A 57,113-nucleotide genomic window follows, 5' to 3' on the forward strand; every position below is an offset into this window, starting at 1 on the left:
GAGTTTGCCCTACAGTGGGCCGCGACCCACCAACCGAAAGTCGCATAGCGGCTGGACCACCAAACGGGTCCCCCTCACTGGGCATCTGGATCCAGCAGACCGAGGGCGCGAAGTTTTGGCACGGCGTGCTCACCGAGTTGCGTAATCGGGGCTGCCGGGATGTGTTGTTCGCCTGCTGCGATGGGCTGGTGGGCCTGCCTGAAGCGATCAACGCGGTCTGGCCGGACGCGATCGTGCAGACCTGCGTGGTGCATCTGCTGCGCTCGGCGATGCGCTACGTCTCCTACACCGACCGCTCCAAGATGGCCGCCTCGATGCGCCCCATCTACACCGCCCCCACCGAGGACGCCGCCGGATTGGCGTTCGAGGCGTTTAAGGCCGAATGGGGCGCCAAATGCCCGGGTGCGGTCGCGGTCTGGGAACGCGCCTGGTCCGACTTCACCCCGTTCCTGGCGTTTCCCGCCGAGATCCGACGGATCATCTACACCACAAACGCTATCGAATCGCTGAACTACCAGCTACGCAAGGTCACCAAAGCCCGCGGCTCATTCCCCTCTGACGCCGCCGCAATGAAACTGCTCTACCTCGCCATCCGCAACATCAACCAGAAAAGAGGACCAACCGCCGGGACGGGAACCCGAGGATGGACCCAAGCACTCAACGCACTAGCCATCCAATTCCCCGACCGACTACCCCTATAACCCGAACATCAATGGCCGCAACCACTTACACACTTAACTTGACAGGCCCCGCAGCGAGTCCTCGGATTCAGCTTCGAAATACAGGGTGGTCACGTCGTACAAGATGAGGGACAGCCCACCGCAGTCGGTGGCGTAGGCGAAGCATTTCTCGGCGATGATGTCGCGGTGTCCGCTGGCGTGGATCTTGCGGACATGGCGGTCAATGGTCTTGTAGGACACCAGTTGGGCGCCGAGATCAGCCAACACTCGTGACGCGTCGAGCTTGCTGGTCGGCTCGACGATCCGTGCAATCACCAGATCCCGGAACACCGCATCGCCGACCGTATCGAACCCGAGCCAGTCATAGACGTGGCCGAGGATGTCGTAGAGCAGACGCGAGCTGGCCCCGACCGTGCGCCCCGGCGGCACCACCGGGGCCGCGACCGTCGACTTGGGCTGTTCGGCGATCAACGTCTGCTCACGGAAATCGGCCACATCGGCCATCGATTGGGCACGGGCGGCCACTTCGAAATCCAGCGCTGCCTGACCGCCGACCACCATTGCCGTGGCCTGCTCCAGCAGAATGCCCAGATCAGCGTCGGTGTGTGCCGACCCCAGATGCGCCAGGATCACCACCCGGCCCTGGTCTTTGCGCGCTACCTGCACCGCCACTGCGCCCGAGGCGGTGCGCACCTTCCGCACGTACGCCACCGCACGAACCTACCGGTTTAGTACCCCAAAACACCCACCCACGCGATAGAAACCGCAGGTCAACCAATTATCAAACGGGAAAGTAGGCCGGGGTGTCCAAACTCAGGTGTGAGTTTCTCCTTAGGCCCTCGGTACTCGACCCCGTATCTTGTTGCCACAGTGGCTGGTAACGCTCAACCGGGCTCGCGGGCGACCGGCCGCGGGGCGATCAGACCGGCGGGATCTCCACCCGGCGAGCGGTGCCGTCGACGGCGTCGGCGGCCTCGATCTCGCCGCGGGTGACACCCAGGATGAACAGCACCGTGTCCAGGTAGGGGTAGCTCAGCGAGGCGTCGGCGACCTCGCGCAGCGCCGGCTTGGCGTTGAACGCCACCCCCAGCCCGGCGGCGGCCAGCATGTCGATGTCGTTGGCGCCGTCGCCCACCGCGACGGTCTGGCTCATCGGCACCCCGGCGTCGCGGGCGAAATCGCGCAGCGCCTTGGCTTTTCCGGGCCGGTCGATGATCGGTCCGACCAGCCGGCCGGTGAGCAGGCCGTCGACGACCTCCAGTTGGTTGGCGGCCACGTAGTCCAGCGCCAACTCGTGGGCCAGCGGGTCGATGACCTGCCGGAACCCGCCGGAGACCACCCCGCAGTAATAGCCGAGCCGGCGCAGCGTTCGCAGCGTGGTCCGCGCGCCGGGGGTGAGCACCAGCCGGTCGGCGACGTCGTCGAGCACGTCGGCGGACAGCCCGGCCAGGGTGGCCACCCGCTGGCGCAGCGAGGCGGCGAAGTCCAGCTCCCCGCGCATCGCGGCCTCGGTGATCGCGGCCACCTCGGCCTGGCGACCGACCCGGTCGGCGAGCATCTCGATGACCTCACCCTGGATCAGGGTGGAGTCGACGTCGAACACGATGAGCCGCTTGGCCTGCCCGGACAGGCTGATGTCGGAGAACGCGACGTCGAGGTGCTCGTCGGCGGCGGCGCGGGCCACCACGGTCTGCAGTTGCTCCCCGACGCCGTTGGGGACCGAGACCCGCAGCTCCAGGCCGGTGACCGGGTAGTCGGAGATGCCGCGGATGGTGTCGATGTTGACCCCGAGGGCGGCCACGTCGTGGGCCAGCGCACCGAACGCCTCGGCGGTGACCGGCCGGCCCAGCACGACGATCTTGTGGGTGGACGGCTCCTTGATGATCGGCAGGTGGTCGCTGCGCTCGATCGTGACGTCCAGACCCACCGCGTGGATGGCTTCCTCGACCTCGGTGCGGAACCCGTTGTGGGCCACCGCGTCCGGCTCGGCCGACACCAGCACGCCCAGCGTCAGCCGACCGCGGATCACCACCTGCTCGACGTTGAGCAGCGCGACCTTGTGCCGGGCGAGCACCTCGAACAGCGCCGAGGTGACGCCGGGCCGGTCGACACCGGTGACGGTGATCAGCACCGTCACCTTCGCGGCAGCGCTCACCGGCAGCACCGCGTCATCGGAACCCGTGCGCGCTCAGCTGGACGGCAGGGCGGCCGGCTCTTCGGCGTGCTTGCGGCCGATGTGGGCCTCGGCGCGCATCCGCTCCACCATGTGCGGGTAGTGCAGCTCGAACGCGGGGCGCTCCGAACGGATCCGGGGCAGCTCGGTGAAGTTGTGCCGCGGCGGCGGGCAGCTGGTGGTCCACTCCAGGGAGTTGCCGTAGCCCCACGGGTCGTCGACGGTGACGACCTCGCCGTAGCGCCAGCTCTTGAACGCGTTCCAGACGAACACGATCAGCGACACGCCCAGGATGAACGAACCGATGGTGGACACGATGTTCAGCGGCTGGTAGCCGTCGGTGTCCAGGTAGTCCGCGTAGCGGCGCGGCATGCCCTCGTTGCCCAGCCAGTGCTGCACCAGGAACGTGGTGTGGAAACCGATGAAGGTCAGCCAGAAGTGCACCTTGCCCAGCCGCTCGTCGAGCAGCCGGCCGGTCATCTTGGGGAACCAGAAGTAGATGCCGGCGAACGTGGCGAACACGATCGTGCCGAACAGCACGTAGTGGAAGTGCGCCACCAGGAAGTAGGTGTCGGTGACGTGGAAGTCCAGCGGCGGCGCGGCCAGCATGACCCCGGTCAACCCGCCGGCGAGGAAGGTCACCAGGAACCCGACCGAGAACAGCATCGGGGTCTCGAAGGTCAACTGCCCCTTCCACATGGTGCCGATCCAGTTGAAGAACTTGATGCCGGTGGGCACCGCGATGGTGAAGGTCATGAACGAGAAGAACGGCAGCAGCACCGCACCGGTGGCGAACATGTGGTGCGCCCACACCGCGGTGGACAGCGCCGCGATCGCCATCGTGGCGAAGATCAGCGTGGTGTAACCGAAGATCGGCTTGCGGCTGAACACCGGGATGACCTCACTGACGATCCCGAAGAACGGCAGCGCGATCACATACACCTCGGGATGGCCGAAGAACCAGAAGAGGTGCTGGTAGAGGATGATGCCGCCGTTGGCCGGGTCGTAGATGTGCCCGCCGAGGTGGCGGTCGTAGGCCAGGCCGAGCAGCGCGGCGGTCAGCAGCGGGAAGATGATCAGGACCATCAGCGAGGTGACCAGGATGTTCCAGGTGAACACCGGCATCCGGAACATGGTCATGCCCGGGGCGCGCATGCAGACCACGGTGGTGATCATGTTGACCGCGCCCAGGATGGAGGCCAGACCGGTCACGGCCAGACCCACGATCCAGAAGTCACCGCCGGGGCCCGGGGAGTGGATCGCGTCGCTGAGCGGCGTGTAGGCGGTCCAGCCGAAGTCGGCGGCGCCGCCGGGGGTGATGAAGCCGGCCAGCGCGATCAGCGACCCGAACAGGAACAGCCAGTAGGACAGTGCGTTCAGCCGCGGGAACGCCACGTCGGGTGCACCGATCTGCAGCGGAAGCACCAGGTTGGCGAACCCGAACACGATCGGCGTCGCGTAGAACAGCAGCATCGCCGTGCCGTGCATGGTGAACAGCTGGTTGAACTGCTCGTTGGACAGGAACTGCAGTCCCGGCGCCGCCAGCTCGGCGCGGATGAACAGCGCCATCAGCCCGGCCACGCCGAAGAAGAACATGCAGGTGACCACGTACATGATGCCGATCAGCTTGTGATCGGTGGTGGTCACCATCTTGTACAGCAGGTCACCCTTGGGGCCCGTGCGCGGTGGGTACGGGCGGTTTGCCTCGAGTTCTCCGCGCGGGGGGGCTTCGGCTGTCACGGGTCCTCCAAATATCAGTCCGGCGTCCCTGGGGCACAGTCAGCGGTCGTGAGGGATCACTAGTACAGATCGTAGCGTCCGCAGCGAGCCGTGTTGGCCCCGGACCCACCTCTGTCGCACCGATGTCCTACGAACTGTCGTAATCGTGCCGCGCCCAATCTTGCGCCACCCGGGTGTTACCGTCAACCGCGTGTTCAGGGGTGGTGCGCGACCGCGCCGCGGGTTCCGCGCCGTCGTGGCGCTGGCTGGCCTCGGGTTGGCCGCGACCGGTGGGTGCGCCACCGACACCACCGGCGGGTCCGCCCCGTCGACGTCGGTGATCACCAGCACCACGATGATCGCCGGTGCCGGGGTGCTCGGGAATCAGCGTCGCCCCGACGAGTCGTGTGCCGCCGAACCGGCCCCCGCCGAGGGCGGGCCACACCGGGTCGACAACGCCGAGGGCGTCGCCCCGCCGACCGTGGAGGTCCCGGCCGACCCGCAGCGCATCGTGGTTCTGGCCGTCGACCAACTCGACGCGTTGTGCGCCCTGGGCCTGCAGTCGCGGATCGTGGCCGCCGCCGCACAGCCCTCCTACCTGGGCACCGTCATCCACGACCTGCCCACGGTGGGCTCGCCCGACGCACCCGACCTCGCCGCGATCCGCGGCGCCGAGCCGGATCTGATCCTCGGTTCGGTGGCCGCGAGCGCCGATCTGTACCCGCAGCTGGCCGAGATCGCGCCGACGGTGTTCACCACCGCGGCCGGCGCCCGCTGGCAAGGTGAGTTGCGCACCGTGGCGGCGGCGACCGGGCGGGCCGGGGCCGCCGACGGGCTGCTCGACGGTTTCGCCGAGGCGGCCCGCCAGCTCGCCGCCAAGGCCGACACCGCGCACTACCAGGCCTCGATCGTGCAGTTCACCGACGACGGCGTGCGCATCTTCGGCGCGGTGAACTTCCCGGGCAGTGTGCTCAAGGAGGCGGGGCTGGATCGCCCGCCGGCCCAGCGGTTCACCGACCGCCCGTTCATCGAGGTCGACACCGCCGACCTCGACGGCGCCGACTTCTCCGCCGCCGACGCCGACATCGTCTACGTGTCGTTCGCGACCGCCACCGCCCGGGAGCGGGCGCCGCGGATCTTCGACAGCGACGCGTGGCGCGCCCTGTCGGCCAACGCCGACAACCGGGTCTTCGTGGTCAACAACGAGGTGTGGCAGGCGGGCCAGAACCTGGTAGCCGCCCGCGGCATCCTCGACGATCTGCAGTGGGTCAACGCCCCGATCAACTGAGCAGCCGCTGCAACTGCGCGGCCGCCGCTTCCCGCGCGGCCGCCGCCTCCGCACCCAGCCGGCGGATCTCGGCGTCCAGCACCGCCACCTGGTCCTGCAGCTCTCCCAGCGCGCCGACCTGGCGGGCCCGCAGCCGGCCCTCGTCCCCGTCGGTGCGCAGCACCTGCAGTTGCTCGGTGATGCGGCTCGCCGCGGCGTGCAGATCGGTCCGCTCGGCGTCGAGCCGGTCGCGCTGGGCGTCCAGGGCGTCGGCGCGCTGCTGCTCGGCGAGCACCCCGGACAGCTCCCCGATGGTCGCCGCGTCCAGCGCGCGCCCGGCCAGCCAGGCGTCGAGGTGGGCCGGGGAGAGTTCGCCGTAGCCGATGTCGCGGTAGACCGGCCAGGTCTCCAGCACGGTGGCGCCCACGGTGCGGTGACCGGCGACGGTGACCGCGAACCGGTGGAAGTCCGGGTCGCCGTCGTCGAGCAGGGCCGCCGTGTCGTCGCCGGTGATGTGGTGGCCGGCCCGGCGCGGCAGCTCGACGATCACCTCCACCTCATCGGGGTGGTCGTTGCGCAGCCGCAGCGCGTGGCGCTGCTCGACGCGTTGTTCCTCGATCGCGGCGGTGTCGGCCAGGCGCACCCCGACGGTGACCGTGGCGGTGGCGACGGTGCCGGTGCAGTGCACGGCCAGGTCTTTGGCGAAACTCAGCCGGGTCCGCGCGCCGCGGGCGGTGAAGCCCAGCATCGCCTCGCCGGCGTAGCCGCCGTGCTCGTAGATCACCGCCGGGCCTTCCTCGAGCACCAGATCGGTGTCGTTGACGAAGGCGATCGCGATCTGCGGGGCGGGCGCGGAACCGACCTGCCACACCAACTCCCGGCGCACCTGCCCGACCGGGGCGACCGCCAGCGGCACCATCGTGGCGCTGCCCCGCGCCAGCGTGACCGGGGTGGTGAGCCGGTATTCGAAGTATTCGCCGCTGTCGGCGGCGTCGACCTCCTCGGCCGCCTCGCCGTAGGAGTCGGCGAAGTCGGGGACCCCGGACAGGACGGTCGCGGCCGCACGGGGCGCGCCGCGCATCATCTGTTCTTCGACGACGCGCTGGCGCTCCTCGGCCACGGTGCGCCGCACCTGCCGCGGGTGGTACAGGTCGATGTCGAAGGAGTGCGGCTGGCCGGTGGTCAGCGTGACGGTGATGTCGGTCAGGTCCTCATCGACCGGGTTGTGCAGGATCCCCATCGCCGCCAGGGTGGCCCGCTCCCCGTCGCGGATCAGCCGGTAGGACACCCGCCACATCGGTGCGGCGACCAGGTAGGACAGCTCGACCTCGGCGGCGCGGCCGCGCAGGTCCACCCCGATCGCGCAGTGCGGTCCCGCGGTCGCCGCCTTCGCGCGGTCGAGCAGCCGGACCAGTTCCTCGCGCGCGCCGGTGTCGAGCACGGTGAGCCGCCCGACGGCGGCCAGCTCGACGATCTGCACCCGGCCCGCCCCGGTTCGCAGCAGCAGGGCGCGCTCCCCCGCCCCGGGCTCATCGACCCCGATCACCTCACCGCGATACGTCGCCTCGGCCTGCTGCACCTCGACGCTGCGGCCGCGCAGCCCGTCGAGCAGGTCGCGCAACGCGGTGGTGGAGTAGGGCGCCAGCGGGTATCCGTCCGGGTCGTGCGGCGGGTCCACCGGGGTGTCGAAGGTGATCGCGCCGACCGCCGCGTCGGCGCCGGAGACCACCAGCGACTTGAGGACGTCGGGCATGTCGTCGCGGCGCACGGTCAGGGTGACCGCGCCGTCGGCGGGTCCGCGGTGGACCACGAAGGCCACGCCGTGTTTGTACAGGACCAGATGCGTCACCGGCGGGCATGCGGACATGGCCCGACGATAGCCGCGTCCCCCGACCTCGGCGTGGCGGAGATCACCTTCACGCGCTGCCGGTGGGCGGGCGCGGCTTTCACCACGGCGTTGTGGCCCCTACCGTGGGATGAGGGCACCCGGCCACCCGATCGGGCGGGCGCACCGACAATTTAACTTCGCTAAGCTATACAACTAGGGTGCCGGCCGGGCCAAGCGCCGCGGCTGCGCCGTTGGTAGCCGGATTGCACGAACGAATCGCACAACGAGAGATCTACGAGGGATAGCCAGATGAGCACGACCGTTTCCGCTTACGCCGCCACGTCGGCGACCGCACCGCTGACCAAGACCACGATCACCCGCCGCGACCCTGGGCCGCACGACGTGGCCATCGACATCAAGTTCGCCGGGATCTGCCACTCCGACATCCACACCGTCAAGGCCGAGTGGGGCCAGCCGAACTACCCGGTGGTGCCCGGCCACGAGATCGCCGGGGTGGTCAGCGCGGTCGGCGCCGAGGTCACCAAGTACCGGGTCGGCGACCGGGTCGGGGTCGGCTGCTTCGTCGACTCCTGCCGCGAATGCCCGAGCTGTCGGGCCGGGCTGGAGCAGTACTGCACCGGCGGCGGCATGGTCGGCACCTACAACTCGGTGAACCGCCGCTTCGACGAGCCGACCCAGGGCGGCTACAGCCAGGCCATCGTCGTCGACGAGAACTACGTGCTGCGCATCCCGGACGCCATCCCGCTGGATGCCGCCGCTCCCCTGTTGTGTGCCGGGATCACGCTGTTCTCCCCGCTGCGGCACTGGAAGGTCGGCGCCGGCTCGCAGATCGCGGTGGTCGGTCTGGGCGGGCTGGGCCACATGGGCGTCAAGCTCGGTGCGGCGATGGGCGCCGAGGTCACCGTGCTGTCCCAGTCGCTGAAGAAGATGGAGGACGGACTGCGCCTCGGCGCGAGCCACTACTACGCGACCAGCGACAAGCAGACCTTCAAGACGCTGCGTAACAGCTTCGACGTCATCCTCAACACCGTCTCGGCGAACCTGGACCTGGGCGCCTACCTGAACATGCTCAAGGTCGACGGCACCCTGGTGGAGCTGGGCATGCCCGAACACGACATGGCGGTGCCGCCGTTCCCGCTGGCCGGGATGCGCCGCAGCCTGTCCGGTTCGATGATCGGCGGGATCGCCGAGACCCAGGAGATGCTGGACTTCTGCGCCGAGCACGACGTGCGGCCGGAGATCGAGCTGATCGACGCCGACTACGTCAACACCGCCTATGAGCGGGTGCTGGGCTCCGACGTGCGCTACCGGTTCGTCATCGACACGGCGACGATCTGACCGGCAGCCGGGCGGGCATCCGCACCGCGGTGTAGCCGAGCGCGAGCACCGCGGTCACCACCAGCAGCACCAGCCCGATCGTGTAGTCGTTGTGCACCGGGTCGTAGGTGGCGCCCATCACCAGCGGCGGGAAGAAGCCACCCAATCCGCCTGCGGCCGCGACGATCCCACTGACCGTGCCGACCGAGCCGGGTTGGGCCCGCCGGGTCACCCAGGCGAACACGCCGCCGGTGCCCACCCCGAGCGCGACGGCCAGCGCGATGAACGTCGCCGCCGACCACACGTCGGCCGGCGGCTGGAACACCGCCACCGCCGACAGCGCCACGACACCGGTCAGCGAGGCCAGCACCACGTATTTGGGTGCGATCCGGTCGGCGAGCATGCCGCCGACCGGCCGGGCGAGTACGGCGGCCAGCGCGAACGCGGCGGTGCGGGTGCCCGCTTCCACCGGCGAGAAGCCGTAGATCGTCTTGATGTAGGTGGGCAGGTAGTTGCTGAACGCGACGAACCCGCCGAACACCACCGCGTAGAGCAGCGACATCTCCCAGGTGATCGGCAACCGCAGGGCCGCACGGATCTTCGGCACCAACCGATCGGTGTTGGGAACGAACACCGGGCCGGGGTGCATCGCCACCGCACAGACCGCGGCGGTCACCAGCAGTGCGGCGGCGACCAACAGGTGGGTGGGCATCAGCCCGAACCAGCGCACGAACCGCGGGGTGTAGTACGCCGAGAGTGCGGTGCCGACCATGCCCATGCCGAAAACGCCGGTGGCGAACCCGCGGCGGGACGGCTCATACCAGTTGTTGGCGAACGGGATTCCGATCGCGAACACCGATCCCGCGATCCCGAGGAAGAACGCCGCCGCCAGCAGCAGCGGGTAGGACTCGCACGTCTCGGCGGCGCCGACCGCGATCACCGGGGGGACCGAAGCAACCGAGACGACGACGAACATGATGCGTCCGCCGAACCGGTCGGTCAGCGGTCCGGTCACCATCCGCCCGAGCGCGCCGACCAGCACCGGGGTGGCGACCACCAGGGCCTCCTGGTTGCCGGTCAGCGACATCAACGTCGCCTCGCGGGTCCCCAACGGGCCGATCAGGTTCCACGCCCAGAAGTTGACCAGCGACGCCCAGGTGGCCAGTGCGAGTTGCACTCCGGGGCGCGCCCGCAGGGTTGCTGCGGGGGTCGCCACCGGTCCGGTCACGAGCCGTCGCGCAGGAGAAGCGGCCTCAGAACTCCCAGTCCTCGTCCTCGGTCACCACGGCCTTGCCGATCACGTACGAGGAGCCCGACCCGGAGAAGAAGTCGTGGTTCTCGTCGGCGTTGGGGCTCAGCGCCGAGAGGATCGCCGGGTTGACGTCGGTCTCGTCGCGCGGGAACAGCGCCTCGTAGCCGAGGTTCATCAGCGCCTTGTTGGCGTTGTAGCGCAGGAACTTCTTGACATCCTCGGTCAGTCCGATGTCGTCGTAGAGGTCCTGGGTGTACTCCACCTCGTTGTCGTAGAGCTCGAAGAGCAGCTCGTAGGTGTAGTCCTTGAGCTCCTGGCGCCGGGCTTCGTCCGCCATCGCCAGCCCGCGCTGGTACTTGTAGCCGATGTAGTAGCCGTGCACGGCCTCGTCGCGGATGATCAGCCGGATGACGTCGGCGGTGTTGGTGAGCTTGCCGCGGCTGGACCAGTACATCGGCATGTAGAAGCCGGAGTAGAACAGGAAGCTCTCCAGCAGCGTGGAGGCCACCTTCCGTTTGAGCGGCTCGTCGCCGGTGTAGTAGCGCAGCACGATCTCCGCTTTGCGCTGCAGGTTGGTGTTCTCCTCCGACCAGCGGAACGCCTCGTCGATCTCGGTGGTCGAGCACAGCGTGGAGAAGATCTGACTGTAGCTCTTGGCGTGCACCGACTCCATGAAGGCGATGTTGGTGTAGACGGCCTCCTCGTGCGGGGTCAGCGCGTCGGGGATCAGGCTGACCGCGCCGACGGTGCCCTGGATGGTGTCCAGCAGGGTCAACCCGGTGAACACCCGCATGGTGACTTCTTTTTCCTTGTCGGTGAGCGTCGCCCAGGCCTGGATGTCGTTGGACACCGGCACCTTCTCCGGCAGCCAGAAGTTCCCGGTCAGCCGGTCCCAGACCTCGAGGTCCTTCTCGTCGTGCACCCGGTTCCAGTTGATCGCCGAAACCCGATCGATCAGCTTCACTCGTCCAGTCACCGCTACCCCACTTCGAACGCCGATACCCGTGGCTGACGACACTACCCCTGGGGGCCGACAAGTTCGGGCAACACTAGAAGTTGTGTTGTCGTGTCGTCGTCAGCGACCCGGTCCGGCCGCCGGGGCGACCCCGAGGAACCGGTACTCGGCGGGGCGCAACCGGCGGGTGGCGTTGCGGTACTGCCAGGTGAACCCGCCCCACAGCACCGGGTTCTTGCCGTGTTCGTCGAGGTACCAGCTCGAGCACCCGCCGGTGTTCCACACCGAGCGGGCCAGCCGGCGCTGCAGGTCGGCGTTGAACCGGTCCTGGGCGGAGCGGATCGGGGTCAGCGCCTGCGCGCCGGCCTTCTCGGCGGCGGCGATCGCCTGGTCGACGTAGTGGACCTGGGATTCGATCATGTACACCATCGAGTTGTGGCCCAGCCCGGTGTTGGGGCCCAGCAGGAAGAACAGGTTGGGCATCCCGGCCACGGTGACCCCGCGGTGGGCGGCCATGCCCTCGGTGTTCCACCGGTCGACCAGGCTCTCGCCGTCGCTGCCCTTGATGTCGACGTAGGTGTAGGAGTCGCTGACGTGGAAGCCGGTGGCGAAGACGACGACGTCGACGTGGCGTTCGGTGCCGTCGGCGGTGACGATGCCGTCGGCGGTGAACCGGTCGATGCCCTCGGTGATCAGCTCGGTCTTCGGGTCGCCGACCGCAGGATAGTAGGTCGAGGAGTTCAGGATGCGTTTGCAGCCCAGCCGGTAGTGCGGGGTCAGCTTGCGCCGTAACACCCGATCCTTGACGCCGCGGCGGATGTTCCAGCGGCCCAACACTTCCCCGATGCGCAGCAGCCCGGGCCAGCGGGTCATGCCGACGGCCACCGCCTCTTGCAGCCCGTAGATCGCAGTGCGCAGCGCCAGCCGGGCGCCGGGAACGACGGTCAGGACCCGGCGCAGCCGTTCGGGGATCGCTTCGTTGGTGCGCGGGATCACCCAGGCCGGGGTGCGCTGGTAGAGCTGCAGACCGCCGACCCGGTCGACGATCTCCGGCACGATCTGGATCGCGCTGGCGCCGGTGCCGATCACCGCGACCCGCTTGCCGGTCAACTCGACGCTGTCGTCCCACTGCGCGGAGTGGAACGCCGCACCGCCGGCGGACCGGAAATCCTCAAGGCCGGCGAAGTCCGGCACCGACGGGATGTGCAGTGCGCCGGCCGCCGAGATCAGGAAGCGGGCGACGAATTCCCTTCCGTCGGTGGTGAAGACATGCCAGCGGTATTCGTCGTCGTCCCAGTGGGCGCGGTCGACGAGCGCGCCGAACACCATGTAGCGGCGCAGGCCGTACTTGTCGGCGACGCCGTTGAGATAGTCGAAGATCTCGCCCTGGTAGGAGAACAGATACTCCCAGTCCGGCTTGGGTTCGAAGGAGTAGGAGTACAGGTGCGAGGGGATGTCGCAGGCGCACCCCGGGTAGGTGTTGTCCCGCCAGGTGCCGCCGAGGTCGTCGGCCTTCTCCAGCATCAGGAAGTCGATGCCGCGGCGCTGGAGGGCGATGCCCATGGCCAGCCCGGAGAAGCCGGTGCCGATGATCAGCGCGCCGGTCCGCACCACCGGCCGGTCGGTCGCGGCGGGCCCGGTGGGTTGCTCGGTGACGGTCATGACGCACCCCTTCCTGGGACCTGCGGTACCGGATACTTCCCAGTGTGGCCGCGCCCGCCGCCGGCTGTCAACGGTGGCCGGCCCGCCCGGGGCGTCAGCTGGCGGCGCGGCTCGGGACGGCGGCGTGGATGGGCAGGCCCGGGTCGATGGTGACCCCCAGCACCGCGGCGGTGCTGGTCACCGTGCCGGACAGGATCGTGCTGAGGTGCTCGATGAAGACGTCCTGGGCCATCCGGCGTTCGCTGCCGGTGTCGCGGCCGAGCCACCAGTCGGTGGCCGAGGCGACCGACCCGAACGTCGCGAACGCGGCCAGCTCGATCGCGTCGCGGTCCAGCTGCATCTCGCGCAGTTCGTTGCTGAACATCTCCGCGATCGCCAGGATGATCTCGCGGCCCTCCTGCAGCGCCTGCAACGTCGATGCGGACTGCTCGGTGAACTGGCCCTGGATCAGGAACCGCAGCACGTTGGGGTGCTGTTCGACCAGCCCGACGTACTGCTCCACGCCTTTGCGGATGACCTCGTCGGCGGAGTCGGTGGTGACGTCGATCGCCGAGGAGATCGCCGCCCACAGCATGTCGCGCATCCGCTCGCTGACCGCCTGGAACAGGTCGGACTTGTCGGTGAAGTGCCGGTAGATCTTCGGCTTCGCGGTGCCGGCCTCCTCGGCGATCTCCCGCACGCTCAGCTCCGGCCCGCGCTTGTCGATGGCGCGGAAGGCGGCGTCGACGATCTCGGCCCGCACCTTCTTGCGGTGCTCGCGCCAGCGTTCCCGCCGGGCGTCGACTTTGCCGTCGGGCCGCTCGGCGGGGCTGGGCCGGGCTGGTCTGCGCACGTCCCACACTGTACTCGCCCGTACTGCCGCCACCGCCCGGCATAGCCGTGTTGACCTGCCGAGACACCGCGACCGACACCCGGATGGCAGCGGAGTCGGATTTTCTCCGGCGGGTCGGCGTCGGTAGCGTAGGCACCGCAATCAACCTCGGAAGGGCGAGAAAAGCGGTGACACAGCGATTCGATCTGGCCATCGTCGGCGGCGGTCCGGCCGGGTCGGCGGCCGCCTGGCAGGCCCGCCAGGCCGGCGCCAGTGTCGTGCTGCTGGACAAGGCGCAGTTCCCCCGCGACAAGCCGTGCGGTGACGGGCTGACCGCCCGGGCCGTCAGCTACCTGCAGAAGATGGGGCTGGCCGAACAGGTCGCGACCTTCCACCGGGTCAACCGGGTGTGCGTGTACAGCCCCAGCCACTGGGAGCTGTCCTTCCCGCGCCGTCCGGGCATGCCCGATCACGGCCACACCGTCAGCCGCACCACGCTGGACACCATGCTGTTGCGCCACGCCGCGGCGGCCGGCGCGGAGGTCCGCGAATCCGCCGAGGTCGCCGGGCCGGTCCTCGACGACCGCGGCCGGGTCACCGGGGTGAGCCTCAAGGGCGGCGAGCAGGTCCTGGCCGACGCGGTGATCGCCGCCGACGGCGCCTACTCCCCGATCAAGCGGGCGCTGAAGCTGGATTCGGCCTATAACGGCTATTCGGCGATCGCCATCCGCGCCGAGATGGACGCCAACCGGCCGGACTCCGACAGCTTGGACATCTATCTGCGGCTGCGCTTCGAGGGCGACCAGCTGCCCGGCTACGGGTGGGTGTTCCCGATGGGCGGCGGCCGGTTCAACATCGGGTTGGGCTACGTCAACAGCTACCGCAACTGGCAGTCGATCAACGCCACCGCGTTCCTCGGGGAGTTCTTGCGCACGCTGCCGCGTGACTGGGAGCTGCCCGACATCGGCGAGCTGAAGAAGTCCAAGAGCGTGCGCGCCTGGCGGCTGCCGATGGGGTTCACCGCCTGGCCGCCGTGGCGGCCCGGGGTGCTGTTCGCCGGCGATGCGCTGGGCGCGGGCAAACCGGCCAGCGGGGCGGGCATCTCCAAGGCGCTGGAGTCCGGGATGGCGGCCGGGGAATGCGCGGTCGCGGCGCTGACCAACGCCGGCCCCGACGACTTCACCAACTACGCCCAGCGGATGCAGGAGGCCTGGGGCCGGGAGTACCGGCGCGGTCGCTACTTCCACAAGCTGCTGGGCTATCCGCGCGTCGCCGACGCCGGGGTGCGGCTGATCGACAACGCCGCGTTCCGCGACCGGATGCTCAAGGCGCTGTACAAAAAGGCCCAGGGGCCCGCGCACCGCTACTGAGGCCGGTCAGCCGAACGGGCAACCGCCGCTGCGCCCTTCGGGGACCGCGAACGTCTCCAGACCGTACCGGTCGTAGAAGCGGGCCAGCCAGGTGTTCTGCCGGTTCAGCCGGTGCACCGAGCGCTCGTAGCGGGCACGGCCGCGCGCGGTGTCGCGGTAGCGGGCGCGCAACGCGTCGAGGCGCACCCGGTTGTAGTGGATGGGTTCGAGCTTCAGCCGGTCGGGCAGCACCCGCCAGGCCAGTTGCAGCAGCGCGCTGTAGAGCGCGAATTCGGCGTCGTGGTGGGGTTTGAGTTCGAAGCCGATCATGGCCAGCACGTCGGGGTGCATGGTCTTGGCCGAGCAGACCTGCACGACGCGGCCGGCCACCGGCCGCACCACCAGCCACGGCGGGGTGAGGACCGGCCGCATCCACTTCGGCAGCAGCAGGCTGGGCAGCGGCAGCCGGGTGAGCGTGGCGAACTGGTGGCGCAGGAACCCGTTGGCCTCCAACTCGGTGGCGACGGTCTTGTCGTAATAGGCGTCGAACTCCTCGGCGGTGGCAGGCAGTTTTCCCCGCCTGCTGGGCAGCTCCAGCTCACCGAAGAGATGGCGCAGGTACTGGTAGGCGGCCTCCTTCTCGGCGGGCCGCAGGGTGTGCCCGGTGACCACCGGGAAGGCGACCAGGATCGCGTGCACCGCGCTGGCGATGATCCACAGCCACAGGTCCGGGTCCAGTGCGCTGTAGCGGACCCCGTCGTATTCGCCGACCCCGGTGCCGCGGACGGTGCGGTGCTGGTCGATCAGCCAGCGGGCGTGTTTTCTGCGCTGTGCCGCATCGGCGAGGATCGCCTGCCCGCTGAACCCACTGCGCAACGCCCGGTCGGTGAAGTTCTCCCGGAACCGGCCGGTGTGGTCGACCGACGCCGCGATCGGCACCCGGGCCACCTCGTCGAACAGCACCCCGCCGAACACGCCGGTCAGCACGCTGCCGATGTGCTTGCGGAAGTCGGCCATCACCGCCGGGCGCAAGCCCGGGCCCGCCAGCAGGTCCAGGCCGTCGGTGCCGTCGGTGCCGTCCTGGGCGTCGATGGGCCGGTCGATGTCGGTGAGCAGTTCGGTCATCCCAACCTCCCGATGTTAGTAAGTTAGACATAAACTAACATCCTTACACCGAAGCGGGAAGCATCGTGTGGGACCATGTGGTCATGTCTGGCGATCAGACCGGCGAGCGCATTCTCGAGGCGGCGCTGCAGACGATCCTCGACTTCGGGGTACGGCGCGCGTCGGTGGAGGAGATCGCCCGGCGCGCCGGCGTGTCGCACATGACCGTCTACCGGCGCTGGCCGACCAAGAAGGATCTGCTGGTGGCCACCCTCGGCACGGTGACCGACTCGATTCTCGCCGCCGTCGACGACGAGGTCGCCGCGCTGGACGACTACGAGGATCGATTCGTCGCCGGGTTCACCGGGATCTACTGGCGGGTCCGCACCCATCCGATGCTCAGCCGCACGCTGGAGACCGATCCCGAAGCCGTCCTGCCCGCGTTGACCACCGGCGCGGGACCGGCACTGGAGTTGGCCGTCAACTACCTCGCCGGGCACATCGCCGACACCGCCCGCCACGGCGGGGTCGAGATCGATGATCCGCAGGGCCTGGCGGAGATCTTCGTCCGTCTCACCCACTCACTGGTTCTCACCCAGCGGGTGCGCGAACCGTTGACCAGCCGCGCCGACGCGGAACGCTATGCGCGCCAGCACCTTCTGCCGCTGGCGCTGGCCATGGTGCGGCCGGTGGACGTGTCGGCGCGGTGAGTCTCCGGCAGGGAGGACACGCACCCGAGACCGGAAGCAGCACGCCCGCACTGCCGGATCGAGATAGGAGTGCGGCCGACGCCAGTTCGCGAGGAGCACTCCGTCGCGCATATCGGCCGGTACGCGTAAGGCGCCGACGTCGTCCGACTCAAGCAACGCAGTGAGACGTTCGATCGCGGGGGCTCGGGCGCGTTCGAAGTCCAGGCTTTGGGGAATGTAGTCGCAGAGCCAAAACTGCTTTCCATCTTTCAGGGCAGACCTCGGACGAGTTGCTCACACCGGACCGACACCCACCGCTCAGTTGCTCCACCGCCGTCGACCGGCCCGCTCGGCGAAGGCGTCGAGCGCGGCGAGCACTTCCGGCGCGCGCCACGCGCGGTTGCGGGTGCGGTCGGTGAACTCCACCACGATCCCCGCGTCGACCAGCGGGTCGATGTAGCGACGCGCGTTGCCGGTGGTGATGCCCAGCTCGCGGCGCAGCAGCGCGGCGTTGAACACCGGCCGCTTGATCAGCAGGTCGGCGACTCGGTGCACCGCGGAGTCGCGGCGGGCGGTGATGCGCGAGGCCCACCCGGCGCGGATGTCGCGCAGCTCGGCCACCAGTTGCCGGCCGTTGGCGACCGCGAGCACCACCGCCTGAGACAGCTGGCCCACGATAGGTACGGTGTCGCCGTCACGGTAAGCGGTCAGCGCCGCGAAGTAGGCGTCGGTGTCGGCGAGCAAGCCCGCCGAGACCGGCACGGTGACGTGGCGGGTCAGACCCTTGTTGCGCAGCATCGCCTGCACCAACGCGCGGCCGGTGCGCCCGTTGCCGTCGGTGAACGGGTGGATGGACTCGAACTGCGCGTGGGCGATGGCGATCTGCGCCAGCGCGGGAACGTCAACGCGACCGGCGAAGGCGATCAGGTCGTCGATCGCGGCGGGCACACGGCGGTGGTGCGGGGCGATGTAGTCCGCCCCGCGCGGGCCGAACGGCCCGCCACCGATCCACACCTGCTCGTCGCGCCAGTTACCCGCGGCGGCCGGTGTGCTCGCGTGCATGAGCACGCGGTGCATGTCGAGGATCGCGTCGGCGTCGATGCGGTCGGCCAGCCGGACCGCGGCCTGCATGGCGGCGGTGTTGGCCACGATGATCGCGGCGTTGCGGCGCGTGGGTCCACCGAGGGATTCTGCCTCGGCGATGGCGCGGGCCGAGGCGGTGAGGTTCTCGATGTTGGAGCTGGCTGCCGACTCCGATCGCAGCAGCACCGCGGCGAACGGGGCGATTTCGTCGCCCAGCTCGGAGTCGAATCGCGCGATCTCATGGCTGGCGTCCTCGGCGGCGGCCAGCACGGCGGAGGGAAGCGCCACCTGTAGCTCGGCGATGTCGGCGGTGATGGCGGCCTGGTAGTCGCCGGACTGACGAATCGCGGCGTGTTGGTCAGCCAGTCCGTATCCGGCCTGAGTGGCGGGCTGCCAGGTCAGCGTCTCGACACCCACAGCCGTGCTATCTGATGCCATCACCCACAGTAGCATCACTTAACTAATTAAATGATGCTACCACCGGACACTAGCATCATTTCTCCTGGTCGCTGTCTGGCGTGCACCGCGGCGGGACGCGGCTCACAGCGCCGGCAACGCCGCCGGATGATCATGGGAGGCGCGGCCCCTTCCAGCATTCCGTCCGCATTGAAGGTCAGGGTGGCAACCCAACAAACCCGGTGGTGCGTTGCGGCCGCCACCTCCGGTGAGCGCCACCGGCCGCGCTCGACGTCGGCCTGTCGGCCAGCCACACGCTCGCGGCCTTCTAGCGAAGCGAGCAGGCCAGGAAGCGTTTCCCCTGGCCTGCTCGACGAACTGAAACCGCCTAGAGCATGCAGCTCACGCAGCCCTCGACCTCGGTGCCCTCCAGCGCCATCTGCCGCAGCCGGATGTAGTACAGCGTCTTGATCCCCTTGCGCCAGGCGTAGATCTGCGCCTTGTTGACGTCGCGGGTGGTGGCGGTGTCCTTGAAGAACAGCGTCAGGCTCAACCCCTGGTCCACGTGCTGGGTGGCCGCGGCGTAGGTGTCGATGATCTTCTCGTAGCCGATCTCGTAGGCGTCCTGGTAGTACTCCAGGTTGTCGTTGGTCATGTAGGGCGCCGGGTAGTAGACCCGGCCGATCTTGCCCTCTTTGCGGATCTCCACCTTCGACACGATCGGGTGGATCGACGACGTCGAGTGGTTGATGTAGGAGATCGACCCGGTCGGCGGCACCGCTTGCAGGTTCTGGTTGTAGATCCCGTTGGCCTGCACCGATTCCTTGAGCCGGCGCCAGTCGTTCTGGTCGGGGATGCGGATGCCGGCGTCGGCGAACAGGGTGCGCACCTTGTCGGTCCTGGGTTCCCAGATCCCGTCGGTGTACTTGTCGAAGAACTCACCGCTGGCGTAGGTGGATTGTTCGAAACCCTTGAAGTGGGTGCCGCGTTCGATCGCGATCCGGTTCGAGGCCCGCAGGGCGTGGTAGAGCACCGTGTAGAAGTAGATGTTGGTGAAGTCGACGCCCTCTTCGGACCCGTAGAAGATCCGTTCGCGCGCCAGGTAGCCGTGCAGGTTCATCTGCCCGAGCCCGATTGCGTGGGAGTCGTTGTTGCCCTGCTCGATCGAGGGCACCGAGGAGATGTTGGTCTGGTCGCTGACCGCGGTCAGCGCCCGGATCGCCACCTCGATGGTCTGGGCGAAGTCCGGCGAGTCCATCGCCTTGGCGATGTTCAGCGACCCCAGGTTGCACGAAATGTCCTTGCCCACCTTGGCGTAGGACAGGTCCTCGTTGTACAGCGACGGCGTGGAGACCTGCAGGATCTCCGAGCACAGGTTCGAGTGGGTGATCTTGCCCGCGATCGGGTTGGCCCGGTTCACCGTGTCCTCGAACATGATGTAGGGGTATCCGGACTCGAACTGCAGCTCGGCCACGGTCTGGAAGAACTCCCGCGCCTTGATCTTGTGCTTGCGGATCCGCGGGTCGTCGACCATCTCGTAGTACTTCTCGGTGACGTTGATGTCGGCGAAGGCCACCCCGTAGACGCGCTCGACGTCGTACGGCGAGAACAGGTACATGTCCTCGTTCTTCTTGGCCAGCTCGAAGGTGATGTCGGGGATCACCACACCCAGCGAGAGAGTCTTGATCCGGATCTTTTCGTCGGCGTTCTCCCGCTTGGTGTCGAGGAAGCGGTAGATGTCGGGGTGGTGGGCGTTGAGGTAGACCGCACCGGCACCCTGGCGCGCGCCGAGCTGGTTGGCGTAGGAGAACGAGTCCTCCAGCAGCTTCATGATCGGGATGACGCCCGACGACTGGTTCTCGATGTTCTTGATCGGCGCGCCGTATTCGCGGATGTTGGTGAGCAGCAACGCCACTCCCCCGCCGCGCTTGGACAGCTGCAGTGCGGAGTTGATCGAGCGGCCGATCGACTCCATGTTGTCCTCGATGCGCAGCAGGAAGCAGCTCACCGGCTCGCCGCGCTGCTTCTTGCCGGCGTTGAGGAAGGTGGGCGTGGCCGGCTGGAACCGGCCGTCGATGATCTCGTCGACCAGCCGTTCGGCGAGCTTGGTGTCCCCGCCGGCAAGGCTCAGCGCCACCATCACGACGCGGTCTTCGAAGCGCTCCAGATACCGCTTGCCGTCGAAGGTCTTCAGCGTGTAGGAGGTGTAGTACTTGAACGCGCCAAGGAACGTCGGGAAGCGGAACTTCTTGGCGTAGGCGCGATCCAGCAGCGTCTTGACGAAGTTGCGCGAATACTGGTCGAGGACCTCGCGCTCGTAGTAGTTCTCCCGGATCAGGTAGTCGAGCTTCTCGTCCTGGTTGTGGAAGAACACCGTGTTCTGGTTGACGTGGGTCAGGAAGAACTGCCGGGCCGCCGCGACGTCCTTGTCGAACTGGATCCGACCGTCGGCGTCGTAGAGGTTGAGCATCGCGTTGAGCGCGTGGTAGTCGGTCTCGCTACCCGCGCCCGGAGCCGTGGTGGTCACAGGCTCTGCAGTTGCGACAGTTGCTGGCATGTCTCGTCCTTCCAGAAGTCAGCCAATCCCGCACGGACGGTGTCCACGTCGTCGGGGGTTCCCATGAGTTCGAAGCGGTAGAGGTAGGGCACGCCGCATTTGCGCGAGATGACCTCGCCGGCGTAGCAGTATTCGGCACCGAAGTTGTTGTTGCCTGCGGCGATGACCCCGCGCAACAACGCCCGGTTGTGTTCGTTGTTCAGAAACTTCTTGACCTGTTTGGGCACGTAGCCGCTGTCGGTGACGCTCGGTGTGTGCCGGCCGCCGCCGTAGGTGGGCACCACCAGCACGTAGGGTTCGTCGACCTCGATCGGCTCGTGCAGCGGGATCCGGATGGCAGGCAGGCCCAGTTTCTGGATGAAACGGTGGGTGTTCTCCGAGACGGAGGAGAAGTACACCAGACGGTCGCCCATCGGTTGACCTCCCTCCGCGACTGGTGCCGGTTCTCCGGCGTGTGATTCAGGACCTGCGATTACCCCGGTTCGCCGCCGACGGATCGCGGCGGCCGCGCTCAGGCGCTCAGTGCCGTCGCGGCCAGGGCCTTGATGCGGTCCGGCCGGAACCCCGACCAGTGGTCGTCACCGGCCACCACCACCGGCGCCTGCAGGTACCCCAGCGCCATTACGTAGTCGCGGGCTTCGGAGTCCAGCGAGATGTCCACCGACCGGTAGGCGATGCCTTCCTTCTCCAACGCCTTGTGGGTGGCGTTGCACTGCACGCATGCCGGCTTGGTGTACACGGTGATGTTCATCGTCGAACGACTCCTCGGTGGCAGGGGCTGGAAGGGTGAGCAACTATCAAACACTGCGTCGGCACCGCTGGTCAGCGGGCCGTCGGGCGGCGAATCCCCGGCTCTGCGGGGCCGCGCCGACCCGGGGTTCGGGAACTTCTCCCCGGTTCCGGATGGCCCGGTCTTCGTCGGGCCCGGCGGCACTGTGAACACTACACCTAGTGGCTGACAAGGGGAAGGGATACAAGATGTTCTGAACGACATTCATGGAATTCCCTGGTCGCAAGCTTGCGCCCAGCCCCGATCTCGGCGTGTCGCAGCTCACAATGCGTCCCCGTTCGTGTCGCTCACCACACTTACCCTCGGGGTCGGACACCGGCCGGTGGCGGCCGGCGTCGGTACCGCTCGCAGCAAACTCGTTTCTCGGTAGGCTGGCGGGACCCGCACCCGCCACGGGTGCGGCGGGAACCGGCGAGGAGGACCACCGTGACCGACTACGGTCGACCGCTGCGATTCGGGTTGTTCGTCTCCCCGGAGGCCGCCCTGCTGGACAACACCTTCGCCCTCGCCGAGATCGCCGACGAATCGTTCGAGCTCATCGGGGTGCAGGACCACCCTTACCAGTCGAAGTTCCTCGACACCTGGGCGCTGATGCCGATGCTGCTGGCCCGTACCCGCCGGGTGCGGGTGTTCCCCGATGTCGCCAGCCTGCCGCTGCGCCCACCCGCGGTACTGGCAAAGACCGCGGCCAGCCTCGACGTCATCTCCGGCGGCCGGTTCGAGTTGGCACTGGGCGCGGGCGCGTTCTGGCCGGCGATCGCGGCGATGGGCGGTGCCGACCGCACCCCCCGGGAAGCCGCCGAGGCGCTGGAGGAGGCCGTGCAGGTGACCCGGCTGATGTGGTCCGGTCAGCGCTCGGTGCGCTTCGACGGCCGCCACTACCGACTCGCCGGGGTGCACCCCGGACCGACCCCGGCCCACGACATGGGGATCTGGCTGGGTGTCGGCGGGCCGCGACTGCTGGAGTTCCTGGGCCGCAGCGCCGACGGCTGGGTGCCGTCCAACAGTTATTTCCCGCCGGAGAAGCTGCCCGCGATGCAGCAGCGCATCGACGACGGCGCGCGGGCGGCCGGCCGCGACCCGGCGGCGATCACGCGGATCTACAACGTGTTCGGCACGATCGGCGACACCGCGGCCGCCGACCCGTTCACCGGCACGGTCGAGCAGTGGACGGCCACGCTGACCGAACTGGCGGTGCAGACCGGCATGGACACGTTCCTGTTCGGCACCCCGGGCGACGACATCGGCCAGGTCCGCCGGTTCGCCGCCGAAGTGGTGCCCGCGGTGCGGGCGGCGGTGGCCGAGCGGCGCGGCTGATCGCCGGCCGACCCGGTCAGCCGCGGTCGGCGGACCCCAGCAGCGCCCGGGTGAAGAACCGGTTGACCACCCGCATCGCGACGCTGTACGGCCACCAGGCCACCCGCTTGAACGCGTACAGCGCGCGGATGTCCACCGACGTGTAGATCAAAAACCGGTTCCGGCGCACCCCGGCGAGGATCTTGCGGGCCGCCCGCTCCGGGGTGACCGCGTGGCCGGAGAACCGGTCCACCCACTTCTGCACCTGCGGGTCGTCGCGGTCCACCCCGGCGATCTCGACCGTGTTGACCAGCGGGGTGCGCACCGCGCCGGGCACCACCACCGACACGCCGATGCCGTGCCGGGCCAAGTCGAACCGCAGAACCTCCGACACGCCGCGCAGCCCGTATTTGGACGCGCTATAAGCGGCGTGCCAGGGCAGTGCGACGATCCCGGCCGCCGAGGAGACGTTGACCAGCTGACCGCCGCGCCCGGCCGCCAGCATCGGCGGGATGAACTCCTCGATGACGTGGATCGGGCCCATCAGGTTGATCGAGACCAGCCGGGTCCACTGGTCGTGGCTGAGCCGGTCCACCGTGCCCCAGGCCGAGATTCCGGCGATGTTCATCACCACGTCCATGGCGCCGTGGCCGGCGTGGATGTCGGCGGCGAAGGCGGCCACGTCGTCGTGGTCGGCGATGTCGATGACCCGGTGCGCGGGCACCTGAGCGCCCAACGCTCGGGCGTCGGCGACGGTCTCGGCCAGCCCGTCGGCGTTGCGGTCGGTCAAGAACAGCTCCGCGCCCTCGGCGGCCAGCGCCAGCGCGGTCGCCCGCCCGATGCCGCTGGCGGCCCCGGTGATGAAACATCTCTTACCCGCGAAGTCCTTCACAGCCATCCGCCGACGATATCGTCGCCGCCGGCCGCCGCAGTGACTAATCGGCGAGTTGGCCGCCCCACAGCGCGTTGAGCCACAGCGCCTCGAGCACCCGCAGGCCGCGGGTGACGTCGGCGTCGGGCCCCAGAAACGTGGTGTCGCCGGTGAGCATCGTCGCGGTGGTCGCACACAGCGTGCGCACCAGCACCGGGATGTCGTCGCTGATCGGGTGGGCGGTGCCCGCGGCGATCTCGGCGCGCACGATCACGATGACCTGTTCGACGACGGTGTCGATCTGCTGATCGAGGATCTCGCGGATCTGCGCGTCGCTGTAGCGGGCCTCGTTGCAGGCCACCATCACCGGGTCGTTGTGGGCGAACACCAGCGCGGCGCTGCCGACCATGCGCCGGGCGAACGCGGCCGGGGTCTCGTTCGCCCCGCGCGCAGCGAAGAACGCGGTGAGCTCTTCCAACTCGGCGGTGGCCTCGGCCATGATCTGGGCGAGCACCGCGTACTTGGACTCGAAGTAAAAGTAGAAGCCCGATCTCGCCACCCCGGCGCGGTCGCTGATCGCGCTGACCGACAACTCGGCAAGCGGCCGCTCCTCGAGCAGTTCACGCACCGCGGTGAGGATCGCCCGTCGCTGCTTGTCGCCACGACGCTGGGGCGCTGCCGTGCCTGCCCGCTGTTCGGTGCTCACCTGCCTACCATGCACCAGGCCACACCGCGGGCAAAACTTGACAGGCGTCAAATTTCGGGGTGGGATAGCGAATACGTGACGGCCACCACAGCCGTCGCGACACGCTGCCCGTTTCCTCCGACCCGTTCACCGCCAAGGAGCGTCGATGGCCACCATCAGCACCCCCCACTACCTGCTCGATCAGGCCAAGCGCCGGTTCACCCCGACGCTGAACACCATCCCCGGCATGGCGATGGTGGAGAAGGCGCTGCTGACCGTGAACTGGAAGCAGCACACCCTGGCCGAACCGCCCGCCGGCAGCGACCTCAAACCGATCCGCGGTGACTCCGGCCTGCCACTGCTGGGCCACATCATCGAGATGTTCCGCGGCGGCCCGGAATACCCGAAGTTCCTCTACGAGACGCGCGGGCCGGTCACCTTCGCCGACTCACCGATCCTGCCGTCGATCGTGGCGATGGGACCCGACGCCACCCAGACCGTCTTCGCCAACCGGAAGAAGGACTACTCCCAGAAGGGTTGGCTCCCGGTGATCGGCCCGTTCTTCGACCGGGGCCTGATGCTGCTGGACTTCGAGGAACACCTCGCCCACAAGCGGATCATGCAACAGGCCTTCACCCGGCCCAAGCTGGCCAGCTACGTCGCCGACATGGACCGGTGGGCCAGCAAGACCGTGCAGGACTGGCCCACCGACGACCCCCGGTTCCTGGTGTACCCGGCGATGAAGGAACTGACCCTCGACATCGCCTCGGTGGTGTTCATGGGCCAGGACCCCTCCACCGACCAGGTGCTGCTGACCAAGGTCAACAAGGCGTTCGAGCAGACCACCCGCGCCGGCGGGGCGATCATCCGCACCGGGGTGCCGCCGTTCAAGTGGTGGCGGGGCTTGCAGGGCCGCAAGGTGCTCGAGGAGTACTTCGTCGAGCGGGTCAAGCAGCGCCGCAACTCCGACGGCACCGACATGCTGACCGCGTTGTGTCACGCCCAGGACGAGGACGGCAACACCTTCACCGACCAGGACATCGTCAACCACATGATCTTCTTGATGATGGCCGCCCACGACACCACCACCTCCACGGTGACCACGATGGCCTACCACCTGGCCGCCCACCCGGAGTGGCAGGACCGCGCCCGCGAGGAGTCTGACCGCATCGGCGACGGCCCGCTGGACATCGAGACGCTGGAATCGCTGGGCTCCCTCGACCTGGTGATGGACGAGTCGCTGCGGCTGGTGACCCCGCTGCCGTTCAACATGCGCCAGACCGTCCGCGACACCGACCTGATGGGCTACTACGTGCCGGCCGGCACCAACGTGGTCATCTGGCCGGGCGCCAACCACTGGCTCGACGAGCTCTACACCGACCCGATGAAGTTCGACCCGGAGCGGTTCCTGCCGCCGCGCGAGGAGCACAAGAAGCACCGCTACGCCTGGGCGCCGTTCGGCGGTGGTGCGCACAAGTGCATCGGGATGGTTTACGGCCGCCTGGAGGTCAAGACGATCCTGCACCGGATGCTGCGCCGGTACCGGCTCGAGCTGGCCCGCCCGGACTACCAGCCGCGCTGGGACTACGGCGGCATGCCGCTGCCGATGGACGGTATGCCGATGGTGCTGCGCAAGCGCTGAGCCGGCTTTCGGGCGGGTTTCGGCGCCGGCTCAGTCGGCCAGCAGCCGGTTGGCGCAACCGATCACCGCGCGCAGCGCGGATTCGGTGGCGTCGCGGGCCCAGCCCATCGCCCACTCGGTGCGGGCGCCGTCGCTGCCGCAGACGAACGTCACGGTGTGCCCGTCGCCGGAGCGCATCTGGTGGAACCGCACCGTCTCCACGGTGACGCCGTGCTCGTGCAGCATCGCGGTGACCGCGGCGATCGGACCGCTGGCCACCGCCGTGTCGGTGCGGACGTCGTCGCCGTGGGCGATGGTGGCGCGGTATCGGCAGGAGCCCAGCGAGCGGGTGCGGCCCCGGGACCACTGGCCCAACCGCAACGGTCCCGAGCAGCCGGACGGGTAACCGTAGGTGGTGACGAACTGGCCCCAGTCCATGGTCTCGGCCTGCTCGCGCAACCCGCGCGGCAGTGCCACCCCGAACCGGTCGACGAACCAGGTGTTGGCGTCGATCGACGGGCTGGAGTGAATGAAACGGCTGGTCATGTGTCGGCTTCCTCGGATTTCGGAGGGTGACCGACGGGCAGGGATCCGACCCGCAGCGGGAGGCCGGTCCGGATCAGACCCCGCTGCGGGTGCTGGCTACCACAAGCCGATCACGCAACCACGACACAGCACCGAGCCTAGCCATCGGCCGGGTGCCCGGCAACCGGGTTCACCGGCCGGGTGTCATCCCGCCGCGACCGCCTCCAGCGCGTTCTGCAGCAGCCCGCCGACCTCCTCGGCGACGGCGCGCACCTCCGGCTCGTCGGTGAGGTCGGCCATCAGCGCCGGGTTCATCGCGTCGACGATGACGGTGTCGGCGGCGGCCGGGTCGCGGCGCACCACCACGTTGCACGGCAGCAGCACCCCGATCTGGCGGTAGGCGTTCACCGCCCGGTGCGCCAGGCCGGGGTTGCAGGCCCCCAGGATCAGGTAGTCCTCCATCTCCTTGCCCAGCTTGGCCTTCAGGGTCGCCTTCATGTCGATCTCGGTGAGCACGCCGAAGCCCTGTTCGGTCAGAGCGTCGCGGGTGCGGGCGACCGCCTCGTCGAACGATGTCCGCACGGTGGTCGACAACGCCACAGCCATGGTGGCCCTCCTTCGTCTCGGGTGTCCCTCACGCCAGGGTGAGGAAGAGTTTCTCCAGTTCTTCTTCGGTCAGCGGCTCGTCGTCGCCGCTGCTGGTACCGGCGATGCAGTCGCGCAGCCCGGAGGCGACGATCTTGAACCCGGCCCGGTCCAGGGCGCGGGACACCGCGGCCAGTTGGGTGACCACGTCGCGGCAACTGCGGCCCTGTTCGATCATCGTGATCACCCCGGTCAGCTGCCCCTGGGCGCGGCGCAGCCGGTTGAGCACCGCGGTCATGTTCTCTTCGTTGTCGCTCATGGCATCTCACCCGGCGCTCAGCCGGCCGCCTCCTTCTCGGCGTCGGCGAACTCGCAGAACGCGTCGTAGGCGCGGGCGCCGTAGATGGTGGCCGGCCCGCCCATCATCAGGATGGCGACCCCGATCGTCTCGGCGGCCTCCTCCTTGGTGGCGCCCGCCTTCACCGCGGCGCGCGCGTGCGACGCGATGCAGCCGTCGCAGCCGTGCACCACCCCGATGGCCACCGCCATCAGCTCCTTGAACTTGGTCGGCACCGCCCCGTCTTTGAAGGCGGCCTTGCTCAGCGCGCCGAAACCCTCGTACACGTCGGGGATCTGGGCGCGAAGCGCACGATGCTGGGGATTCAGGTCGTCGAGGACGTCGTGGTAGGTCATACCCGAATGATACCCCTCGGGGTATCTGAGCGCCAGGTCCCGGCGACTCCCGGTCAGGACAGGATGCGCCGCGCGACGTTGGTGGTGACCAGGTCGAGCAGCTCCTCGCCGCGGCCGGCCAGGATGGTGCGGATGGCGTAGAGGGAGAACCCCTTGGCCTGCTCCAGGCTGATCGCCGGCGGGATGGTCAGCACCTGCCGGGCGGTGACGACGTCGACCAGCGCGGGACCGTCGTGGGCGAACGCCGCGCTGAGCGCGGGCTCCAGATCGCCGGGCTGCTCCACCCGCCTGCCCAAGACGCCCATCGCGGCCGCGACCGCAGCCAGGTCCGGGTTCTCCAGTTCGGTGCCGAAATTGACCAGACCGGCGGCCTTCATCTCCAACTCGACGAAGTTCAGCGAGGAGTTGTTGAACACGATGATCTTCACCGGCAGCCGGTTCTGCACGACGGTGAGCAACTCCCCGAACAGCATCGCCAGCCCACCGTCGCCGGCGAAGGCGACCACCTGCCGAGACCGGTCGACACTTTGGGCGCCGATCGCGTGCGGCAGCGCACCGGCCATGCTGCCGTGGTTGAACGACCCGATCAGCCGGCGCCGCCCGTTCATCGTCAGATACCGCGACGCCCACACCACCGGGGAGCCGACGTCGACGGTGAACACCGCGTCCTCGGCGGCCAGTCGGTCGGCGGTGACCGCGACGTACTCCGGGCGGATCGGGGTCCGGCCCCGGTCGTCGACACCGAGCGCGTCGAGGCTCTTGCGGGTCTTGCGGTAGTGGCCCAGTGCGCGTTCCAGGTGGCCGCGGTCGGGGTTGCCGCGCAGCAGCGGCTGCAGCGCGGTCAGGGTGTCGGCGACGGTGCCGACCAGGCCCAGGTCGATCGGGGTGCGCCGGCCCAGGTGACGGCCGCGGATGTCGACCTGGATGATCGTCGCGTTCTCCGGATAGAACTGCTGGTAGGGGAAGTCGGTGCCGAGCATCAGCAGCACCCCGGCCTCCTCGATCGCCTTGTAGCCGGAGGCGAACCCGAGCAGCCCGGTCATGCCGACGTCGTAGGGGTTGTCGTACTCGATGTACTCCTTGCCGCGCAGCGCGTGCACGATCGGGGCGGCCAGCGTCCCGGCCGCCCGGATCACCTCCTCGTGGGCGCCCGCGGTGCCCGCCCCGGCCAGGATCGTCACCCGGTCGGCCTCGTTGAGCAGCCGGGCGGCTCGGGCCAACGCGGCGTCGTCGGGGCGGGCGACGATCGTGCTGGCGGTGACCGCCCGGGTGGTCCAGCCGGTCTCGCCGGCGCGGGCGGAGAACACTTCGCCGGGCACCACCACCACCGCCACCCCGCGTTCCTCGACCGCGGCGCGCATGGCCTGGTGCAGGATCCGCGGCGCCATCTCCGCGGTGGAGATCAGCTCGCAGTAGACGCTGCATTCGGCGAACAGTTCCTGTGGGTGGGTCTCCTGGAAGTACTCCGAGCCGATCTCGGCGCGCGGGATGTGGGCGGCGAACGCCAGCACCGGCACCCGGCTGCGCTGCGCGTCATACAGGCCGTTGATGAGGTGCAGGTTGCCCGGCCCGCAACTGCCCGCGCAGACCGCCAGCTCACCGGTGAGGGCGGCCTCGGCGGCGGCGGCGAACGCCGCACTCTCCTCGTGGCGGGTCAGCTCCCAGGTGATGGTGTCGGCGCGGCGCAGCGCGTCGGTGAGCCCGTTGAGGCTGTCGCCGGGGATCCCGTAGATCCGTTGCACCCCGGAATGCTGCAGCGCGGTGACGAAGTGGTCGGCAACGGTGGCCATCGGACCTGCCCTCCTTCATCGGACACTCCCAGGGTGCCCGATCGGCCGCGAAACCGCCCGGGTGGCTATTTGATCAGCGGGTCACGCGGCATCCCCAGGATGCGTTCGGCGATCTGGTTGCGGCTGACCTCCGAGGTGCCGCCGGCGATCGCCATGCCGCGCGCGCCCATCACCATCCGGCCGGCCAGCGCCGCCGGGCCGTCGGTCAGCGCGACCTCCGGGCCCAGCAGGGCCGCGCCGATCGCGGCGCCCTCGCTCATGTGCTCGGCGAGGTTCAGCTTGGTGATGTTGCCTTCCGGGCCGGGCCCGGCCCCCTCCAGCGTGCGCACGGCACGGCGCAGGTTCAGCAGCCGCAGGGCGTGGTCGTTGGCCAGATAGGCGCCGACCCGCACCTTGGCGCCGGCCACCCGGTCGGGGTGCTCGCCGACCAGGGTCACCAGATGCCCGGCGATGCCCTCGTGGAACGAGCCGCCGCCGCCGATGCTGACCCGCTCGTTGCCCAGGGTCGCCCGGGCCACCGTCCAGCCGGTGTTGGGTTCGCCGACGACGTCTTCGTCGGGGATGAACACGTCGTTGAAGAAGACCTCGTTGAACTCCGAGCCGCCGGTGATCTGCCGCAGCGGGCGGACCTCGACGCCCTCGGCGTTCATGTCGATGATGACGGTGGTGATCCCGGCGTGCTTTGCGGCATCGAAGTCGGTGCGCACGGTCGCCAGACCACGCCGGCAGTAGTGCGCTCCGGAGGTCCAGACCTTCTGGCCGTTGAGTTTCCAGCCGCCCTCGACGCGGGTGGCGCGGGTCTTGACCGCCGCGGCATCGGAGCCGGCGTCGGGCTCGGAGAACAGCTGACACCAGATCTCTTCCTGGCGCAGCGCTTTGGCGACGAACCGGTCGATCTGCGACTCGGTGCCGTGCTGGATCAGGGTGAGGATGACCCACCCGGTGATCGAATAGTCGGGCCGGGTGATGCCCGCGGCGGCGAACTCCTCCTCGATCACCAGCTGTTCGACCGCGGACGCGGCGCGCCCCCACGGCTTGGGCCAGTGCGGCATGATGTAGCCGGTCTCGATGAGCTTGTCCCGCTGGGCGTCTCCCTCGAGCGCCGCGAGTTCGGCCGCGTCGGCGCGAACCTGCTCGCGAATCCGGTCGGCCTCGGCCGGCAGGTCCAGGCTGTTGGCGCGGCCGGTGCCTGCGGCGGTGTGCTCGAAGGTGTCCACCGCGGGCGCGTCCCCACCGAACAGGGCGCGCAACGTCAACGCGCGGCGCAGGTGCAGGTGGGCGTCGTGCTCCCAGGTGAACCCGATCCCGCCGTGCACCTGGATGTTGAGTTCGGCGTTGCGGGCGTAGGCGGGCAGCGCCAGGGTGGCCGCCACCGCGGCCATCAGCTGCAACTGCGCTTCCGCGTCCTCGGCGGCCTCCCCGGCGGCACGGGCGGCGTCCCAGACCGCGGCGGTGGCCGATTCGGCGGCCACCAGCATGTTGGCGCAGTGGTGTTTGACCGCCTGGAAGGTGGCGATGGTCCGGCCGAACTGCTGACGCACCTTCGCGTAGTCGACGGCCGACTCGACGCAGTCGCCCGCCCCGCCGACCGCCTCGGCGGCCACCAGCACGCGGGCGCGGGCCAGGGCGGCCGGCCGCGCACCGGGCAGGATGTCCGCGTCGCCGACGGCGACGTCGGTGAGGGTGACCCGCCCGGAGCGTCGGGTCGGGTCGAGGTTGTCGGGGATCTGGACGCTGACCCCGGCGCGGTCGCGCTCGAGAACCAGGACGTCGTCGCCGGCGGCGATCACCAGCAGGTCGGCGAGGCCGGCGCCGAGCACCACGCCGGCGTCCCCGGCAGCCGCCCCGTCGGCGATCCGGACGTCACCGCCGAGGCCGACCCCGGCGGTGACGCTGCCGTCGATCAGCCCGGGCAGCAACCGGCCCTGCTGCTCATCGCTGCCTGCGGCGGACACCACCGACGAGGCGATCACGGTCGGCAGGAATGGTCCGGGTGCGACCGCGCGGCCCAACTGTTCGGTGACGACCACCAGTTCGGGCAGGCCGTAGCCGGAGCCGCCGTGGTCCTCGGCGATGTGCAGGCCCAGCCAGCCCAGCCGGGCCAACTCGGCCCAGAACGCGGGCCGCTGTTCCTCGTCGGCGTCGAGCAGTGTCCGGGCCGCGGCGCGGGCCTGCTGCGCGGCCAGGAAGTCGGCCGCCACCTCGGCGAGTTCACGGTGGTCGTCGGTGAGCGCGATCCCCATCGGGGCCTCCTTACAACGGCGGTCGAGTTATTCGGGGGCGAACCGCTGCCCGGCGTCCAGGCGCAGGCATCGGCCGTTGAGCATCGGCGCCATCCGGGGGCCTCCGTCGTCGCTGCGATAGTCATGCTCGACAAGCAAACTATCGTGCCGCCCGGCGGCTCGGGACGGTCAGGGCTGCTTTTCCGGCGACCGCTGGCCGTAGGGCACCGCGGCCAGCAGCGTCACCGAGATCGCGGCGCCGCTGGGCACCCGGTAGGTGCGCCGCTCCCCCGGCCGGGCGCCGGCCAGGGCGGTGCCCAGTGGCGACTGCGGTGAGTAGACCTCCATGTCGCCGGGATCGACGTCGCGCACCCCGAGCAGGAAGGTCTCGGTCTCCTCGGTGTCGTCGAACCGGACGGTGAGCACCATGCCCGGCTCGGCGATCCCGTCGTCCGGCGGGTCCTCCCCGACCGTGGCGTGGGCGAGCAGGTCGTGAATCTGCGCGATCCGGCTCTTGCGGGCCTGCAGGTGATCCAGCGCCACCGATTCGTCCTCGTCGTGGCTGTCGAGCAGCTCGTTGAGTTCGGCTTGGAGCCGTTCGTAGGCGCTGCGGGTCATCCAGACGGATTGTGGGCCGGTCATGAGGTGTTCTCCGTTTCTTACGTACGCCGGAAGCTTGGGTGGCGCTAGCGCGCCGGGTCGAACTCGCGCAGGGCTGCGGGCAGTGTGCCGGTGGTGATCAGGTCGGTCAAGAGCCTGCCGGTCGCCGGTCCCTGCGCCATTCCCCACATGCCGTGTCCCCCCGCTACATAGATTCCTGGTTCCGGCGTTGCGCCGATGACCGGCCGGGAATCCGAGGTCAGCGGCCGAGGACCGACCCACGGGTCGGTGCGCTGGCCCCAGTTTATCCCGTCGAGCAGCGGTTCCGCGGCAGCGGCGATGGCATCGAGGCGCGCGGGCACCGCCGGGGCGTCCGGCGGGCGGAATTCCATCGTGCCGGCCACCCGCAGCCCCCCGCGGTACGGGGTGCAGGCGACACGGGCGTCGGGCAGGTAGATCGGCGTCGCGACCGGCCGGTCGGTGGCCACGGTGAACGAGTAGCCGCGCCCGGCCCGCACCGGGACCCGGACCCGCCGCCCGGCCAGTGCCGACAGCCAGGCCCCGGTGGCCAGCACCGCCACGTCGGCGGCCAGTTCTCCGCCGTCGGCGGTGCGCGCCACCACCGTCCCGCCGTGGGAGCGCACGCCGGTCACCTCGGCGATGCGCAGCGTGGCCCCGCGCCGGACGACGTCGTCACCCAGCGCCTCGACGAACCGGCCGGGGTCGAGGTGACGCTGCCCTTCCACCCGCACCGCGGTGGTGACCCGCTGGGAGGCCAGCGGCACCTGCTCGCGCAGCGCCGCACCGGTCAGCCGGGTGTGGTCGACCGGTTGGCCCGCATCGTGGAACCGGCGCAGGTCGGCTTCGAATCCTGCTGCCTGTTCGGGGGTTTCGAAGATCGCGGTGATCGGCCCCTCGGTCAGCGGCACCTTGACGCCGCCCGTGGTGAGCACGTCGTAGGCCGGTAGCGAGGCGTCGTTGAGTGCGACGGCCGCGCCGACCGCGCGCCGCCACGACGACCACCGGCAGTGCGCGGCGAACCGCAGCAGGAACGACCACATCCGCGGGTTCGCCGACGCCGGGATCCGCAGCGGCGCGGTCGGGTCGAACAGCGAGGTGATGCCGTAGCGCAGCACGGTGGGTTCGTTGAGCGGGATGGTCAGCGCGGGCGAGATCCAGCCGGCGTTGCCCCAGGAGGACCCGGCGGCCACCCCGGTGCGGTCGATGACCGTGACCTCCACGCCGCGTTCCTGCAGGAACCAGGCCGTCGACAACCCGACGATGCCGGCACCGACCACGATCGCGGTGCGCGGGGCCCTGTCTGCCATCCGGTGACCTCCTCTGCGGTACGGCCGCGGCCGGGTGCCGGCGACTCCGCTTCCCATGATGTCCCGGTTGCGCGGGCACCGGCCGCCGGACGGGCAACGCCGCAGCTCGGGAGGGTGGCGCGGGCGCGGTTGTCCCCGGGTGAGCCGGATGCACCATGATGAGCGGTGCGGTGGTGGGATGCTGACGATGGCCGGAGGTGCCGTGCCGGCCGGGCGGATGGAGAGGGACGATTTCGGAACAACCCCTGGGTGACGGATCGGGCGGCCTGCAGCGGTTCTGCCCGTTCTGCGGTGCGACCAACCCGCCCGGAGCGCACTTCTGCACCGCCTGCGGTGAGGCGCTCGACGCCGGCCCCACCGCCGCAGGCCCGGCCGAGGCGCTGGAGGTGCCGTCGGCGCCGGTGCGACTCGCCGGCCGGGCGGTGCGTTCGGTCGCCGCGCTGTTGGACCTGGCCGCGATGCTCAGTCCGGCGCTGCCGCTGGCCGCGGTGGCGACGGTCTTCAAGGTGCCCGCGGTGGTCTACATCGTCGTGCCGTTGGCGTTCGCGCTGGTCTGGGCGTGGCTGCAGGTCTGGCAGGCGGTCGGTGGGACGTCGTTCGGCAAGGCGATCCTGGGGCTGCGGCTGATCCGGACCGCCGATCACCGGGCCCCCGGGATAGCGCGGACGCTGGGGCGCAGCGCGGTGTTCATCCTCACCGCGGGCCTGGCGGGCCTGCCGGTGCTGAACGGCCGGCCCGGCCTGCACGACCGGGTCAGCGGCCTGACCGTGCTCGACGTGGTCAACGGCGCCGATCCGCTGGGTCCGCGCCGGCGGCGCTGGGCCGACCGGCGCGGCGCCGGTCAGGACTGATCGCGCGGCGGCGGCGCCGCGATGCGGGGTGCTTTCGGCGGGGCGGCGGCGATCCTGGGCGCAGGCGCGGCGGGTTCGGCGGCCGGTCGGGCCGGCCGGGTCGGGGCCGCCTGGGTCGGGCGGGGCGCGGGCGCCCGGAGCTGGCGGAGGAAGGCCGCGGCCAGCAGCATCAGCGCCAGCACCGCGAGAACGACGTCGATGATGCCGGTGATCTGCTGGCTGAGGTCGTTGCCGTAGACGGCGTTGATGGCGTCGGGGTTCAGCGGCATGCTGCGCGGCACCAGCGCCACCCCGACGATCAGCCGGCACACGGTCAGTGCGGCCACCACACCGAGCAGCAGCGTGGTGACCGCACGCGGGGTGGCCCGGTTGCCGCTGTTGAGCACGAGCCATCCGGCCGCGACCGCGGTCAGCACGTCGAAAGCCATCAGGGCGGTGTTGTTGTAGGGCAGGGCGGGCAGCGCGAGTACGCCGTTGAGGATCACCCCGACGATCCGCAGCACGGCGGTGCCCCCGCACCAGACCGCGATCAGGATGAGGCAGGCGCGGGTCGCCGCCCGCCACAGGGCGTCGGAGCCGGTGGCGGAGGCGGCGCGCAACGCGGCCGCCCCGACCAGCCCGGCCACCGCCACCCAGGCCAGGTAGCCCTCGTAGCCGACGCCGGCGGTGCCGGTGTTCTGCGCGATCCCGTGGAAGGCGTCCAGGTCGCGCCCGACCGGCAACAGCCACAGCAGCGCCACCGCCACCAGGGTGGCGCCGCCCAGCAGGGTCGTCGCCAGTCGGTGAGCCCGGGTGCCGACCAGAATCCAGCGGCCGACCAGCAGCACCGGCGCCAACGCCACCAGCGTGTAGAGCAGGGCGGTCACCGCGGTCATGATGTTGGCGCCGCCGGCCGGCCCGGAGAATCCGCCGACCACGTAGCGGGTGCGCAGGTAGAGGTTGACCAGGGCGGCGAGCACGCCGAGCAGGATCGAAGCCCAGCCCAGGAGGGTGCGGGCCTGCGCCGTGCGGGTGTTCGCGCCGCCGGGCGCCGCCGGATGCGCGGCGAGCAGCGCCCCGGCCAGGCCCACCAGCGCGCCGGGCCCGACGCCCGGTGCGGCGACGCCGTCGCCGCCGTGGCGCAGGGCTCCGATGATCGCTGTGATGGTGAAAGCGGCCACGACCAGCAGGTAGGGGGCGCACAGCGGTAGGCGCGGCCCGGCCGGTTCACCGGGGCTGCGGCGCCGGGCGAGTTCCCCGATCGCCGGTGCGGCCAGTGCCGACAACGTCACCACGACCAGCACCGCCATCACCCAGCCGCGGGTGCCTGCGATGCCGACGCCGGTGTGGATGTTCCACGGCAACAGCAGCCCCACCACCAGCAGCGCGGCGGCGAGGGCCTCCCGGCCACGGCTCGGTGCCGCGGCCGGCGGCGCTTGCGGGGCGCGTGGGGTCGCCGGGGTCTCCGGTCTGGTCATCTCGTCCACCTTCCGCAGCTATTCCGAGCTGTCGCCGCCGAAGTCGGGCATCTTCATCGTCGGCATCGACGGCATCTTCGGCTCCTCGTAGGCGGGGGCCTGCTGCGTGGGCGCCTTCGGCGCCGGGATCTCGTAGGCCGGCGCCTCATACGTCGGCGCCTCGTACGTCGGGGCCTGCCGGGGCGGGGCCTCGTAGGTCGGCGCCTGCTGAGTCGGGGCCTCCTGGGCGGGGGCCTCGTAGGTGGGGGCCTCGTAGGTGGGGGCCTCCTTGGTCGGGGCCTCCTGGGTCGGGGCCTCCTTGGTGGGCGCCTCCGTCGGAACCTCCCGGGTCGCCGGCGGCTCCTGCGTGACCGCCGGCTGCTGTGTCGGGCTGTCGGCCGACGTCTCGGCCGGGCGCTCGGTCGTCTGCCGCGCGGGCGGCTCCGTCGTGCGCTGTGGAGCCTCCGAGGCAGGCTCCGAGGCAGGTGAGGTCTCGGATGCCGGCGACTGCGAATCCGGGACCTCCGAGGCCGGTGTCGTCTCCCCCGGCGAGGGCCGCTCACGGCTCTCCCCCGGCTCGGTCGGCGCGGTCTCCGACGCGGGACTCTGCTCACCCGGGCCGGTCAGTGCCGGCCCCTCGGTGGCCGGGGAGGTCTCCGGAGCCGTCTCCGGGGCCACCGTCGCCAGGTCCGGGAAGACCGGCGGCGATTCGCTGTCCTGCACCACTTCTGGGCCGGTGCCGACCAGGGTCGGGTTGAGTGCCTCGACGTCGGTGATCGGTGCGCTCAGCGGGTTCAGCCCGACGTCAGCTCCGGTGTCGGGCAGATCACTGATCTCGGTGATTCCCGCGGGCAACAGCGCCGACTTCTCCTGCGGTGTGATGGTCTTGGAGAACAGTTGCGGCGGAATGCTGTTGGTCATCCGCAGCGGGCTGAACGGAGCCGCCACCGCCGCGGCAGTGTCGGCCATGAACAGCGCACCCTGCAACGGGCTGACGGCTACCACCGCGCCGAGCTGGGCCAGTGTCGGCCCGAGCGTGGAGGCGACGGCATTGACGGCGTTGGCGCCCGCGATCACCGACATCGGCGCCATGTTGCTCATGTAGTAGAGGACCTGCAGCGGCGTGTACACGCCGAAGTTCGGGATCAGCCGCGAGACCAGGAGCGGCGCGATCGGGTCGATGCCGCCGGTCACGTTGGGCACCGGCGGCGCGACGGGTGGCAGTGGTGCGGCGGCGTTGCGCACCCCGAAGGTGCCGTCCGGGTAGACGTCGATCAGCGAGTTCGCCGCGCTCGCCGGCCGCGCCAACGACACCGGTTCGAAGGTGCGCACACTGGGCTGCACCCCCTTGACCGGCACGTGCTCGATCACCGTCCAGTTCTCCCCGTCGCGCTGCACGCCCTGTCCCGGGGAGTTGGGGAAGTAGTTGCCGGGCACCGAGGGCGCCTGCGCACGCACGTCCTGCCGCGCCGCGGTGGGGCTCACCCCGACCGCGACGCCGACCGCCAGTGCGGCGAACCCGACCACCACCGCCGCGGCGAAGGTGCTGCCCACCAGCAGCGCCCGCGGGCGGGCGCGCCGCTCCGGCGGCGCGAGGTATTCGGTGGACTCCCAGTCGTCATCCGCGTCAGGCTCATCGAGCTGGGTCGGCTCCCACGCCTCGTCGTCATCGACCTCGGAGTAGGCCAGCTGCGGCCCCTGCGGGCTCAGCTGGGTCATCGACGGGTCCGCCGACGCCGGCCCGGCGACCGGCGAGGCCGCGGTCGGGGTCATGCCGGTCATCGCGGCCCCGGCGGCCAGCGCCAGCGCGGTGTTCTCCCCCTGGGCGGTGGCCATCGCCGCGGTCTGCGAACCGGCCGGCCCGTCGGCGGCGGCGGCCGCGGCCGACTCGGTCACCGCGGTCACATTCGTCAGCGCTGTCCCGGCCAGCGCGTCGACGACCTGCGCCGCCCGCGCCGGGTCGCCGGAGACGCGGGTGGAGACCAGCCGATGGCCGGATTCGGTCAGCATCCGGTCGGTGGCCACCAGCGTGGCCACCAAATCCTCGATACCGCCGGTGAGGTCCACCTGCGACCGGTCGATCACCGGGTGCGGCGGCGCCGCATCCAACAGCGCGATCTGCGCGACGCCGTCGTCGATGACGGCTCCCAGCGCGACTTCCATCTCGCTCACCCTCCGCTCGGCGGCCGCCGTCCGTCGCAACCCCCCTGGTCACAGCGCGACATATGCCACTGTATGCATGTCGCCGTCGCGGCGGCGGACGTTACAGATTATTCGGCGGCGGCTCCGCGGCAGGTCAGAAGTCGTCCCAGTCGCTGTCGGTGGTCTCCTCGGTCTTGCCGATCACATAGGAACTACCGGACCCGGAGAAGAAGTCGTGGGTCTCGTTGGCGCCGGGATCGAGGCTGGCGATGATCTCCGCGGGCGGCTTGCAGTCCTCGTCGGCGAACGCGGGCGCGAAACCCAGGTTCTGCAGCGCGCGGTTGGCGTTGAGCCGCATCCAGGCCAGCACGTCGGCGGTCCAGCCCAGATCGTCGTAGAGCTCGCGGGCGTAGCCGACCTCGTTCTCATACAGCTCGTCGAGCAGCCGGTAGGCGTATTGCTCGAGCTCGCGCCGACGGTCCGGGTCCTGCTCGCGGAACCCGTACTGGAACTTCTGGCCGATGTACCAGCCGTGCAGCACCTCATCGCGCAGGATCAGCCGGATGATGTCGGCGGTGTTGGTCAGCCGGCCCCGCGCCGCGTAGTGGAACGGCAGGTAGAACCCGCTGTAGAACAGGAACGATTCGAGGAAGACGCTGATGACCTTCTTCTTCAGCGCGTCGTCGCCGCGGTAGTACTGCCGGATGATCCGCGCCTTGTTCTGCAGCCACCGGTTGCGCTCCGACCATTCGAACGCCGCGTCGATCTCGGTGGTGCCGGCCAGCGTGGAGAAGATGCTCGAATAGGAGCGGGCGTGCACCGCTTCCATTCCGGAGAAGAAGCACAGCACCGCCTCCTCGTGCATGGTGCGGGCGTCGTCGATCATCTCGATGCAGCCGACGGTGCCCTGCGCGGTGTCCAGCAGGGTCAGCCCGGTGAACACCCGCATCACGGTGAGCTGTTCGCGGTCGCTGAGCGCCGCCCAGGACTGCAGGTCGTTGGAGAGCGGAATTTTCTCGGGCAGCCAGAAATTGGAGGTCTGCCGGTTCCAGGCGTCGAGGTCGATCTGCTCCTCGATGCGGTTCCAGTTGACCGCGCGGGCCGCATCCAGTGGCTTGGCCGGCTCGCCCTCGGGACGCGACGTCGCCGCTGCGCCGTTGTCGGAAGTGAGCTCGGAAAGTCCCTGCGCCGCCAAGAAATCCTCCTCAAAAAAATTCGGATGGCCAAAGCCCAGCATAGGCCGCAGCGCCGACGTTTCATGGCCGGCAGATGTCAACCCCGGCGTGTCCTCGATTGGGCTTGCCGCCGCAGGCTCACGACGTCACGTCGATGGCACACAGCGCCCGCGCTGACTGCGCGGCGAGCTCACCGAGATACGGCGGGAGTTCGACGGCGCCGTCCTCGGCGGGCGGCAGATGACGCCGCAGCAGCGCGTAGGGCAGGTCGACCACGGCCGCCCGGACGCGGTCGCGGTTGATGGGCGCGGTGGCGCCCAGGCGGGCCGCCAGCGTGTCGATCGTGTCCGCCGTGCGTCGGTTGCGTTCAGCGAGCTCCTCGCCCTGGGCCGCCGGCCAGTCGGCGATGTCGAAGTCGGCGGCGCCGCGGGCGAGCACCCGCGCATACGACGGGTGGTCCGCGCTCCACTCGATGACGTGGCGGGCGGCCGCGGCCGCCGCGCTCAGCGGGTCCGGCTCACCGAACTTCTCCAGGTAGCCGCCTTGGAAGCGGTCCAGGGCATGCAGCCACATCGCGGCCAGCAGCGCCGGTCGGCCGGCGAACCGGTGATACACCGATCCGCTCGGCGCGCCGACCGCTGCGGCGACCGCGCGCATGGTCACCGCGGCCGGGCCGGACCGGGCGGCGATCTCTATCGCCGCGTCGAGCAGCTGGTCGAGGTCAAATTTCGCTGGACGACCCATAGTTTTAGAGAGTACCGTCTAATATCCGCGGAGAGGAGACCGACATGGCTGTGCACAACGTCCACGAACGCGAGTTGACCGGAATCCCACCGGAACGGGTCGGCCGGCTGATCGATGAGTTGGCCGGCGACAACGACCGGATCTGGCCCGTCCAGTCCTGGCCGGCGATGCGGCTGGACCCCGGACTGCAACTCGGCGCGCGCGGCGGGCACGGCCCAATCCGCTACACCATCGAGCAGTACGCGCCGGGATTCTGGGTGCGCTGCCGCTTCACCGGCCCACGCGGCGTCCACGGCTACCACGAGTTCAGTTGGCGCCGCGGCGCGACGGGCACGGTGCTGCGCCACGACCTGGTGGTGACCCCGCGCGGCCCGGCGCGGCTGGCCTGGCCGCTGGCCCTGCGCTGGCTGCACGACGCCCTGCTGGAGGATCTGCTCGACCGCGCCGAGCAAGTGGCCACCGGCTCCGTCCGTCGTCCGAGCCGGTGGTCGGCCTACGTGCGGTTGCTGCGGGCAGGCGCCCGGCGTCGGCCGGGTGCGCGGGCCGGTGTGCCGCAGGCCACGACGGCGGGCTGAGCACCTGACACCGCGACAGCCCCCGACCAACGCGAAAACCCGCTCCGATCGAGGTCAGAGCGGGTTTTCCGAACGTGGAGCTAAGGGGACTCGAACCCCTGACCCCCACACTGCCAGGGTGAAACGGGGTGTGCTGGCTCGTATTCCGGTGTCCACTCCGTGCCGATTAGTCCAGGTCAACGAGTCCATGCCGTTCCGATAGGTCCAGTCCATGTTTGCTCGCGATCGAGAGTCTTAGGACACGGTTAGGACACATCGAACAGGGGTTCGCTCCCGGAGTCCGACTAAGCCCGTAACCAGGTCGGTGAAGGCGGCGGTGGGGAGCCAGCAGATCGAGCCGAGCCACGTCGAGGGAGTTATCCAGGGAACGGTCCGAGGTCTTCTTGAGCCACACCCGACAGCACGGCAATCATGCGCTCCAGCCCCCAATCGGGATCGAGAATCGGCACCGGTACCGGTCGTGAGGACCATAACGCCGTGCCCACGAGGACCTGCCGTAGCTCGTCGTGCACCAGGGCTGGCGCGAGTACTGCCACAGTGTGGATCGGCTCGAAGGTGAAGTCACCGACGTGACGCCACTCGCGTTCCCACCAGAACTCTTTGCGGTTGGTCGTACCCCCAGCAGACCAGTCGCCCATCTGCTCGATATACGGCGTGACGCGGAAGATTGAATCCTTGTCGGAGTATGGGCGGGTCTCAGCGGCGACCGCCGCGTTGATCGCGTGCGTCGGCCAGTCGTACCCGCGGGTGCAGTTCACATACCACACAGGATTGCAATGTCGGCGACGCGCATAGCTCTTGGTGAATGCAACACCGTAGGGCGCGAACTTCGACGCACGCCTCTCCGCGAGGTCGCGGGTCATGGTCCAGGAGTGCTCTAGCGGAGTTTCGGTGAAACAAGCGACTTTCTGCGAGTCTCCGACCAGAGAGCTTCGGCTTGAGGCGGCGGCACCGTACGCGGTTCGCGCTTCGATCTTGAGCTGCGTCACGATCCCCTTGAGGGCGTCGAAGCCACTGCCGGTGCCGTCCGGCGCGTCCTTTGTGAAGTGCACCAGAAACGTACTGAGATCGTTGCGCCGGTGCAACATCCCTTCAATGGTGGTCATCGCGCCATTCTGACTATCCCGCCCAGCGACCCTGGCCTGGGGTCAGCCGACACGTACGCTGCCCGACCGCGGGACTCCCCGTCGTCGATCTCGACGGTCTGGTTCGCCGAAGTCATCGCTTCGGTGGCAGCGGCTTGGACCACTCTTGCCTGTCGCCGTCCTGATCCGTCCATTCGACGGTGACGGTCTGGTCCAGTCCCCACGCCGACAGGCCCATGAACTCGATCTCGCTGAATGCCTTGATCTGGTCGTAGGGACCACCGCCGCGCCGGACGGAAGGCCCGGCCACGGTGACCTCGGTCTGGGGAAACGCCGTGTTGTTGACGAGTGCGTACACCGACCCGGAACGGTGTTCGATCCCCCATGTTGGGCCTTGGCGCACCGCCGCCGGTGCGGTCCCGCTGACGGCGGCCTCTCGGACGGCAGCAGCGACGTCCTCGACGGCCTTAGCCGACCGCTCCGCGGCTGCGACGGTTCGTTGACGCTGGTCATCGGCCCTATCCGCCGATGCCTTGGCCCGTCTCTCCGAGATGATGGCACGGATGGCGACGGCCACGGAGACGACAACTGCAACCCACGATGAGACATCTCCCCAGTGCATGCCCGGCAGCGTAGGTCAGCAGTCCGACAGGATCACCGCGCCTTGCTGATTCCGGCACCGCTCCCCTGTCGGGTCTGTGCAGTATGGTCATGGCACTTTTGGCAGCGGACAGACAGGAAAATCTAGCCGGCATGGGTTCTGTACACGAGGTCATCGAGGCATTCCGAGACGCGCCGTCCAACTCCGAGCGCGGCACCAAGTTCGAGCAACTGATGGTGCGCTACTTCCAGCTGGACCCGATGCTCTCCCAGCAATACGACCAGGTGTGGCGATGGATCGACTGGCCCGGCCGCCAAGGCAAGCCCGACACCGGCATCGACCTGGTGGCCCGCGAGCGCGACACCGGCCACTTCACCGCGATCCAGTGCAAGTTCTACGAGCCGACCCACCGGCTCGCCAAGGAGGACATCGACTCCTTCTTCACCGCATCCGGCAAGGAGCCGTTCACCAACCGGGTGATCATCTCCACCACCGACCGGTGGGGCAAAAACGCCGAGGATGCCCTGGAAGGGCAGACCAAGCCGGTGCAGCGCATCGGCATGGCCGAGATCGCCGACTCGCCGATCGACTGGGACATCGCCTGGCCGGCCGGTGACCTCCACGTCGAGCTGGCTCCGGCGCAGAAGCACCAGCCGCGACCGCATCAGGAACAGGCGATCGACGCCGTGTTCGGTGGGTTCGCTGCCGGCAATGACCGCGGCAAGCTGATCATGGCGTGCGGTACCGGCAAGACATTCACCGCCCTCAAGATCGCCGAGCGGACCGCAGCCGAGAACGGCGGCGCGGCCCGCATCCTGTTCCTGGTGCCGTCGATCTCGTTGCTGAGCCAGACGCTGCGAGCGTGGACCGCGCAGACGGAGCTGGACCTGCGGGCGTTTGCGGTCTGTTCGGATACCAAGGTGTCCCGGACGGTCGAGGACTACAACGTCCACGATGTGCCGATCCCGGTCACCACCGACCCGCAGCGGCTTGCCGACGAGATGGGCCACCGCAAGCGTGCGGCGGGGCTGACGGTGGTGTTCTCCACCTACCAGTCGCTGCCGGTGGTGGCCGAGGCGCAGAACCTCGGCGTCGATGCATTCGACCTGGTGATCTGCGACGAGGCCCACCGCACCACCGGGGTCACCCTGGCCGGGGACGACGAATCGAACTTCGTCCGCATCCACGACGGCGACTACCTGCACGCAACTCGGCGGCTGTACATGACGGCCACGCCGCGCATCTTCGCCGAGTCGGTCAAGGACAAGGCCGCCCAGCACTCCGCCGAACTGGCGACGATGGACAACGAGCTGACCTATGGGCCGGAGTTTCACCGGCTGTCGTTCGGCGATGCCGTCGAGCGCGGGCTGCTCACCGACTACAAGGTGCTGGTGCTCACCATCGACGAGTCGGTGATGGCCCCGAAGTTGCAGCAGCAGTTGGCCGCCGTCGATGGCGAGCTGACCCTTGATGACGCCTCCAAACTGGTCGGCTGTTGGAACGGGCTGGCGAAGCGCGCAGGCACCGCCCCCGACGGAACCGGCTTCGCCCCCGGCGAAGCACCGATGCGCCGAGCGGTGGCGTTCGCCCGTGACATCAAAAGCTCCAAGCAGGTCGCCGAGATGTTCCCGGTCGTAGTCACCCGCTACCAGGAACTGCTCGACGAGCACGAGAACGACGGCCAGCGCGTCGATACCACCAATCGCGGCCTGACCTGCGCGGTGCATCATGTCGACGGCACCTACAACGCCCTGCAACGCAACGCCGAGCTGACCTGGCTCAAAGGCGTCGTCGCCGAGGACGAATGCCGCATCCTGACCAATGCCCGCTGCCTGTCCGAAGGTGTCGACGTACCCGCCTTGGACGCGGTGCTGTTCCTGCACCCCCGAAACTCGGTGGTCGACGTGGTGCAGTCGGTGGGCCGGGTGATGCGCAAGGCCGATGCCAAGGAGTACGGCTACGTCATCCTGCCGGTCGCGGTGCCGCAAGGCGTGGAGCCGTCCGCCGCATTGGACGACAACCTGCGATTTAAGGTGGTCTGGCAGGTACTCAACGCGCTGCGCTCCCACGATGAACGCTTCGACGCGATGGTTAACTCGATCGCCCTCAACAGCGAGTCCAACAAGAAGGGTGGAGTAGGCACCGACAAGCTACTCGGTGCTCACATCGGTCCGACGCTGGATGACTTCAGCGACGGTACCGCCGCCGAGGACGAGGCCGAGTCGGTACGCCAGATGGCCTTGTTCTCGCTGTCAGCGTGGCAGGAAGCCATCTATGCCCGCATCGTCGATAAGGTCGGCACCCGCACCTACTGGGAGCAGTGGGCGTCCGACGTGGCCGACATCGCCGCCGCCCTGGTAACCCGGATCACGGCCTCCCTCGACGGGGCGGATACCAAGACAGCCGAGGCGTTCAATCAGTTCGTGCGCGGGCTGCGCGACAACCTCAACGACTCGATTACCGAGGCCGATGCGGTCAGCATGCTCGCCCAGCACCTGATCACCAAGCCGGTGTTCGACGCCCTGTTCGCCGGTCACGACTTCGCCTCCCACAACCCAATCTCCAAGACGATGCAGAAGATGGTCGACACCCTCGGCGGCACCGGGCTGGAAGCCGAGACGGCCAAGTTGGAGGGGTTCTACGAGTCGGTTCGCCGCCGCGCCGCCGAGGTCAGCAGCGCAGAGGGCAAGCAGCAGGTGATCGCCGAGTTGTACGAGAAGTTCTTCCGCATCGGCTTCAAGAAGCAGTCCGACGCTCTCGGCATCGTCTACACCCCAACCGAGATCGTCGACTTCATCCTCCGCGCTGCGGACACTGTGTCCCGTAAGCACTTCAGCCGTGGCCTCACCGACGAGGGCGTGCACATCCTGGACGGCTTCACCGGCACCGGCACCTTCATCACCCGGCTACTGGAATCCGGGCTGATCACCGCCAAAGACCTTCAGCGCAAATACTCCGATGAGCTGCACGCCAACGAGATCATGCTGCTGGCCTACTACATCGCCGCCGTCAACGTCGAGACCACCTACCACGCGCTCGCAGGCAAAACTGCCGGTGTCGACGACTACGAGCCGTTTTCGGGCATCGTGCTCGCTGACACCTTCCAGATCAGCGAAGCGGGCGACTCGATGGACCGCATCATGTTCCCCCACAACAACGCCCGCATCGAAGCGCAGCTGGAAACACCCATCAACGTCATCGTCGGCAACCCGCCCTACTCGGTCGGGCAGACCAGCGGCAACGATTTCAACGCCAACGTGAAATACCCAACGCTCGACGGGCGGATCGAAGACACCTACGCGAAGCGTTCTACGGCCCAACTCAAAAACAGCCTCTACGACTCATACATACGAGCATTCCGCTGGGCGACCGATCGCATCGGGGAATCCGGTGTCGTTACGTTCGTGTCTAACGGCGGCTGGATCGACGGCAACACCGCAGACGGTATGCGACTATCTTTGGCCGCCGACTACTCCGCTATCTATATCTACAACCTGCGCGGGAACGCAAACACCGTCGGTCAACTCCGCAAGGCCGAAGCTGGCAACGTCTTCGGTGGAGGCACACGAGCATCCATCGCAATCTTTATCGGTGTCAAAGACCCGGCGCACACTGATCCGTGTGCGATTCTTTACCACGATATCGGGGACTACCTCAGCCGAGAGGACAAGTTACGGACCGTCCGCGAAGGACAGTTGGACACAATGAATTGGCGCCCCATCACCCCAAATGCGCAAGGCGATTGGATCAGCCAGCGCGATGATACATTCAGCACATGGCCGGTCATGGGCGACAAGAGACCTGAGGCCGAAACCATAACTGTCTTTGCATCATACTCAGCCGGTTTGAAAACGAGCCGCGACGCCTGGTGTTACAACTACTCTAGCGAGGCTCTTGAATCAAACATCCAACGGACCATCGACTTCTATAACAGCGAAGTTGATCGCCTCGCCCAAATCCGAAAAGTAAGAGAAGAGATTTCGCCGGTCGACGCAGTTATTACTGTTGACTCGACTAAATTCAGTTGGGACCGCATAAATAAGCGTCAGGTGACAAAGGGTGTCCACATCGAGCGGATAACGGATGGGTTGCGCATCAGTGCGTACCGGCCGTTCATGAAAGAACACGCATACTTCGATCCGAGACAGCAACTCAATAACTGCACCTACCAGCTGCCGTCGATTTTTCCAACGCCACATCACGTGAACATAGGAATCGAGGTTGCTGGTGCCAGTTCGCCCGTCGGGTTTGGAGTATTGGCGATCGGTGCCATGCCCGATGTCCAGACTCTTGGCAACGGCCAGTTCTTCCCTCGCTGGACCTACGAGAAGGCCCAGTCCAACGACGGCGGCCTGGATTTCGCATCGAGCGACAGCGGCGAAGTTGACGAGTACGGCTACCGCCGGATCGACAACGTCACCAACGCCATCCTGGCGCTGTACCGCGGAGCTATCGGCGACCACGTCACAAAGGACGACATCTTCTATTACGTCTACGGCCTGCTGCACGACCCCGACTACCGGCAAAAGTACGCCGCGGACCTGAAGAAGATGCTGCCGCACATCCCGACGCCGGAGAGCCGAGAGCGGTTCGACCAATTCGCCGACGCGGGCCGGCAGCTGGCCGAGCTGCACGTTAACTACGAGACCGTGGAACCGTATCCACTTGACGTGCAACTCACGGCTGGGGTGAATCCCGAAGACCGCGAGACATGGCGGGTTGAGAAGATGAAGTGGAAGTCGAAGACCGACCACTCGGCCATCATCTACAACGGCAAGGTGACCGTGGCAGGCATTCCCGAGGACGCCGAGCGGTACATGCTTGGCTCGCGCTCCGCGCTGGCCTGGCTCATCGACCGCTACCAGGTGAAAACCGACAAGGCATCTGGGATCGTCAACGACCCGAACGATTGGTGCGACGAGCACGACGACCCGACCTACATCGTGAACCTCATCAAGAAGGTGACTACGGTCAGCGTTGAGACCATGAAGATCGTCGACCGGCTCGGCGCGGCGGCGTCCGTCAGCTAGACACCTGGGCACCGGCTACCGGCTAGAGATTTGACCACGGCTCGTCGTCCTCGTCTGCGGGATGGCCGGTAGGCCACCTAGCATCCACGCTGCCGCCCTCGCCGAGACCGACCGTGCCTTCGACTACCGAGCGGCCGTTCGGCACCTGTTCGTCGGCCTTGGCGAGCATCACATCCCGCATCAGGTCCACGGCCACTGCCGACCCGCCCGGAAGCTGCGCTATCGCCTCCGCCAGCATGCGGGAGTCCATGCGGCCCACCAGTTCGATGAACTGCTCGGCGAACTCCACCGAGGTCATCTGCTCGACGGCGACCTTGGAGGGTGCGTCCAGCCCGAACAGGCGAGCGCGGCGTTCCATCACCTTGAGCACCATCTTCCCGGCGTCCAGATCGCCGGCCAGCGCAGCCGCCCAGTGGGTTCGCTGAAGTTCATCGAGGCGTTCGCCTTCGATGTACCGCATCTCCGCCACTTCTTCGGCTTCGGTGCGGTCCAACAGTCGGGCGACGGCGTACCGGGCCGACGACTCGTCACCCCACTCCAGCCGTTCCGCGATCACCCGGTAGGGCAACCCTTCCCGCCTCAAGGCCAGAGCCTTGAGGGCGCGCTCCCGTTCGGCGGGCTGCCGTTTCGACTTACTGGGCATGGGAGGTGTTCTCCTTCCGGTCGGGCAGCGATTGATCGGGCACGGGCACCAGTCGCGCCACCAGTAGCACCCGTTTCTGGGGTCGTGGCACGACTGGCGCGACCGCGAAGTCAACCCCAGTGACGCCAAGGCGTTCCGGCAGGTCACGGTCAGTTGTGCCAGTCGCGCCGCGGTTCAGAGACACGGGGATGGTGTTCGTCGCGACTGGCACGGCTGGCACGATCACGAACCCACCTCCGCATCCGGGTTGCCCTCGGTGTCCGATCCGAGGCCACCGCTCGACGACTCGCCGGATTCGCAGTCTGCGTCGACCGGGATGCCGCCGAGCAACCGCCAGTGCGTCTTCCGCGGGAACCCGGCTGAGACGTAATCCAGGCGGTGTTCCCGGTTGAGTTTCTTCGCCGCCCGCGCCAGGCTGCGCTCACCGATCCCGTCGGCCCTGCCCGCCGCCTTCACGTCCTTGCTCAGCGTCGGGCCGTGCTCGGTGAGGTAGTCCTCAAGCCACTGCTCCGCCTCGGTGGCCTCCGGGGAATCCGCGTCGTCGTCGCGGCCGTGGAACGCCTCCCCTATGAGGTCACGCGATGTCTTACCCACCGGCTCGACGTACTCCAGTTTGGGCACCGTGCCGTCGCTGTCGTCGGTGGGCGGGAAGTGCGGCACCGAGACGATGCGGAAGCGGGTGGCCTCCACTTGTCCTCCGATATTGGACTTCTCCGGCCCGATCAGTACGCAGTCGGGGTTATCGGGGTCGGCCTGAGCGAACAGCGTTGAGCGGGCTTTCTTCCGCAGCTCGGACGTGATGCCGTATTTGTCCCTAGCGTTGGCTGTCGGTGCCCGGTTGGTGTGGGTAAGCAGCATCACCGACGCCCTGGTGGTGGCCGCAAACTCGGTCCACGGGTGGAGGGCCTGCCGCGCCTGTTGCGGGTCGCGAACCTGTAACCCCGCCGGCACCGTGTCCAGCCAGGCGTCGACAATCACCATCGCCGGGGTGACCTCGGCGTCGTACAGCACTTCCAGGTGGTTGGGGAAAGTCGGTGCCCCACTGCCGTCAGGTTCCACGCAGACGATGTGAACGTGGTCGAAGTCGGCACCGCTGACTTCCAGCCGGGGCCGGACCGCGGTGGCCCAGTCGTCCTCCGTCAAGGCAAGGAACACGTGCTGAGGTTCACGGGCGGGGATGCCGTACTCGGGGCACGGTTTGCCGGTGGTGACGTAGGTGATCAACCACACCCAGAACAGGGACTTTCCGATCCCCTCGTCACCGACCAGCAGGGTCACCGCGGCGACCGGCACCTGCCCCCTGGCAAGCCATTCCAGGGCTGCTGACGGCTTCATGTAACCTGCCGCCCACACCTGGGGCAGTTCGGCCGCGGTGTCGCCGTTGCGGGCAGCTTTCCAGTCCTCCGCCTCCCACCGCTCGGCAATACGGGTCGATTCGGCATCGGTGGCCGTTGTCGCGGTGGGCAGTACCTTTACGTTGTCCGGCGGTGCCTTGAAGTCGACCACCAGCTTGAGCGCACTGGTCTTCCACGCCCGGCCTGCGTAGCGGGTCCGGTGCTTGCTGACCGTCGCGGCGTCCCGCAGGTACTTCACGGCGTCATCGGCCCATTGCTGGCCGGACTTCGCTGCCTCGACAAGTGTCGACAGAGCGTACTGATTCAGTGGCGGAAGGCCATGTCGCAGAGCGAGGTCCAGGGCCGGCCGACCGATGACCTTCTTGCGCATCGGGTCTGAGTCTGGGGCTGCCCGGCGGTGTTTGGACGCCCAGGCTTCAGCATCCCCAACCGATGGCACCCGTCCAGCGACGAGCAGTCCTCGGTCTATCAGTGTTTCGACGTTCACGACGTAATCGGTGATAGACGCCAGTGCCTTCAGATGCGCAGCGGTGACTTCCGGCGTCGACTCGATCACTTTGGCCGCGTGGTCGCAGTAAATCCGTGGAGCAGGCCGCGCCTTGCGTTCTTGTTCCCGCTGGTCCCTCTTGCCGAACGGACTCTCGTCGCGTTCGGCAACAGTAGAATTGTTGGCGTTCATGGGTCGTATGGCCTTTCTGCCCCCGCCCCGGTCCACGAGGGCGGGGGCATCGTTTTCTCGGTGGGGTCAGTCGCCGCCGTTAAGCATCCGCAGCAGCGCAGCCGTCGGCACTTTCACGCGGCGGTCGCCAACTTTGATAACCGGGAGCCGGCCTTCACGAGCCATCGAGTAGGCGTAGGCGCGGGACACGCCGAGGGCGTTGGCAGCCTGCTCAACGCTGAGCGTCGGTGGCCCACAACGCAGTTCGTCCAATGCGGGCAGGTCGATATCTTTTACGGTAGTCATGCACACAGAGTGCATGATTGGATGATAACTGTCTAGACAAATCGTTATCATTTTGGTTATCGTGTTTCGGTGACCATCGATAACCCAGACCCCGATGCCATCACCGGTGACGTGATCCCCGACAGCATCCGCCGGGTGTCTGGCACCCCCGGCGGCGACGGCCTGATCGAGATGGCACTGGTCGACTTCCCGTGCCGATACCGGGTCCGCATTGACCTCACTGGACCCGCCCCGCGGTTGGCAGAACTCCACGTACTCGCCGACGACGACAGCGCGATCAGCTCGACAACCATCCGCCAGGTGCCGGTGCGGCGGCTGACGCTCGCCGCCGCACGGTTTGTCGGACTCACCGAGCACAGTGTGTCGATGGCCGAAGACTTCGACGACCCGACCGGGCTGATCCGCCCAGACCATGAACCGGGACGTGGGAAGTACGACGATGTGCACTACCGCCAAGTCGCCAACCTGCTGACCGCAGCCCGCGAGATGGGGCTACCTGCACGCGAATACGTCGCCGAACGCCTTGGCCCGGTATCGCTGCCGACGGTCAGCAGGTGGGTCGCCGAGGCGAAGCGTCGCGGGTTCCTGCGCCGCGATTGGGCCACCGCCAGCACGAAGGAGAACTGACCGTGAACATCTTCAGCACTGAACCTGCGACACAACCTGCCGCCCAGCCCTCGTCGCGCCGCGGTGAGCGAACCGACAACTCGATCACGAAGCTGTCGAACGGCAAGGGGTGGCGGGCACGCCCGACGCTGGGCACCGACCCGGTGACCGGAAAGCAGGTGCGGCCCACCAAGGTGTTCCGCACCAAGGGTGAGGCGCAGCGGTGGGTCACCGAGCAGCGTCAGCAGTGGGGCGCGGGCGCGTGGGCACCGCGGTCGACTCAGACGTTCGACGAGGTTACCGACCACTGGATGCGGGTCCGCGAGGCCGACCCGTCCATCGGGCCGAACACGGTGCGCGCCGACCGGGAATCACTGGCCTATGCCCGGCGGGCGTTCGGAGCCGTGGAGGTCCAGAAGATCACCCCCGCCGCCCTCACCGACTGGTCAATCACCATGACCGGGGTCAACGGCAAGACGCTGGCCCCGGCGACCCGCCGCCGCGCCATCGTCCGGCTGAAGTCGGTCATGGATCACGCCCGCCGGATGCGGTGGATCAGCGTCAACCCGGCGGCAGACCTTGAGTCACCGGAGCAGAAGGCAGTAGTGGCTGCCGACGCTGCTGACATCTGGACCCCCGAACAGATGACGGCCTTCACCGATCACGTCGCCGCTCACCGCCTCGCCGGATGCTTCGCCCTGACCCTGCTCGGCCTGCGCCGCGAAGAAGTCGGCGGGCTGCGCTGGTGCGACGTGGACCTTGAGGCGGGGATGCTGTCAATCCGGCAGGCCAGGGTCGACGTGAACGGGCGCGATCAGGTGGTGCCGCCGAAGACCTCGCGCAGCGTCCGAGAGCTGCCCATCCCGTCGCGGGAGCTGTCCATGCTCAAGGCCATGCGGGTAGTGCACCGGCGGGAGCGGCTGGCCGTCGGTCAGCCGCTGAATGACCGCGATCTGCTGCTGTCTCGCGAGGATGGAACACCGCTGCCGGTCCGCGACTACTCCCGGCTGTTCACCACGCAGCGCAAGGCCGCGGGGTTGAAACCAATCACGTTGGGCAAGCTGCGGCACTCGAACATCTCGCGGATGCGGGCGGCGGGTATCTCCGCCGACGTGGTGGCGGCGTGGCACGGTCACACCGAGCGGATGACGCAGGCGGTGTACGGGCGGGTCACCGACGACCGCCTGACCGCCGCCGCGGCGGTGTTTTCCGTTGCGGTAGGACAAAGTTAGGACATTCGGCGCACAGTGCAACCCACCCAGCAAAGAACCCCAGACCATTGGCCTGGGGTTCTTCTTGTGGAGCTAAGGGGACTCGAACCCCTGACCCCCACACTGCCAGTGTGGTGCGCTACCAGCTGCGCCATAGCCCCGTGAAGCCGTGCTCATCGAAGTTACACCACCGCCATTCCCACCTTCAAAACGGCTGGTCACGGCAGCTCTTCGGAGCCGCGGGACCGCAGGATGCGCACCACCCTGGGCCGCACCGCTCCCGGCCGGGTCTCCGGGGCCAGCAGCCAGCCCACCGACGCGAGCACCAGGATGGTCCCGGCCACGGTGAAACTCCATTCGAAGGTGAGCCGCTCGGCGATCTGGCCGATCGCCACCGAGCCGGTGATCACGCCGAGGTCGGCCATCATCTGGAAGGTGGCCACCGCGGTGCCCGACCGGGTCTCGCTGCCCAGGATGTCGGCGACCGCCGCCTGCTGCGGCGCGCTGAACATCCCCGATGCGGCCCCGCTGAGGTAGGCGGCCAGCAAGAACAGCGGCAGCGAGTGCGTCGTGCCCAACAGGATGGTGGCGACCCCGGCGGCGGCGAGCCCGACGATCAGCGGCAGTCGCCGTCCGACCAGGTCCGACAGGTGTCCGCTGGGAATGACCGCGGAGATGTTGCCGACCGCGATCGTCGCCAGCGTCACCCCGGCCATCCCGGGGCCGCGCGCAAGCACCTCGGTGACGAACAGCGGTACCAGCGCGATGCGCACTCCCAGCACCGACCAGCCGGTGGCGAAGTTGGACAACAGCGCCGCCCGATACGCCGGCAGGCGCAGCGCTTCGCGCACCGTGACCGCCGGTTCGCTGGACTGGGTCGCGGGTGCGGCCAGCGGTGAGTGCCGCAGGTTGATGAAGACCACCAGGGCGGCGGTGAGCACCGCCGCCCCGTAGATGATGAACGGTGCGCTCAGGCCCAACCCCGCTGTCAGGCTGCCGATCACCGGTCCGCCGATCGAGCCGAGCAGGAACGCGGTGGAGAACAACCCGGCGATACGGCCGCGCGCATTCGGCGGGCTGATCCGGATCATCAGCCCCAGCGACGAGATGAAGAACATCGTCGAGCCGACCCCGCCGATGGACCGGAACAGCAGCAGCTGCCAGTACGACTGCGCGACCGCGCACGCCGCCGTCGACACCGCCACCACCAGCAGGCCGGTGACGTAGACCCGCCGCTCCCCCAGCCGCTGCACCAGCATCCCGCTGACCGGCGCGAACAGCAGCCTCATCAGCGCGAACGCGGTGATGACGAAGGTGGTCGCACCAATGCTGACGCCGAAATGGCGGGCGTAGGCCGGCAGCACCGGCGACACCACCCCGTAGCCCAGCGCGATGATGACGTTGGCGACCACCAGCACCCAGATCTCGCTGGGCAGCGGCTGCGAACGCCGCTCCCCGCGCCGGCGCCGAGCGGTGAAGGTCACCCGATGACCCTATTCACCACCTCTTGGGCCGCTTCCTGCACCTGCGTCACATGCTCGGGGCCGAGGAAGGATTCCGCGTAGATCTTGTAGACGTCCTCGGTGCCCGACGGGCGGGCGGCGAACCAGGCGTTGGCGGTGGTCACCTTCAGCCCGCCCAACGGCGCCCCGTTGCCCGGTGCGGTGGTCAGCTTCGCGGTGATGGGCTCCCCGGCCAGCGTGTCGGCACTGACCTGCTCGGCGGAGAGGGCCGCCAGCCGGGCTTTCTGTTCGCGGTCCGCGGGCGCGTTGATGCGGGCGTAGACCGGTGCGCCGTGGCGTTCGGTGAGCGCGGTGTAGCGCTGCGAGGGGCTCTCGCCGGTGGCCGCGAGGATCTCGGCGGCCAACAGCGCGCAGATGATGCCGTCCTTGTCGGTGGTCCACACCGACCCGTCGCGGCGCAGGAACGACGCCCCGGCGGACTCCTCGCCGCCGAAGCCCACCGTCGCCTCTCGCAGTCCGTCGACGAACCATTTGAACCCGACCGGTACCTCGCGCAGCGGGCGGCCGATGCCTGCAGCGACCCGGTCGATGATCGAGGAACTGACGACGGTCTTGCCGACCCCGGCCGCGGCCGGCCAATCCGGCCGGTGGGTGAACAGGTAGTCGATCATCACCGCCAGGTAGTGGTTGGGATTGAGCAACCCGGCGTCGGGGGTGACGATTCCGTGCCGGTCGGCGTCGGCGTCGTTGCCGGTGGCGATCTGGTAGCTGTCGCGGTGGGCGATCAGCGAGGCCATCGCATCCGGGGAACTGCAGTCCATCCGGATCCGGCCGTCGGTGTCCAGCGTCATGAACCGCCAGGTGGCGTCCACCAGCGGGTTGACCACGGTGAGGTCCAGTCGGTGCTCCTCGGCGATCGCGGCCCAGTATTCGACGCTGGCCCCGCCCAGCGGGTCGGCACCGATCACCACCTGCGCGGCCCGGATCGCGTCGAGGTCGACGACGGTGGGCAGATCGTCGACGTAGCGCCGCCGGAAGTCGTGTCGCCCCGCGCGCCGGCGCGCCGTGGCGACCGGCACCCGGTTCACCGAGCCGGTCCCGCTCCGCAGGATCTCGTTGGCGCGGCGGGCGATCGCATCGGTGACATCGGTGTCGGCCGGGCCGCCGTGCGGCGGGTTGTATTTGAAGCCGCCGTCACGCGGCGGGTTGTGCGACGGCGTGACGACGATGCCGTCGGCCTGGCCGGTGTCGGGACCGCGGTTGTGGGTGAGGATGGCGTGGCTGATCGCCGGTGTCGGGGTGTAGCCGTCCCGGGAGTCGATCACGACCACAACGTCGTTGGCGCCCAACACCTCCAGCGCCGTGGCCCAGGCCGGCTCGGAGAGCGCGTGGGTGTCGCGGCCCAGAAAAAGCGGCCCGGTGATGCCCGCCGCGCTGCGGTGTTCGACGATCGCCTGCGTGATAGCCACGATGTGCGCCTCGTTGAACGCCCCGTCGAGAGCGGAACCGCGGTGCCCGGAAGTGCCGAACGCGACCTGCTGGTCGGGGTCGTCCGGGTCGGGCCGGATCGTGTAGTACGCCGTGACCAGATGAGGCAGGTCGACGAGGTCCTCGGGTAGGGCCGGTTGGCCGGCGCGCGGGTGGGCCATGGTTTCATTCTGCGATACCGTGCCTGCGCATCCCAGCGACCGGAGGGCATACCCCAGGGCATACCGGAGGGCAAAGTGGTGGGCCATGACAGCCGCGAGCTGGCCGCGGTCTTCGCCGGCGGTGCGCTGGGCGCCGGCGCCCGCGCCGCGCTGGAGGGCTGGCTCGCCCCCGATCCCGGCTCCTGGCCGTGGTCGACGTTCGCGGTCAACATCGTCGGGGCGTTCCTGCTGGGCTATTTCACCACCCGCCTGCTGGAGCGGCTTCCGGTGTCGGCCTACCGCCGCCCGCTGCTGGGCACCGGGTTGTGCGGCGGGCTGACCACGTTCTCCACGATGCAGGTGGAGACGCTGGCGATGATCGAGCAGCAGCGTTGGGTGCTGGCCGCCGGCTACACCGCGGCCAGCCTGGCCGCCGGGCTGCTGGCGGTGCAGGCGGCCACCGCGTTGGTGCGCCGGGTCCGGGTGCAGCGATGATGCTGTGGGCGGGAGTGCTGGTGGCCGGTGGCGTCGGCGCGGTGCTGCGGTTCCTGGTCGATCGGACGGTGTCCCGGCGTGCGGCACGGGCCTTCCCGTTCGGCACGCTGGCGGTCAACCTCAGCGGTGCGGTGCTGCTGGGGCTGGTCAGCGGCCTGACCTTGAGCCCTCAGGTGGGCCTGCTGGTCGGCACCGCGCTGATCGGCTCCTACACGACGTTCTCGACGTGGATGCTGGAGACCCAGCGGCTGGCCGAGGAACGCCAGTTCGTCCCCGCGGCGCTCAACATCGGCGTCTCGGTGGTGCTCGGGCTGGCCGCGGCGGCGCTCGGTCAGCAGCTCGCCGGTTGGCTGTGAATCGGATCGCAGCGGGAAGAGCCCGGCTACGCGGGGAGTTGGCCCGGAACAGAGACGGCGGAGGGAACGAGATGACAGCCCAAAACGGTCAATTGCCGGTCGCGCTGATCCGACTGTGGGATCGGCGGGCGGTGTTCGGGCCGTTCGCGCTGGCCGGGTTGACCGCCGTGCTCGCAGGCGGGATCGTCGCCGCGGTCATCGCGGCGCCGGCCCCCACCCGGCACGGCACCTGGGCGGCGGCCTACCTGGTGCTGGTGCTCGGACTGAGCCAGCTGGCGCTGGGTGCCGGTCAGGCACTGTTGGCGGCCGCGCCGCCCACCCCGCGCCACACGCTGGTCACCGCCGCACTGTTCAACCTCGCCAACCTCGGGGTGATCGCCGGTGTGCTCAGCGACCGCGTCAGCGTGCTGGACGCCGGATCGGCGCTGCTGTTCGTGGCGCTGGGGTTGTTCCTCTACGGGGTGCGGCGCAGCGACGGCCCGTGTTGGCCGCTGTTCGCCTACCGCGGCGTGCTCATCGTGCTCGCGGTCAGCATCCCGATCGGGTTGCTGGTCACCACGGTGGCGCGGTGAGCGGCTAGCTGTTCAACAGCTCGGCCAACACCGCCGCCTGGCTGCCGGCCAGCTCCCGGGTGGCGGTCACCAGGGTGGCGGTGTGCGACCCGATGAGTTCGCGCAGTCCGGCGACGGCCGCCTGCCCCTCGGGTGTGCTCAGTTCCTGCTCGTAGCGGCTGACGAACTCGTCGAACCGTTCCGGGCGGTGGTCGTACCAGTGCCGCAGTTCGGCCGAGGGTGCCGCGTCTTTGAACCAGTGCCCGACCCGGGGATCGTCCTTGCGGAAACCGCGCGGCCACACCCGGTCCACGAGGATCCGCACCCCGTCGT

General features: G+C 68.8%; 48 protein-coding genes, 1 tRNA gene and 2 pseudogenes (1 of these 51 running past the window's edge). 15 read left to right on the plus strand and 36 right to left on the minus strand.

The genetic code is table 11. The annotated features are described in order from the left end of the window. Positions 1-77: 77 nt before the first annotated feature. A pseudogene (locus tag AWC30_RS13640) lies at positions 78-701 on the plus strand (IS256 family transposase); the annotation flags it as partial. A 48-nt stretch (positions 702-749) separates the two neighbouring features. On the opposite strand, the pseudogene AWC30_RS13645 reads toward AWC30_RS13640, so the two are convergent. The 3 genes and pseudogenes from AWC30_RS13645 to ctaD all read right to left on the minus strand — a co-directional run. Next, positions 750-1,391, minus strand: a pseudogene (locus tag AWC30_RS13645) (IS1634 family transposase); the annotation flags it as partial. 208 nt (positions 1,392-1,599) lie between these two features. Further along, the gene (gene serB, locus AWC30_RS13650; protein WP_085110819.1) at positions 1,600-2,835 is read right to left on the minus strand and encodes a phosphoserine phosphatase SerB; all 1,236 of its coding nucleotides are present in this window, start codon (positions 2,833-2,835) and stop codon (positions 1,600-1,602) included. Between the two features lie 33 nt (positions 2,836-2,868). Continuing rightward, positions 2,869-4,593, minus strand: a complete 1,725-nt coding sequence (ctaD, locus tag AWC30_RS13655; RefSeq protein ID WP_085110775.1) for an aa3-type cytochrome oxidase subunit I — start codon at positions 4,591-4,593, stop codon at positions 2,869-2,871. 190 nt (positions 4,594-4,783) lie between these two features. On the opposite strand from ctaD, the gene AWC30_RS13660 reads away from it, so the two are divergent. Then, positions 4,784-5,860: an ABC transporter substrate-binding protein gene (locus tag AWC30_RS13660; protein WP_372507280.1), complete on the plus strand. Its 1,077-nt coding sequence runs from the start codon at positions 4,784-4,786 to the stop codon at positions 5,858-5,860. Here AWC30_RS13660 and AWC30_RS13665 read toward each other — a convergent pair. Beyond that, a complete protein-coding gene (locus tag AWC30_RS13665) occupies positions 5,853-7,706 on the minus strand; it encodes a hypothetical protein (RefSeq protein WP_085110776.1) in 1,854 nt (617 codons plus the stop codon). The genes AWC30_RS13660 and AWC30_RS13665 overlap by 8 nt on opposite strands. A 270-nt stretch (positions 7,707-7,976) precedes the next feature. Between AWC30_RS13665 and AWC30_RS13670 the strand changes: the two genes are divergently transcribed. Then, positions 7,977-9,026, plus strand: a complete 1,050-nt coding sequence (locus AWC30_RS13670) for an NAD(P)-dependent alcohol dehydrogenase (RefSeq protein WP_085110777.1) — start codon at positions 7,977-7,979, stop codon at positions 9,024-9,026. Here the strand turns inward: AWC30_RS13670 and AWC30_RS13675 are convergent. The 4 genes from AWC30_RS13675 to AWC30_RS13690 all read right to left on the minus strand — a co-directional run bounded on the left by AWC30_RS13675 (position 9,004) and on the right by AWC30_RS13690 (position 13,706). Then, positions 9,004-10,233 (minus strand): MFS transporter, encoded by a 1,230-nt coding sequence (locus AWC30_RS13675; protein WP_272937752.1) that lies wholly within the window; start codon positions 10,231-10,233, stop codon positions 9,004-9,006. The two genes, AWC30_RS13670 and AWC30_RS13675, sit on opposite strands and share 23 nt — an antisense overlap. A 25-nt stretch (positions 10,234-10,258) precedes the next feature. Further along, complete coding sequence (gene nrdF, locus AWC30_RS13680; RefSeq protein WP_109562071.1) at positions 10,259-11,233, minus strand: class 1b ribonucleoside-diphosphate reductase subunit beta; 975 nt, start codon at positions 11,231-11,233, stop codon at positions 10,259-10,261. A gap of 99 nt (positions 11,234-11,332) precedes the next feature. Continuing rightward, positions 11,333-12,874, minus strand: coding sequence for a flavin-containing monooxygenase (locus AWC30_RS13685; protein ID WP_085110780.1), 1,542 nt, complete (start codon positions 12,872-12,874; stop codon positions 11,333-11,335). A 94-nt stretch (positions 12,875-12,968) separates the two neighbouring features. Beyond that, on the minus strand, positions 12,969-13,706 hold the full coding sequence (locus AWC30_RS13690) for a TetR/AcrR family transcriptional regulator (RefSeq protein ID WP_085110821.1): 738 nt from the start codon (positions 13,704-13,706) through the stop codon (positions 12,969-12,971). Positions 13,707-13,873: 167 nt separating this feature from the next. Between AWC30_RS13690 and AWC30_RS13695 the strand changes: the two genes are divergently transcribed. Then, entirely contained in the window at positions 13,874-15,055 is a 1,182-nt protein-coding gene (locus tag AWC30_RS13695) for an NAD(P)/FAD-dependent oxidoreductase (RefSeq protein ID WP_085110781.1), read from the plus strand. Between the two features lie 6 nt (positions 15,056-15,061). Here AWC30_RS13695 and AWC30_RS13700 read toward each other — a convergent pair whose 3' ends face one another. After that, positions 15,062-16,051 carry an oxygenase MpaB family protein gene (locus tag AWC30_RS13700; protein WP_372507281.1) on the minus strand — a complete coding sequence of 330 codons (990 nt, stop codon included), beginning with the start codon at positions 16,049-16,051 and terminating at the stop codon, positions 15,062-15,064. 191 nt (positions 16,052-16,242) lie between these two features. Between AWC30_RS13700 and AWC30_RS13705 the strand changes: the two genes are divergently transcribed. Further along, positions 16,243-16,848, plus strand: coding sequence for a TetR/AcrR family transcriptional regulator (locus AWC30_RS13705; RefSeq protein WP_085110783.1), 606 nt, complete (start codon positions 16,243-16,245; stop codon positions 16,846-16,848). A gap of 297 nt (positions 16,849-17,145) precedes the next feature. Here the strand turns inward: AWC30_RS13705 and AWC30_RS13710 are convergent, their stop codons facing one another. The 4 genes from AWC30_RS13710 to AWC30_RS13725 form a co-directional block, all read right to left on the minus strand. Then, positions 17,146-18,348 (minus strand): Fic family protein, encoded by a 1,203-nt coding sequence (locus tag AWC30_RS13710; RefSeq protein ID WP_085110822.1) that lies wholly within the window; start codon positions 18,346-18,348, stop codon positions 17,146-17,148. Between the two features lie 346 nt (positions 18,349-18,694). Then, positions 18,695-20,863, minus strand: coding sequence for a class 1b ribonucleoside-diphosphate reductase subunit alpha (nrdE, locus tag AWC30_RS13715; RefSeq protein WP_085110784.1), 2,169 nt, complete (start codon positions 20,861-20,863; stop codon positions 18,695-18,697). Beyond that, positions 20,830-21,276, minus strand: a complete 447-nt coding sequence (gene nrdI, locus AWC30_RS13720; RefSeq protein ID WP_085110785.1) for a class Ib ribonucleoside-diphosphate reductase assembly flavoprotein NrdI — start codon at positions 21,274-21,276, stop codon at positions 20,830-20,832. The genes nrdE and nrdI overlap by 34 nt, the downstream gene beginning before the upstream one ends. A 98-nt stretch (positions 21,277-21,374) precedes the next feature. Beyond that, positions 21,375-21,614: a redoxin NrdH gene (locus tag AWC30_RS13725; protein ID WP_085110786.1), complete on the minus strand. Its 240-nt coding sequence runs from the start codon at positions 21,612-21,614 to the stop codon at positions 21,375-21,377. Positions 21,615-22,079: 465 nt separating this feature from the next. Here AWC30_RS13725 and AWC30_RS13730 point away from each other — a divergent pair, with 465 nt between their 5' ends. After that, entirely contained in the window at positions 22,080-22,970 is an 891-nt protein-coding gene (locus AWC30_RS13730; RefSeq protein WP_085110787.1) for an LLM class flavin-dependent oxidoreductase, read from the plus strand. A gap of 16 nt (positions 22,971-22,986) precedes the next feature. On the opposite strand, the gene AWC30_RS13735 is transcribed toward AWC30_RS13730, so the two are convergent. Next, positions 22,987-23,847, minus strand: a complete 861-nt coding sequence (locus tag AWC30_RS13735; protein WP_085110788.1) for an SDR family oxidoreductase — start codon at positions 23,845-23,847, stop codon at positions 22,987-22,989. Positions 23,848-23,884: 37 nt separating this feature from the next. Further along, a complete protein-coding gene (locus AWC30_RS13740) occupies positions 23,885-24,544 on the minus strand; it encodes a TetR/AcrR family transcriptional regulator (protein ID WP_085110823.1) in 660 nt (219 codons plus the stop codon). Positions 24,545-24,671: 127 nt separating this feature from the next. On the opposite strand from AWC30_RS13740, the gene AWC30_RS13745 reads away from it, so the two are divergent. Then, positions 24,672-26,147: a cytochrome P450 gene (locus AWC30_RS13745; RefSeq protein WP_085110789.1), complete on the plus strand. Its 1,476-nt coding sequence runs from the start codon at positions 24,672-24,674 to the stop codon at positions 26,145-26,147. 30 nt (positions 26,148-26,177) lie between these two features. On the opposite strand, the gene AWC30_RS13750 is transcribed toward AWC30_RS13745, so the two are convergent. From AWC30_RS13750 to AWC30_RS13785, 8 genes are all read right to left on the minus strand, one after another. Next, complete coding sequence (locus tag AWC30_RS13750) at positions 26,178-26,672, minus strand: 2-isopropylmalate synthase (protein WP_085110790.1); 495 nt, start codon at positions 26,670-26,672, stop codon at positions 26,178-26,180. Positions 26,673-26,855: 183 nt separating this feature from the next. Beyond that, entirely contained in the window at positions 26,856-27,257 is a 402-nt protein-coding gene (locus AWC30_RS13755; RefSeq protein WP_085110791.1) for a DUF302 domain-containing protein, read from the minus strand. 28 nt (positions 27,258-27,285) lie between these two features. After that, on the minus strand, positions 27,286-27,555 hold the full coding sequence (locus tag AWC30_RS13760; RefSeq protein WP_085110792.1) for a metal-sensitive transcriptional regulator: 270 nt from the start codon (positions 27,553-27,555) through the stop codon (positions 27,286-27,288). 17 nt (positions 27,556-27,572) lie between these two features. Continuing rightward, the gene (locus AWC30_RS13765) at positions 27,573-27,929 is read right to left on the minus strand and encodes a carboxymuconolactone decarboxylase family protein (RefSeq protein WP_085110793.1); all 357 of its coding nucleotides are present in this window, start codon (positions 27,927-27,929) and stop codon (positions 27,573-27,575) included. 53 nt (positions 27,930-27,982) lie between these two features. Continuing rightward, positions 27,983-29,719, minus strand: coding sequence for a ubiquinone-dependent pyruvate dehydrogenase (gene poxB / locus AWC30_RS13770; RefSeq protein ID WP_085110794.1), 1,737 nt, complete (start codon positions 29,717-29,719; stop codon positions 27,983-27,985). Positions 29,720-29,784: 65 nt separating this feature from the next. Beyond that, positions 29,785-31,962 (minus strand): acyl-CoA dehydrogenase family protein, encoded by a 2,178-nt coding sequence (locus tag AWC30_RS13775; RefSeq protein ID WP_085110795.1) that lies wholly within the window; start codon positions 31,960-31,962, stop codon positions 29,785-29,787. A gap of 168 nt (positions 31,963-32,130) precedes the next feature. Beyond that, complete coding sequence (locus tag AWC30_RS13780; RefSeq protein ID WP_085110796.1) at positions 32,131-32,583, minus strand: GreA/GreB family elongation factor; 453 nt, start codon at positions 32,581-32,583, stop codon at positions 32,131-32,133. 44 nt (positions 32,584-32,627) lie between these two features. Further along, the gene (locus tag AWC30_RS13785; protein WP_085110797.1) at positions 32,628-33,869 is read right to left on the minus strand and encodes an NAD(P)/FAD-dependent oxidoreductase; all 1,242 of its coding nucleotides are present in this window, start codon (positions 33,867-33,869) and stop codon (positions 32,628-32,630) included. 197 nt (positions 33,870-34,066) lie between these two features. Here AWC30_RS13785 and AWC30_RS13790 point away from each other — a divergent pair, with 197 nt between their 5' ends. After that, complete coding sequence (locus tag AWC30_RS13790) at positions 34,067-34,720, plus strand: RDD family protein (RefSeq protein ID WP_085110798.1); 654 nt, start codon at positions 34,067-34,069, stop codon at positions 34,718-34,720. Here AWC30_RS13790 and AWC30_RS13795 read toward each other — a convergent pair. The 4 genes from AWC30_RS13795 to AWC30_RS13810 form a co-directional block, all read right to left on the minus strand. Beyond that, positions 34,711-36,177 carry a DUF7937 domain-containing protein gene (locus tag AWC30_RS13795; protein WP_133053696.1) on the minus strand — a complete coding sequence of 489 codons (1,467 nt, stop codon included), beginning with the start codon at positions 36,175-36,177 and terminating at the stop codon, positions 34,711-34,713. The genes AWC30_RS13790 and AWC30_RS13795 overlap by 10 nt on opposite strands. Positions 36,178-36,195: 18 nt before the next feature. After that, positions 36,196-38,328: a hypothetical protein gene (locus tag AWC30_RS13800; RefSeq protein WP_085110800.1), complete on the minus strand. Its 2,133-nt coding sequence runs from the start codon at positions 38,326-38,328 to the stop codon at positions 36,196-36,198. 124 nt (positions 38,329-38,452) lie between these two features. Further along, complete coding sequence (gene nrdF, locus AWC30_RS13805) at positions 38,453-39,409, minus strand: class 1b ribonucleoside-diphosphate reductase subunit beta (RefSeq protein ID WP_234808090.1); 957 nt, start codon at positions 39,407-39,409, stop codon at positions 38,453-38,455. Positions 39,410-39,611: 202 nt separating this feature from the next. After that, entirely contained in the window at positions 39,612-40,217 is a 606-nt protein-coding gene (locus tag AWC30_RS13810) for a TetR/AcrR family transcriptional regulator (RefSeq protein ID WP_085110802.1), read from the minus strand. Positions 40,218-40,261: 44 nt separating this feature from the next. Between AWC30_RS13810 and AWC30_RS13815 the strand changes: the two genes are divergently transcribed. After that, a complete protein-coding gene (locus AWC30_RS13815; protein ID WP_085110803.1) occupies positions 40,262-40,792 on the plus strand; it encodes a hypothetical protein in 531 nt (176 codons plus the stop codon). A 356-nt stretch (positions 40,793-41,148) separates the two neighbouring features. On the opposite strand, the gene AWC30_RS13820 is transcribed toward AWC30_RS13815, so the two are convergent. Both AWC30_RS13820 and AWC30_RS17615 read right to left on the minus strand, forming a co-directional pair. Continuing rightward, positions 41,149-41,898, minus strand: a complete 750-nt coding sequence (locus tag AWC30_RS13820) for a hypothetical protein (RefSeq protein WP_085110804.1) — start codon at positions 41,896-41,898, stop codon at positions 41,149-41,151. A 112-nt stretch (positions 41,899-42,010) separates the two neighbouring features. After that, entirely contained in the window at positions 42,011-42,499 is a 489-nt protein-coding gene (locus AWC30_RS17615) for a hypothetical protein (protein ID WP_133053698.1), read from the minus strand. A 131-nt stretch (positions 42,500-42,630) separates the two neighbouring features. Between AWC30_RS17615 and AWC30_RS13830 the strand changes: the two genes are divergently transcribed. Continuing rightward, positions 42,631-47,508: a DEAD/DEAH box helicase gene (locus AWC30_RS13830; protein WP_085110806.1), complete on the plus strand. Its 4,878-nt coding sequence runs from the start codon at positions 42,631-42,633 to the stop codon at positions 47,506-47,508. 22 nt (positions 47,509-47,530) lie between these two features. Here AWC30_RS13830 and AWC30_RS13835 read toward each other — a convergent pair whose 3' ends face one another. The 3 genes from AWC30_RS13835 to AWC30_RS13845 all read right to left on the minus strand — a co-directional run bounded on the left by AWC30_RS13835 (position 47,531) and on the right by AWC30_RS13845 (position 50,470). Beyond that, positions 47,531-48,151, minus strand: a complete 621-nt coding sequence (locus AWC30_RS13835) for a hypothetical protein (protein ID WP_085110807.1) — start codon at positions 48,149-48,151, stop codon at positions 47,531-47,533. Between the two features lie 222 nt (positions 48,152-48,373). Next, the gene (locus tag AWC30_RS13840) at positions 48,374-50,185 is read right to left on the minus strand and encodes an AAA family ATPase (RefSeq protein ID WP_085110808.1); all 1,812 of its coding nucleotides are present in this window, start codon (positions 50,183-50,185) and stop codon (positions 48,374-48,376) included. Between the two features lie 66 nt (positions 50,186-50,251). Continuing rightward, a complete protein-coding gene (locus AWC30_RS13845) occupies positions 50,252-50,470 on the minus strand; it encodes a helix-turn-helix domain-containing protein (RefSeq protein WP_085110824.1) in 219 nt (72 codons plus the stop codon). A 69-nt stretch (positions 50,471-50,539) separates the two neighbouring features. Here AWC30_RS13845 and AWC30_RS13850 point away from each other — a divergent pair, with 69 nt between their 5' ends. Continuing rightward, entirely contained in the window at positions 50,540-51,097 is a 558-nt protein-coding gene (locus AWC30_RS13850) for a hypothetical protein (RefSeq protein WP_085110809.1), read from the plus strand. Positions 51,098-51,099: 2 nt separating this feature from the next. After that, positions 51,100-52,308, plus strand: a complete 1,209-nt coding sequence (locus AWC30_RS13855) for a site-specific integrase (protein ID WP_234808086.1) — start codon at positions 51,100-51,102, stop codon at positions 52,306-52,308. A gap of 67 nt (positions 52,309-52,375) precedes the next feature. Here AWC30_RS13855 and AWC30_RS13860 read toward each other — a convergent pair. The 3 genes from AWC30_RS13860 to pgm form a co-directional block, all read right to left on the minus strand. Continuing rightward, positions 52,376-52,448: transfer RNA gene (locus tag AWC30_RS13860), tRNA-Ala, on the minus strand. Between the two features lie 57 nt (positions 52,449-52,505). Continuing rightward, entirely contained in the window at positions 52,506-53,771 is a 1,266-nt protein-coding gene (locus AWC30_RS13865) for an MFS transporter (protein ID WP_234808087.1), read from the minus strand. After that, the gene (gene pgm, locus AWC30_RS13870) at positions 53,768-55,399 is read right to left on the minus strand and encodes a phosphoglucomutase (alpha-D-glucose-1,6-bisphosphate-dependent) (RefSeq protein ID WP_085110810.1); all 1,632 of its coding nucleotides are present in this window, start codon (positions 55,397-55,399) and stop codon (positions 53,768-53,770) included. Before pgm ends, AWC30_RS13865 begins: the two co-directional genes overlap by 4 nt. Before the next feature lie 75 nt (positions 55,400-55,474). Here pgm and crcB (AWC30_RS13875) point away from each other — a divergent pair, with 75 nt between their 5' ends. From crcB (AWC30_RS13875) to AWC30_RS13885, 3 genes are all read left to right on the plus strand, one after another. Beyond that, a complete protein-coding gene (gene crcB / locus AWC30_RS13875; RefSeq protein ID WP_085110811.1) occupies positions 55,475-55,873 on the plus strand; it encodes a fluoride efflux transporter CrcB in 399 nt (132 codons plus the stop codon). Next, the gene (crcB, locus tag AWC30_RS13880) at positions 55,870-56,229 is read left to right on the plus strand and encodes a fluoride efflux transporter CrcB (RefSeq protein ID WP_085110812.1); all 360 of its coding nucleotides are present in this window, start codon (positions 55,870-55,872) and stop codon (positions 56,227-56,229) included. The genes crcB (AWC30_RS13875) and crcB (AWC30_RS13880) overlap by 4 nt, the downstream gene beginning before the upstream one ends. 71 nt (positions 56,230-56,300) lie before the next feature. Continuing rightward, positions 56,301-56,801 carry a hypothetical protein gene (locus AWC30_RS13885; RefSeq protein ID WP_133053699.1) on the plus strand — a complete coding sequence of 167 codons (501 nt, stop codon included), beginning with the start codon at positions 56,301-56,303 and terminating at the stop codon, positions 56,799-56,801. 4 nt (positions 56,802-56,805) lie between these two features. Here AWC30_RS13885 and AWC30_RS13890 read toward each other — a convergent pair whose 3' ends face one another. Next, positions 56,806-57,113: the 3' portion of a DUF488 domain-containing protein gene (locus AWC30_RS13890; protein WP_085110814.1), read on the minus strand. The gene runs 55 nt beyond the window's last position; the window shows 308 of its 363 coding nt (coding positions 56-363); its start codon lies off the right edge, out of view; the stop codon is at positions 56,806-56,808.

This window comes from Mycolicibacillus trivialis (genome assembly GCF_002102395.1).
Classification (GTDB): domain Bacteria; phylum Actinomycetota; class Actinomycetes; order Mycobacteriales; family Mycobacteriaceae; genus Mycobacterium; species Mycobacterium triviale.

What these genes read in the sequence shown, in the direction of transcription:
- AWC30_RS13665 (WP_085110776.1), bottom strand. Translation starts at nt 7,706, where the DNA reads ATGTCCGCATGCCCGCCGGTGACGCATCTGGTCCTGTACAAACACGGC.
- AWC30_RS13670 (WP_085110777.1), top strand. Translation starts at nt 7,977, where the DNA reads ATGAGCACGACCGTTTCCGCTTACGCCGCCACGTCGGCGACCGCACCG.
- AWC30_RS13685 (WP_085110780.1), bottom strand. Translation starts at nt 12,874, where the DNA reads ATGACCGTCACCGAGCAACCCACCGGGCCCGCCGCGACCGACCGGCCG.
- AWC30_RS13700 (WP_372507281.1), bottom strand. Translation starts at nt 16,051, where the DNA reads ATGGCCGACTTCCGCAAGCACATCGGCAGCGTGCTGACCGGCGTGTTC.
- AWC30_RS13705 (WP_085110783.1), top strand. Translation starts at nt 16,243, where the DNA reads ATGTCTGGCGATCAGACCGGCGAGCGCATTCTCGAGGCGGCGCTGCAG.
- AWC30_RS13710 (WP_085110822.1), bottom strand. Translation starts at nt 18,348, where the DNA reads ATGGCATCAGATAGCACGGCTGTGGGTGTCGAGACGCTGACCTGGCAG.
- nrdE (WP_085110784.1), bottom strand. Translation starts at nt 20,863, where the DNA reads ATGCCAGCAACTGTCGCAACTGCAGAGCCTGTGACCACCACGGCTCCG.
- nrdI (WP_085110785.1), bottom strand. Translation starts at nt 21,276, where the DNA reads ATGGGCGACCGTCTGGTGTACTTCTCCTCCGTCTCGGAGAACACCCAC.
- AWC30_RS13725 (WP_085110786.1), bottom strand. Translation starts at nt 21,614, where the DNA reads ATGAACATCACCGTGTACACCAAGCCGGCATGCGTGCAGTGCAACGCC.
- AWC30_RS13735 (WP_085110788.1), bottom strand. Translation starts at nt 23,847, where the DNA reads ATGGCTGTGAAGGACTTCGCGGGTAAGAGATGTTTCATCACCGGGGCC.
- AWC30_RS13745 (WP_085110789.1), top strand. Translation starts at nt 24,672, where the DNA reads ATGGCCACCATCAGCACCCCCCACTACCTGCTCGATCAGGCCAAGCGC.
- AWC30_RS13750 (WP_085110790.1), bottom strand. Translation starts at nt 26,672, where the DNA reads ATGACCAGCCGTTTCATTCACTCCAGCCCGTCGATCGACGCCAACACC.
- AWC30_RS13755 (WP_085110791.1), bottom strand. Translation starts at nt 27,257, where the DNA reads ATGGCTGTGGCGTTGTCGACCACCGTGCGGACATCGTTCGACGAGGCG.
- AWC30_RS13760 (WP_085110792.1), bottom strand. Translation starts at nt 27,555, where the DNA reads ATGAGCGACAACGAAGAGAACATGACCGCGGTGCTCAACCGGCTGCGC.
- AWC30_RS13765 (WP_085110793.1), bottom strand. Translation starts at nt 27,929, where the DNA reads ATGACCTACCACGACGTCCTCGACGACCTGAATCCCCAGCATCGTGCG.
- poxB (WP_085110794.1), bottom strand. Translation starts at nt 29,719, where the DNA reads ATGGCCACCGTTGCCGACCACTTCGTCACCGCGCTGCAGCATTCCGGG.
- AWC30_RS13775 (WP_085110795.1), bottom strand. Translation starts at nt 31,962, where the DNA reads ATGGGGATCGCGCTCACCGACGACCACCGTGAACTCGCCGAGGTGGCG.
- AWC30_RS13780 (WP_085110796.1), bottom strand. Translation starts at nt 32,583, where the DNA reads ATGACCGGCCCACAATCCGTCTGGATGACCCGCAGCGCCTACGAACGG.
- AWC30_RS13785 (WP_085110797.1), bottom strand. Translation starts at nt 33,869, where the DNA reads ATGGCAGACAGGGCCCCGCGCACCGCGATCGTGGTCGGTGCCGGCATC.
- AWC30_RS13795 (WP_133053696.1), bottom strand. Translation starts at nt 36,177, where the DNA reads ATGACCAGACCGGAGACCCCGGCGACCCCACGCGCCCCGCAAGCGCCG.
- AWC30_RS13810 (WP_085110802.1), bottom strand. Translation starts at nt 40,217, where the DNA reads ATGGGTCGTCCAGCGAAATTTGACCTCGACCAGCTGCTCGACGCGGCG.
- AWC30_RS13815 (WP_085110803.1), top strand. Translation starts at nt 40,262, where the DNA reads ATGGCTGTGCACAACGTCCACGAACGCGAGTTGACCGGAATCCCACCG.
- AWC30_RS13820 (WP_085110804.1), bottom strand. Translation starts at nt 41,898, where the DNA reads ATGACCACCATTGAAGGGATGTTGCACCGGCGCAACGATCTCAGTACG.
- AWC30_RS17615 (WP_133053698.1), bottom strand. Translation starts at nt 42,499, where the DNA reads ATGCACTGGGGAGATGTCTCATCGTGGGTTGCAGTTGTCGTCTCCGTG.
- AWC30_RS13830 (WP_085110806.1), top strand. Translation starts at nt 42,631, where the DNA reads ATGGGTTCTGTACACGAGGTCATCGAGGCATTCCGAGACGCGCCGTCC.
- AWC30_RS13835 (WP_085110807.1), bottom strand. Translation starts at nt 48,151, where the DNA reads ATGCCCAGTAAGTCGAAACGGCAGCCCGCCGAACGGGAGCGCGCCCTC.
- AWC30_RS13840 (WP_085110808.1), bottom strand. Translation starts at nt 50,185, where the DNA reads ATGAACGCCAACAATTCTACTGTTGCCGAACGCGACGAGAGTCCGTTC.
- AWC30_RS13845 (WP_085110824.1), bottom strand. Translation starts at nt 50,470, where the DNA reads ATGACTACCGTAAAAGATATCGACCTGCCCGCATTGGACGAACTGCGT.
- pgm (WP_085110810.1), bottom strand. Translation starts at nt 55,399, where the DNA reads ATGGCCCACCCGCGCGCCGGCCAACCGGCCCTACCCGAGGACCTCGTC.
- crcB (WP_085110812.1), top strand. Translation starts at nt 55,870, where the DNA reads ATGATGCTGTGGGCGGGAGTGCTGGTGGCCGGTGGCGTCGGCGCGGTG.
- AWC30_RS13885 (WP_133053699.1), top strand. Translation starts at nt 56,301, where the DNA reads ATGACAGCCCAAAACGGTCAATTGCCGGTCGCGCTGATCCGACTGTGG.